The following is a 57,671-nucleotide window of genomic DNA, read 5'->3' on the forward strand; positions in this document are numbered from 1 at the left end:
CGGTGGCCCAGGTCTGCTGGTTGAGATGCATCGACCACCACACGCCGACATATTTGGATGGTTTGACCCAGCTGACATCGCCCAGGGCATTGGGTTCGTTGAGGTTGAGAATGAGGTTGGATTCGACCAGGCCGGTGGCCTGATCGGCGATCTGCAGCGTGCGCCACGGGGTATCGAAGGGCAGGGTGCGGCGTACCTTCCAACCCTCGGCGGCGGGCGAGAGGTGGGCACGCAGCCGCTGCCCTTCGGTACGGCGCAGCCACATGCCGGCGTAGTCCACCAACGCGGCTTCGTGCAGCGCCACGTGCAGCCCGTTGCGGCTGCGCAGCGTGAGCGGCGTATGCGCCAGCGCCACTTCGTTCAGCGGCGTGCGCTGATACAGGTATTCGTAGTGGATGGGCTCGCCGGCGGGGATCCACCACGCCTCGGAAGGCTGCGCAATGGCGAACTCGGTGACTTCTTCGTCGATGATGGCTTCGCGCAGACCGGCTTGCGCAGGGAAGTGATAGCGCAGGCCGAGCCCGTCGTCGTACACACGCACGATCACATCGAAGCGCCGTTGCGCGCCCTCGCGCTCGCCAAGGCTCACGCGCAATTCGTTGTAGTGGTTGCGCACCCGCCGGGTTTCGCCCCAGGGTTGTTCCCAGGTGTCATCGTGGCTGCTGCGCGCCTGCGACAGCACCTGCAGGCCGCGATCCAGACGCCCATCGCGCAGCTGAAATCCCAGCCGCGAGCGCTCCACCACCGCTTCGCCCAGCCGCTGCACACGGTAGTAGGGTGTGCCGCCATCCACTTCCACGGTCACCTGCAAAATCTTGCCGGGTGAAGCGACGTCGATCGCATCCTCGGCCTGGGCAGTGGCAGCGGCGCCGCCCAGTGTGGCGATCACCAGCAGGCGCGCGATCCACGCCGCACCCAATGTCGAGCGTGCTCGACGTGAAGACAGCGGCATATCCCCTCCCAAGGTCACCGTTGCACAAGCGCCGACTATGCCGCGCCGTTGCGTGCAGGCGTTGTGCTGCGCGCGGCGTGTGGCCATGAATACGTATGCAGGGGTGCGGAACCGTGGAGTGCGGCACTACCATGTTGCCCACGGTACCTGGGAGGGGCCGCGGCCGTGGCAGGCACTGCCACGCATCACAACGCGTGCAACGAGGGAGGGAGGCCGACGGCGCAAGCTGTCTCGCCGCTTCGATGCTGAAGATGATCTGCATGGCAGCGACGCTGGGCGTCGCCGCAAGTTCGCCGGTAGCGGCCGATGAACTGGAGTTTCAAGGACGCCGGGCGCAAGCGCAGGCGTTGGACGATGGTGGCTTTTTGTTGCGCTGGCCGCAGGGCGAACGGCGCATTCCCGCACAACCGATGCGCACCGACACCGCCAGCCCGGTGTTCGATGGGTTGTTCGCGCTGGCGCAACAGGAACTGGCCGACGACCGCGTGGAGGCGATCCGCGATCCCGCTTTCAATCACGGCAAGCCGGTGGCCTGCGCGTGCTTTGAAACCGGCGAGCGCTGGCCGTATGTGTGGACGCGCGATGTGAGCTTTGCCGCCGATCTCGCGCTGGCGCGGCTGGAACCGGAGCGCACCCGCACCTCGCTGCGATTCAAGCTGTCGCAGGCGCGCGATGGGCGCACGCCGGGCCTGTTTGTTGCGCAGGACACCGGCTCCGGTGGCAGTTGGCCGATCAGCAGCGACCGCGTGGTGTGGTTTCTGGCCGCACGCGGCCTGCTCGATGATCGCGCGTTTGCCGACGAAGTCTGGGCCGCGTTGCAGGCCACCGTGGCACAGGACCGCGATGCGGTCTTCGATGCGGATCTGGGTCTGTATCGCGGTGAAACCTCGTTCCTGGACTGGCGCGAGCAGACCTATCCTGCATGGACGCGCGAGGATGTGCGCTTCATCGCCGAATCCTTCGCGCTGTCCACCAATGTGCTGCATTACCAGGCCCTGCGCCTGGCCGAGCAGCTGGCGCGGCAGCGTGGCGATGCGCGCGCCAGCGAATATGCGCGCTGGGCCGCGCAACTACGGCAGGCCATCGATACACGTTTCTGGGACGCAACACAGCAGCAGTACGTCAGCTACCTCGGCAGTGCGGCGCACCCGGTGCGCTACGCCAAGGTGGACATGCTGGGGCTGTCGCTGGGCGTGCTGGCCGATGTGTTTCCCCCCGAGCGCGCGCGTGAGGCGATGCGCCGCTATCCGGCCGTGGCCGGTGGCACGCCCGTGGTGTGGCCGCAGGAGCGCATGCAGCCGATCTATCACAACCGCGCGGTGTGGCCGTTTATCAGTGCCTATGCGCTGCGCGCCGCGCGCACGCTCGACAACGCACCGCGGATTGCACTCGAACTGGAATCGCTGATGCGCGCAAGCGCGTTGGCCGGTTCCAACATGGAAAACTACGAGATGCAGTCGCTCGCCGTGCATGTGGAGGAGGGAGCGCGCAGCGGCCCAGTGGTCAATTCGCCACGGCAGCTGTGGTCGGTGGCCGGGTACCTGTCAGCGGTACTGGAAGGTGTATTCGGCGTTGCCGCCGATGGCAGTGTGACGCCCAAACTGCCGCGTTCGCTGGTGCCGCTATTGTTCGGCGACCGCACCCAGATCGTGCTTGAACAGGGGGCGCGGCGCTACGTGTTGGTACGCCCCGAAGGCCGCGATGCTGACAGCGATCTGCTGGTAGCCGGGCGCATCGAACATCAAGGGCAGACCACGCGTGTGCAACTGGTTGGCCGTGCCGCGCAGATGCAGGAACCACCGCGAACTACCCAGGTATTCGCGCCGGAAACACCGCCTGCGCCGCGTGTTCAACCGCATGGCGATGGCCTGCGCGTTGCCATTCCCGCTGGCACCACGCTGTATCTGGATGGCCGCGCGGTAGAGGCCAGCACACGGTTTGACCTGAGCGACGACGGCCTGCTGCACGACCTCAGCCTGACCCGTCGCGCTGACGGTCTGGAGTCACTACATAGCCCCACGGTCACCGTTGGCCCGATGCAGGCGCTGCCCGGCGCTGCGCAGTGGGCGTGGCAACCCGCACGTGCCGGGCGTCACCGCATCGCACTGCGGTATCGCAATGACAACGGCCCGATCAATACCGGCGTGACCGCTGCGGTGAAACGGTTGCAGCTGGAGTGCCCGGGCCATCCGCCGCAGACCCGCACCATCGTGATGCCGCATAGCGTGGGTGAGCAGGTGTCCACGCACGTGGTGTTCGATGTGTCAGCACTGCAGCGCTGTACGCTGCGTCTGGCGGAAGGCTTCAACATGAGCGCACTTGCGCATTTTGCCGCGTACAACGGCGGGCGCGGCGGTGAGGATGGTGTGCGGAATCAAGCCACGGTGAGCGCCTTGTTGGTCGGGCCGGTCGCCGCGGTGGGGGCGGTGCCATGAAGGCCAAGCCAACGCTGAGTTTCTGGCAGATCTGGAACATGTGCTTTGGATTCCTCGGCATCCAGTTCGGGTTTGCACTGCAAAACGCCAATGCCAGCCGCATCTTCCAGACGCTGGGCGCGCAGGTCGACGATGTGCCCGGGCTGTGGATTGCCGCGCCGCTGACCGGGCTGATCGTGCAGCCCATCATCGGCTATCTCTCCGACCGCACCTGGACAGGTTGGGGCCGCCGCCGGCCGTACTTCATGATCGGTGCGGTGTTCACCACGCTGGCGTTGCTGGTGATGCCCAACGCGCCGGTGCTGTGGATCGCAGCCGGCACGCTGTGGGTGCTGGATGCGTCCATCAACATTTCGATGGAACCATTTCGCGCCTTGGTCGGTGACCAGCTGCCGGCCGAGCAACGCCCCAGCGGCTACGCGATGCAGAGCTTTTTCATTGGCGTCGGCGCGATCGTAGCGAGCTTTCTGCCGTGGCTGCTGACGCGCTGGGGTGTGGACAACACTGCACCTGCCGGCGAGCTGCCCGACAGCGTGCGCTACGCGTTCTATCTAGGTGCGGCGGTGTTGTTCCTGTCGATCAGCTGGACGGTGCTGCGCACGCGCGAATACAGTCCGGCCGAGCTGGCGGCGTTTGAACCGGCGCCGGCACCGGCCGCCGCGCAACTGGCCGCCACCGATCAACCCAGCCTGCAGGCCAGCGTGCTGTGGTGTTTGAGCGGGTTGCTGCTGGCCGCTGCCATCGCCTGGCAGCACGGCGATCGCATGTTGTACGTGCTGGCGGGCCTGTGCGTCGCGTACGGCGCACTGCTGGCGTTGGCGCGCGTGCTGCCGCGTGGCGGCATGCTGGTGGCAATCATGCACGATCTGCGCCACATGCCGCAGACGATGCGGCGCCTGGCCTGGGTGCAGTTCTTTTCGTGGTTTGCGCTGTTTGCGATGTGGATCTACACCACCGCGGCAGTGACGCAGGTGCATTTCGGCGCGCGCGATACCGTGTCGGCCGCCTACAACGACGGGGCGAACTGGGTGGGTGTATTGTTCGGCGCCTACAATGGCTTTGCCGCGCTCGCCGCCATCGTCATCCCGCTGACGGTGCGTGCGATCGGGCTGCGCTGGAGCCACCTGTGCAACCTTTGGCTGGGTGCGGCGGGGTTGTTGTCGATGCTGGTCATCCGCGACCCGCACTGGCTGCTGCTGTCGATGCTGGGCATTGGTTTCGCCTGGGCCTCGATCCTGTCCTTGCCCTATGCGCTGCTCTCCGACAGCGTGCCCGCCGCCAAGATGGGCGTGTATATGGGCATCTTCAATTTCTTTATCGTGATTCCGCAATTGGTTGCCGCCAGCGCCCTGGGCTTCGTGCTCCGCGTGTGGCTGGGCGGGCAACCGATCTACGCGCTGGCGATCGGCGGCTTAAGCCTGATCGTGGCCGGTGTGTGCGTGGTGCGGGTCCCCGTCGCCCAGGGAGGGCAATGATGCGCAGCGTCTTGATGGCAGCCATAGTGCTTTGGTCGGGGGCAGCCTGCGCTGCGCCTGCATCCGGTGATTACTACGGCACCCTGGAACCGTTCGCCGCCGATGCGGTGTATTTCGTGGTCACCGATCGCTTCGTCAACGGCGACACGGGCAACGATCATCGCGACCAGGGCGGCGCACATCGCAGCTTCGATGTGCCCACACCGTGCGACGGCGGCGTGGGCGACAACATCGGTTACCTCGGCGGCGACTTCAAGGGCATCGTCGATCATGCCGACTACATTCGCGGCCTCGGCTTTGGCGCGGTGTGGATCACCCCGATCGTCGACAACCCGGACGAAGCGTTCACCGGTGGCAAGCCCATCACCTGCGAGAGCACGCTCAGCGATCACGGCAAGACCGGTTATCACGGCTATTGGGGCGTCAACTTTTACAGGCTCGACGAACATCTCCCTAGCCCTGGCCTGGATTTCGCCGGGTTCACGCGCGCCATGCACGCCAATGACCTGAGGGTGGTGCTGGATATCGTCGGCAACCACGGCTCGCCCGCCTACAGCATGCCGGTGGCGCAGCCCGGGTTTGGCAAGCTCTACGACGCACAGGGCCGCTTGGTTGCCGATCATCAGAACCTCGCACCCGCACAGCTGGACCCGGCGCACAACCCGTTGCACGCCTTCTACAACACCGGCGGCGGCCTGGCGGAATTGTCGGACCTCAATGAAAACAACCCGGCCGTGCTGGACTATCTGGCCGGTGCCTACCTGCAATGGATGGAGCAGGGCGCCGATGCGTTTCGCATCGACACCATCGGTTGGATGCCGGACCGCTTCTGGCATGCCTTCGTGGCGCGGATCCGCGAGAAACGCCCGGGCTTTTTCATGTTCGGCGAGGCCTTCGATTACGACCCGGCCAAGATCGCCGGCCACACCTGGGCGCGCAACGCCGGCGTCAGCGTGCTGGACTTTCCGCTCAAACAGCAGCTATCCGCCGTGTTCGGCCACACCCAGGCCGGCTTCGAACAACTCGCCACGCCGCTGTATCTGCGCAAAGGCCCGTACGCCAACCCGTACGAGTTGATGAGCTTCTACGACAACCACGACATGGCGCGCCTGGATGCCAGCGATACCGGCTTCATCGATGCGCACAATTGGTTATTCACCGCGCGCGGCATTCCGGTGATCTATTACGGCTCGGAAACCGGCTTCATGCGCGGGCGCGCCGAACACGCGGGTAATCGCAATTATTTTGGCGAAGAGCGCGTCCGCAACGCACCGCAGAGTCCGATCTTCGGCCCACTGCAGCGCATTGCGACCTTGCGGCGCAATACCCCGGCCATGCAGCGCGGCGTGCAGGTAGATCTGCAGTTGCGCGGCAACCAGGCAGCGTTCCTGCGCGTTTACCAGCATGCGGGCATGACGCAGACCGCGTTGGTCTTGCTCAACAAGGGCGACGCGGCGGCGGATATTGCGGTGTCCCGCTTGCTGCAGCCCGGCAGCTGGCGCGACGCCTTCAATGGCGAGCAGGTGCAGGTGCAAGGTCGCTTGACGCTGCAGGTGCCGGCGCATGGCGTACGCGTGCTGCTGTCAGATGCGCCGGTGACCGACGTCGCCCTACGTAAGCAGCTGGACGCACAGATGGCGGACCAGGCCGAGCGCGATGCACGCAACAAGTAGGGGCGCGCCAGCGCGCGATGCGGCGTTATCGGTGACGCCTCATCGCGCACAAGTGCGCTCCTACAACGCAGTGAGTCGGCCGCGTTAGAGCGTCAACAGGTCGCGACCAACAACGATGGCGACTCATCCGAGCACCAGCGATGAATGCTCCAACGATTCCCGATTCCCGATTCCCGATTCCCGATTCCCGATTCCCAATTCCCAATTCCCAATTCCCAATTCCCAATTCCCAATTCTCAGCGCGTCGCGCTCCCGCTCGCCACCTTCCCGCGCAGCCCATCGCTGGACTCCGCAGCGGTCGACGGGTTCCAACCCAATGGCGGCTGCAAGCCACTGCTGGTCGACGACTCGCGCACCGCCAGCCGAACCGGGATTGTGCGGCTCTGTGCAGCGTCACCACGAATCAGCGCCACCAGGCTTTCGACCAACAGGGCGCCGGCCTGCTTGGTGTCCTGTTGCACGGTCGATAGCGCTGGCGCCACCGAGGCAGCCAGGGCGATATCGTCGAAGCCACTGACGGCCACGTCCTGCGGCACGCGCAGCCCGCGTTCGCGCAGTGCCCGCATCGCGCCGATCGCAATCAAATCGCTGGCCGCGCACACCGCGTCGAATGCCTGCCCGCTGTCGAGTAGCGCCAGGCACGCGGTGTAACCGGACAGCTCGGTGGTGATCGCATCGAACTGCAGCGCGGCATCCGCCGCCACACCCTGTAACGCCAACGCTGCGACATGTCCGCGATAACGTTCCTCGAACTCGGGGTAATGGTTGGAGGCGTGGCCGAGAAATGCGATCCGCCGGCAGCCCTGCGCGAGCAGGTGCTCGGTGATGTCCAGCCCGCCCTGATAGTTATCGCTGCCGATCGAAATGCCCGGCTGGCCCGGCAGCGCCGCGCCCCAGCGTACGAAGTGGGTGCCTTGTTCGACCAGCAGCTGCAGCCGCTGGCGTGATTCCTGATAATCGCCGTAGCCGAGCAGGATGATGCCGTCGGCCTTGTTGCTGTCTTCGTAATCGGCCTGCCAATCCTTGGACAGCTGCTGGAACGACACCAGCAAGTCGTAGCCCTGCAGCGCGCAGGCACGGGTGATCGAGCCCAGCATCGAGTGGAAGAACGGGTTGATCAGCGAGTCATCGGCGGTGGGGTCTTCGAAGAACAGTAGCGCCAGCGTGCCGGCGTTGCGCAGCCGCAGCGAGGAGGCGTTCTTGTCGACCTTGTAGTTCAGCTCGCGGGCAATCCGCAGGATCCGCTGGCGGGTGTCCTCGTTCACCATCGGGCTGCCGCGCAGGGCGCGCGAGACGGTCGGTTGCGAGACGCCGGCCAGGTAGGCGATATCCAGCGAGGTGGCTTTACCCTTGATGGTCATGATCGGCAACGGCAGGACAAGTGGCCGGCATCATGCCATGCGCCCGCCGGGCCCGTGCTGCCACGCGCATCGGCCCGCTGATTGGTTTACCATTCGCCCCAGACACCCTTGCGAGAAGGTGGCCCGCGCCCCGCGCCGGCCGAGCGTGCGACATGAGCACTAGCCCTGCCCACCGCTGATCCCGACCGGCGCCAGACCGCAAGGCGCCCACGCGGCGCTTTTTTTGCGCCTGACTTCTTCGCCTGACCCTTTCGAGCCTGTCCCCGCGTGGACGGATCTCTCACTGCAGCAGCCACCGGCTGCGGCCAGACCAGACCCTATCGTTGCCCATGATCACCATTACGCTTCCCGACGGCAGCCGCCGCGAATTCGATACTCCCGTGTCCGTCATGCAGGTCGCCCAGTCGATCGGCGCCGGCCTGGCCAAGGCCACCATCGCCGGCCAGGTGGACGGCCAGCTGGTCGACGCCAGCGACCTCATCGAACATGACGCCAGCCTGCGCATCATCACCGCCAAGGACGCCGAAGGCGTGGAGATCATCCGCCATTCCTGCGCCCACCTGGTCGGCCATGCGGTCAAGCAGCTGTACCCGGACGTCAAGATGGTGATCGGCCCGGTGATTGCCGAAGGCTTCTATTACGACATCTACAGCGAGCGCCCGTTCACGCCGGAAGACATGGCGGCGATCGAGCAGCGCATGCAGCAACTGATCGCGCAGGACTACGACGTGATCAAGAAGGTCACGCCGCGCGCCGAGGTGGTCGAGGTGTTCGCCCAGCGCGGCGAGGAGTACAAGCTGCGCCTGATCGAGGACATGTCCGGCGACATCACCGCGATGGGCCTGTACTACCACCAGGAATACGTGGACATGTGCCGCGGCCCGCACGTGCCCAACACGCGCTTCCTCAAGGCCTTCAAGCTGACCCGCATCTCCGGCGCCTACTGGCGTGGCGATGCCAAGAACGAGCAGTTGCAGCGCATCTACGGCACCGCCTGGGCCGACAAGACGCAGCTCGACGCCTACATCCTGCGCATGGAAGAAGCCGACAAGCGCGACCACCGCAAGATCGGCAAGGCGCAGGACCTGTTCCACCTGCAGGAAGAGGCCCCCGGCCTGGTGTTCTGGCACCCCAAGGGCTGGTCGCTGTGGCAGGTGGTCGAGCAATACATGCGCAAGGTCTACCGCGACAGCGGCTATGGCGAGGTGCGCTGCCCGCAGATCCTGGACGTGTCGCTGTGGCAGAAATCCGGCCACTGGGACAACTACCAGGACGCGATGTTCTTCACCGAATCGGAGAAGCGCACCTACGCAGTCAAGCCGATGAACTGCCCCGGCCACGTGCAGGTGTTCAATCAGGGTCTGCACAGCTACCGCGACCTGCCGATCCGCTACGGCGAGTTCGGCGCCTGCCACCGCAACGAGCCCTCCGGCGCGCTGCACGGCATCCTGCGCGTGCGCGGCTTCACCCAGGACGACGGGCACGTGTTCTGCCTGGAATCGCAGATCGAAGCCGAAGTGACCGCCTTCCATCAGCAGGCGTTGGCGGTCTATACCGCCTTCGGTTTCGACGACATCCAGATCAAGATCGCGCTGCGCCCGGAAAAGCGCCTCGGCGACGATGCGACCTGGGACAAGGCCGAGGCCGCGCTGCGCAGCGCGCTGGGCGTGTGCGGCGTGGAATGGCAGGAGCTGCCGGGCGAGGGCGCCTTCTACGGCCCGAAGATCGAGTACCACCTCAAGGATGCGATCGGCCGTACCTGGCAGCTGGGCACGATGCAGGTCGACTTCATGATGCCCGGCCGCCTCGGCGCCGAGTACGTGGACGAGCACAGCCAGAAGAAGCATCCGGTCATGCTGCACCGGGCGATCGTCGGTTCGATGGAGCGTTTCATCGGCATTTTGATCGAGCACCACGCCGGCGCGTTCCCGGCCTGGCTGGCTCCGGTCCAGGTCGTTGTCGCCAACATCACCGACGCTCAGGCTGAATATGTGGACTCGGTTCGGAAAACCCTTGCAAATCAAGGCTTCCGTGTCAGCGCCGATTTGCGTAACGAGAAGATCGGTTATAAGATTCGCGAGCATACGCTGCAACGCGTGCCATATTTGCTCGTGGTTGGTGACCGCGAGAAGGAAAATGGCGCGGTCGCCGTGCGGACGCGTTCGGGAGAAGACCTCGGAACCATGACGGTTTCGGCCTTCATCGAACGCCTGCAGGCAGAGCAGGCAGCGTGAGCCAACCCCGGCCGGTCTGGATGATCCGGATGCGCCGGTTCGATTCCCCTGGGAGATTGCAATATCAGTACCCCTGACAACAAACAGAACCGCAAGAACCAAGAAATCCGTGTACCGCGCGTTCGCGTGATCGGTAGTGACGGTGAGATGGTCGGCGTGTTGTCGCGCGACGAAGCGCTCGCCAAGGCCGAGGAAGAAGGCCTGGATCTGGTCGAAATCCAGCCGCAGGCCGATCCGCCGGTCTGCAAGATCATGGATTTCGGCAAGTTCAAGTTCGAGCAGCAGAAAAAGGCCAACGAGGCCAAGAAGAAGACCAAGCAGGTCGAGATCAAGGAGCTCAAGTTCCGTCCGGTTACGGACGAGGGCGACTACCAGATCAAGCTGCGCAACATGCGCCGTTTTCTGGAAGAGGGTGACAAGGTCAAGGTCAACATCCGTTTCCGTGGCCGCGAAATGAGCCATCAGGAACTGGGCCGCGAGATGGCGGCACGGATCGAGGCCGATCTGGGCGAAGACATCGTCATCGAGTCCCGTCCGCGCCTGGAAGGGCGGCAGATGGTCATGATGATCGCGCCCAAGAAGAAGATCTGATCCTGCGCCGCGGCGGGCCCGAGAGGGTCCGCCCAGGCGGCGACAGCGACGATTTGCAAGAATTCCCGGCAACGGGCATACTGCGCGGCCCGGTTTTGCCGGGGAGCTGTGCAAGCAGTACCAGGACCTGTCCTGATCGTGTTCGATCAAGGGCTTACAAGCAGGCAAGGGCAAGGATGGAAAGCGTGGCCACAAGGCTGCCGCCCGTGTCAGTGACAAAACACCATCAAGGACATAGCAATGCCCAAGATCAAGACCAACCGGGCGGCGGCCAAGCGTTTCCGCAAGACCGCCTCCGGCAAGTACAAGTGCGGCCACGCAAACCGTAGCCATATCCTCACGAAGAAAGCGACCAAGCGGAAGCGCAACCTGCGGCAGACGAATCACGTCCGCGCCGAGGATGCTGGCCGTCTTGACCGTATGCTTCCCTACCTCTGAGGACTGACCCATGGCACGAGTAAAGCGTGGCGTACAGGCGCGTCGCCGCCACAAGAAAATTCTGACCCTGGCAAAGGGTTACTACAACGCACGCCGCAAGGTGTTCCGCGTTGCCAAGCAGGCCGTCATCAAGGCACAGCAGTACGCCTACATCGGCCGCAAGCAGAAGAAGCGTAATTTCCGTTCGCTGTGGATCACCCGCATCAACGCGGCTGCCCGCATCAACGGCTTGAGCTACAGCCGTTTCATGAATGGCATGCTCAAGGCTGGTATCACCCTGGACCGTAAGGTACTGGCTGATATCGCCGTGCACGACGCCGCCGGCTTTGCCGCGCTGGCCGAGAAAGCAAAGGGCGCGCTGGCAGCGTAAATGCAGGTCCCTCTGCAGGCCTCGCACCTGTGTGCGGACGCTTGAAGAGAGAGTCCACATCAGCAACCCGCACCATGTGGGTTGTTGAAAAGGACAAGTCATCGCAAGTCATTGCATCGTCGTGTGCAGGGCTTCGGTGAGGGAAACGCAGATATGCAGGGGGAAGGGCGCGAGTCCTTCCCCTTTTGCGTTTCAGGGAGCGGCCACCGCAGCAACGCGCGGTGCGGCTTCCAGGTGTGCAAGGCGGCCCGGTGCAGTCCGGGAGTTCGTTCGGCTGAGCAGGTGAGGCACGAAGGCAATGAGTGAGATTCAATCCCTGACCGCGCAGGCGTTGGCCGATGTTGCTGCCGCGCAGACGCCGGACCAGCTGGAAACGCTGCGCGTCGCGCTGCTGGGCAAGAACGGCAGCATCACCGCCCAGCTCAAGCAGCTCGGCACGTTGCCGGTCGACCAGCGTAAGGCGGCTGGTGAGGCGATCAACCTGGCGCGCGATGCGCTGACCACGGCGTTGGCCGAGCGCAAACAGGTGCTCGAAACCGAAGCGCTGGACGCCCGTCTGGAAGGTGAGCGCATCGATGTGACGCTGCCCGGTCGACGCGGTGAGCGCGGCGGTCTGCATCCGGTGACGCGGACCCTGGAGCGCATCGTCGAGATCTTTGCGCGGCTGGGTTACGAGTTGTCCGACGGCCCGGAGATCGAGGACGACTGGCACAACTTCGAAGCGTTGAACTTCCCGCCGCATCATCCGGCGCGTGCCATGCACGACACGTTCTACTTCGGCGATGGCCGCCTGCTGCGCACGCATACCTCCGGCGTGCAGGTGCGTTACATGGATACCGCCGTGGCCACCAAGAGTGGCCCGCCGCTGCGCATGATTGCGGCCGGCAAGGTGTATCGCTCCGATTCGGATCAGACCCACTCGCCGATGTTCCATCAGGTCGAAGGCCTGCTGGTGGACGAGCATTCCAACTTCGCCGACCTCAAGGGCACCTTGTCCGAGTTCGTGCGTGCGTTCTTCGAGCGCGACTTCGAGATGCGCTTCCGGCCCAGTTATTTCCCGTTCGTTGAGCCTGGTGCGGAAGTAGATATCGCCTGGCAGCAGCCCGATGGCAGCACCCGGTGGCTGGAAGTGCTTGGCTGCGGCATGGTGCACCCGAACGTGTTGCGCAGCGTCGGCATCGATCCGGAGCGCTACACCGGCTTCGCCTTCGGTCTGGGCGTCGAGCGCTTTGCGATGCTGCGCTATGGCGTCAACGACCTGCGTGCCTTCTTCGAAAACGACGTGCGGTTTCTCAGGCAGTTTGCTTGAGGGCAGGGAATCGGGAATAGAGAATCGGAGTAGCCAAGCGCGCTCCTGGCTCACCTTCCAGATCCCCGAAGACCTCCCGCTGTTGCGATTCCCGATTCCCTATTCTCTTTTCCCGGCTCCCCATGAAATTCTCAGAAAATTGGCTACGCAGCCACGTTCCGATCCAGGCGAGCCGCGAGGAGCTTGCTGCGACGCTGACGGCCATTGGCCTGGAAGTCGAAGAGGTCACGCCGCTGGGTGATGCGCTGGGCCAGGTGGTGGTGGCGCGGATCATCGCGGCGGTGCGCCATCCGGAGGCTGATCGCCTGCAGGTGTGCAGCGTCGATGCAGGGCAGGGCGAGTTGCTGCAGATCGTCTGCGGTGCGCCCAATGCGCGCGCTGGCCTGGTCGCGCCACTGGCCCTGGTCGGTGCGCAGATCGGCGAGCTGACGATCAAGGCGGCCAAGCTGCGCGGCGTGGCGTCCAATGGCATGTTGTGCTCGGCCAAGGAGCTTGGCCTGGATAGCGATGCCTCGGGCCTGTTCGAACTTCCTGACGACGCGCCGGTGGGCCAGGCCCTGGCCGAGTATCTCGGTTTGCCCGATGCCAGCATCGAAATCAAGCTCACGCCCAACCGCGCCGACTGCTTCAGCGTGCGCGGTATCGCCTTCGACGTGGCGGCTGCCTGCGCCAGCGAAGTCGTCGCCTTTGATGCGGCCGCCGTGGCGCCGGTGTCCACGCGCACGCTCGCGGTCGAGCTCAATGCCGGCAGCGAGGCGCCGCGCTATTGCGGGCGGGTGATCGAGGGCATCGATCCTGCGGCGACCACGCCGGTGTGGATGGCCGAGCGTCTGCGTCGCAGTGGCGTGCGCCCGGTGTCGTTGCTGGTGGATATCACCCAGTACGTGATGCTGGAGCTCGGCCAGCCGATGCATGCCTTCGACCTGGATACCCTGCATGGGCCGGTTGGCGTGCGGCGCTCGCGTGCCGGCGAGCAACTGGCATTGCTCGATGGTCGTGAGGTCACGCTGGACGACAGCTTCCTCACCATCACCGACGCAGATCGCCCGGTGGCACTGGCCGGCTTGATGGGTGGGCTGGACACGCGCGTCACCGACACCACGCGCAATGTGTTTCTGGAGTCGGCGTACTTCGATCCGGCCGCGATCATGGGTCGCGGCCGCAAGCTCGGTCTGCACACCGATGCCGGCCATCGTTTCGAGCGTGGCGTGGATCCGGCGCTGGCACCGCAGGCGATCGAAGTCGCGACGCGCTTGGTGCTGGAGCTGGCCGGCGGCGTGCCCGGGCCGGTGGTGGACGCCGCGCTGCCGCAGCATCTGCCGCAACCGGCGTCGATTCTGTTGCGGCGTGCGCGCATCGCGCGCGTGCTCGGTATCCAGATCGACGATGCGGACGTGGTGCGGATCCTGACCGCGTTGGGCATGCACGTCGAGACGGTTGCAGAAGGCTGGCAAGTGACGGCGCCGAGCCGCCGTTTCGACATCGCGATCGAAGAGGACCTGATCGAAGAGCTGGCGCGCATCCACGGCTACGACCGTGTGCCGACCACCTTGCCCGGTGGCGCCAGCCGCATCGCCATGCCCAGCGAAACGCAGCTGGACGAGCTCAGCGTGCGCCGCCAGCTGGTGGCGCGCGAGTTGCAGGAAACCATCAACTACGCCTTCGTCGATGCCGCATTGCTGGAGCGCTGGCAACTGACCGATGGCGTGGTGCCGCTGGCCAATCCGCTGAGCGCCGAGCTTGCGGTGATGCGCCCGCGGTTGTTGCCGGGCCTGGTGGCCACCGTGGGGCGTAACGTTGCGCGGCAGGTCGGGCGGGTGCGCTTGTTCGAACTGGGCAAGGTGTTCTCCGCTGCAGGCCCTGGTGATGCGCCGGTCGAGTCGCAGCAGGTGGCTGCGGCTGTCTGCGGCGATGCACTGGCGCTGCAATGGGGTGAGCCTGCGCGCAAGGTCGATTTCCACGATCTGAAGGGCGATTTGCTGGCCCTGGCTGCGGCCAGCGGCGCGGTGCTGGAATTCCAACCGTCCACGCAGCCATTCGGTCACCCGGGCCGGTCCGCCGACATCTATCGCGATGGGGTATGCATTGGCTGGATCGGCCAGGTGCACCCGCGCCTGGCCAAGTCCCTGGACATCGACGTGGACGTCATCGCGTTCGAGCTGCAGCTTGCGCCGCTGGTGAAGCGGGCGCTGCCACGTGCTGGCGAGCTGTCGCGTTACCCCTCGGTGCGTCGCGACCTGGCTTTTTTGGTGCCGGATGCAGTGAGCTGGGCGGCGCTGTCTGCAAGCGTGCGCACCAGCGTCGGCCCGTTGCTGCGCGAGGTGCAGTTGTTCGACCGGTATGTGGGCCAAGGGGTCGAGCCAGGTTTCAAGAGTCTGGCTATGGGCTTGATTTTGCAGGATAACTCGCGCACTCTCACCGACCGGGACGTGGATGCGGTCGTCGCCGATGTGGTGGCCGTGATCGAGCGCGAACATCGCGCCCGGATCCGGGGTTGAGGCGGTAACAGGGGATTGGCATGGCATTGACGAAAGCGGAGATGGCCGAGCGTCTGTTCGACGAAGTCGGCCTGAACAAGCGTGAGGCGAAGGAATTCGTCGACGCGTTTTTCGATGTGCTGCGCGATGCACTGGAGCAGGGCCGTCAGGTGAAGTTGTCGGGCTTCGGCAACTTCGATCTGCGGCGCAAGAACCAACGGCCCGGTCGCAATCCCAAGACCGGTGAGGAAATTCCGATTTCGGCCAGGACGGTGGTGACCTTCCGCCCCGGCCAGAAGCTCAAGGAACGGGTGGAGGCTTATGCTGGATCCGGGCAGTAATCGCGAGCTACCGCCGATTCCGGCCAAGCGCTACTTCACCATCGGTGAGGTGAGCGAGCTGTGCGACGTCAAGCCGCACGTGCTGCGCTATTGGGAAACCGAATTTCCGAGCCTGGAACCAGTCAAGCGGCGCGGCAACCGACGCTACTACCAGCGGCACGATGTGCTGATGGTGCGGCAGATTCGTGGCCTGCTGTACGAGCAGGGTTACACCATCGGGGGCGCGCGTCTGCGTCTTGAAGGGGATGGGGCCAAGAGCGAGTCAGCGCTGAGCAATCAGATCATCAAGCAGGTGCGCATGGAGCTTGAAGAAGTCCTGCAGCTGCTGCGACGCTAGGAAAGCGCCGCATAAAGCCGCTATAATCGCAGGCCGCCTCAGGGCGGGACGCAACATCTTCGGGGTATAGCGCAGCCTGGTAGCGCACTAGTCTGGGGGACTAGTGGTCGTCGGTTCGAATCCGGCTACCCCGACCAAACAACAGGCCCATGTCGCAAGATGTGGGCCTTTTTGTTGCGTCGCAACATGTCAGTTCGATGGCATTCCAGGCTATGCCGCTATGCGCAACGGCATATTGCAAGGCGGCATATGCAAGTCCTGTGCGCAATTATTTTGCGGTTCAGGCTGCTACAGGTCGGGATCAGCAGGCGTCCGTAAGTGCCCGGAAACGCTAGAGTTCGTATGCTGAGAATGGCGACCCGGGTCACGCTCTTTTAACGTCGAGGCGACGAACTTGAATCAATAGGCCAACGCCGTCAAAAAAATGGCGTGTTGTGCCTTGCGATGTGTTCGTTCTATGCCATAGTGCACTGCAACACGCGATTCAACGTTGGTCTCGGCACGTGTCGGGATGCAACTTCCTGTCGTACGTTCGTGCTGGCGCCTGAGCCGGTTGAATGCTGCGCGAGGTCCTGTCCCACCCAACAGAGGCAGCCAGCTACACGCATGAAGAAACTGATCGGACGACTCTGCCAAGGCCTCAGCCTGGCTCTGCTCTGCTCGATGTCGCTGGGCGCTTGCAGCACCGGCCCGGAGATGGCGTCTTCGCTGCCGCATCCGGACCCGCTGGCAATGTCCACGGTGCAGCCCGAATACCGTCTTGCGCCGGGCGATCTGTTGCTGGTGAAGGTGTTTCAGATCGACGATCTGGAGCGGCAGGTCCGCATCGACCAGAACGGTCACATCTCATTGCCGTTGATTGGCGACGTCAAGGCCGCCGGTCTGGGCGTTGGCGAACTGGAAAAGCTGGTCGCCGATCGGTATCGCGCAGGCTACCTGCAGCAGCCGCAGATTTCGGTATTCGTGCAGGAGTCCAACGGGCGCCGCGTCACGGTCACTGGTGCGGTAGACGAGCCGGGCATCTACCCGGTGATCGGCGCCAACCTCACCTTGCAGCAGGCGATCGCGCAGGCCAAGGGTGTCAGCACGGTGGCAAGCCGCGGCAACGTGATCGTGTTCCGCATGGTCAACGGGCAAAAAATGATTGCGCGGTTCGACCTGACCGAGATCGAGAAGGGGGCCAATCCGGATCCTGAGATTTATGGCGGCGACATTGTCGTGGTGTATCGCTCGGATGCGCGCGTGTGGTTGCGCACCATGCTGGAACTGACCCCCTTGGTGATGGTGTGGCGCGCTTACCGATGAGTATGAATTCAGACAATCGTTCCTCTTCGTCGCAGCGTCATGGTCATCTGGAACTGGCAGATGTCGGCTTGATGGACTACTGGCGCGCCCTGGTCTCGCAGCTCTGGCTGATCATCCTGATCGCCGTCGGCGCGCTGTTGCTGGCATTCGGCATCACGATGTTGATGCCCGAGAAGTACCGCGCCACCAGCACCCTGCAGATCGAACGTGACTCGCTCAATGTGGTGAACGTCGACAACCTGATGCCGGTGGAATCGCCGCAGGATCGCGATTTCTACCAGACCCAGTACCAGTTGCTGCAGAGCCGTTCGCTGGCGCGTGCGGTGATCCGGGAAGCCAAGCTCGATCAGGAGCCGGCGTTCAAGGAGCAGGTGGAGGAGGCGCTGGCCAAGGCCGCCGAAAAGAATCCCGAGGCGGGTAAGTCGCTCGATTCGCGGCAGGCGATCGTCGAGCGCAGCCTGACCGATACGTTGCTCGCCGGGCTGGTGGTCGAGCCGATCCTCAACTCGCGCCTGGTGTACGTCAATTACGATTCGCCAGACCCGGTGCTGGCCGCCAAGATCGCCAATACGTACCCGAAGGTGTTCATCGTCAGCACCCAGGAACGCCGCATGAAGGCGTCCTCGTTTGCGACGCAGTTTCTGGCTGAGCGCCTGAAGCAGTTGCGCGAGAAGGTCGAAGACTCTGAAAAGGATCTGGTCTCGTATTCGACCGAAGAGCAGATCGTGTCGGTTGGCGACGACAAGCCCTCGCTGCCTGCCCAGAACCTGACCGATCTCAATGCATTGCTGGCATCCGCACAGGACGCCCGGATCAAGGCCGAGTCAGCTTGGCGGCAGGCCTCCAGTGGCGATGGCATGTCATTGCCGCAGGTGTTGAGCAGTCCATTGATTCAGAGCCTGCGCAGCGAGCAGGTGCGTCTGATCAGCGAGTACCAGCAGAAACTGTCGACCTTCAAGCCGGATTACCCGGAGATGCAGCGCCTCAAGGCGCAGATCGAAGAGTCGCGTCGTCAGATCAATGGCGAAGTGATCAATATCCGTCAGTCGCTGAAGGCGACCTACGACGCCTCCGTGCATCAGGAGCAGCTGCTCAACGACCGCATCGCCGGTCTGCGGACCAACGAGCTGGATCTGCAGAGCCGCAGCATCCGCTACAACATGCTCAAGCGCGACGTCGACACCAACCGCCAGCTCTACGATGCGCTCCTGCAGCGCTACAAGGAAATCGGCGTGGCGAGCAACGTGGGCGCCAACAACGTGACCATCGTCGATACCGCAGACGTGCCTACGTCTAAGACTTCGCCGAAACTCAAATTGAACCTCGCGTTGGGCCTGATCTTTGGCGTATTCCTGGGCGTGGCTGTGGCTCTGGTTCGCTACTTCCTGCGTGGGCCTTCTCCGAAGTCGCGGTTGAACTGACATCGTGATGTTGCAAAACGATGGTTAATTGAAGTGACAACTGATTCAGCGTGGAAAAGGTGGGATCCCGTAAGGTGCGGGCTCCCTCGTTTGAAGGTTTGTCTCTGTTGAAACAAAGGGCTGTCTTGCGATCTGGGGTCGGTAGGTATTACCGCGGTGATCGGACGACAGGATGATTGAAAGCTCGCGTGCGATTCGTATGTTCCCCCGCATGCGCCGTATCGAGTTTGGAGGACATCCCCATGCTTTTGGCAGACTTGAGTAGCGCGACTTACACGACATCCTCGCCGCGATTGTTGTCCAAATATTCGGCAGCCGCCGACCTGGTCCTGCGCGTGTTCGACCTGACCATGGTCGTTGCGTCCGGACTGATCGCATACCGCATCGTTTTCGGTACCTGGGTACCCGCAGCGCCTTATCGGGTCGCGATTGCGACAACGTTGTTGTACTCGGTCATCTGCTTTGCGTTGTTCCCGCTGTATCGCAGCTGGCGCGGCCGTGGATTGCTGAGTGAGCTGATGGTGCTGGGTGGCGCATTCGGCGGTGTGTTTGCGCTGTTCGCGGTGCATGCCCTGATCGTGCAGGTGGGTGAGCAGGTGTCGCGTGGTTGGGTCGGCCTGTGGTTCGTCGGCGGCCTGGTGTCGCTGGTGGCCGCACGCACCTTGCTGCGTGGCTTCCTCAATCACCTGCGCACGCAGGGAGTGGATGTCCAGCGTGTGGTGGTAGTGGGCCTGCGTCATCCGGTGATGAAGATCAGTCATTACCTGAGCCGTAATCCCTGGGTCGGTATGAACATGGTTGGCTATTTCCGCACGCCGTACGATCTGGCCGTGGCCGAACAGCGCCAGGGTCTGCCGTGCCTGGGTGATCCCGATGAGCTGATCGAGTACCTGAAGAACAATCAGGTGGAGCAGGTGTGGATCTCGTTGCCGCTCGGCGAGCGCGACCACATCAAGCAGCTGCTGCAGCGCCTGGATCGCTACCCGATCAACGTGAAGCTGGTGCCCGACCTGTTCGACTTCGGCCTGTTGAACCAGTCTGCCGAGCAGATCGGCAGCGTGCCGGTGATCAACCTGCGTCAGGGTGGCGTGGATCGTGACAACTACTTCGTGGTCGCCAAGGCGCTGCAGGACAAGATCCTGGCGGTGATTGCGCTGATGGGCCTGTGGCCGCTGATGCTGGCCATTGCGGTAGGCGTGAAGATGAGCTCGCCCGGCCCGGTGTTCTTCCGCCAGCGCCGCCACGGCCTCGGTGGCCGCGAGTTCTACATGTTCAAGTTCCGCTCGATGCGGGTGCATGACGATCATGGCACCACGATTCAGCAGGCGACCAAGAACGACACGCGAATTACGCGCTTCGGCAGTTTCCTGCGCCGCAGCAGCCTGGACGAGCTGCCGCAGATCTTCAATGTCTTGGGTGGCAGCATGTCGATCGTGGGCCCGCGCCCGCACGCCGCGCAGCACAACACGCACTATGAAAAGCTGATCAACCATTACATGCAGCGTCACTACGTCAAGCCGGGGATTACCGGTTGGGCGCAGGTCAATGGTTTCCGTGGTGAGACCCCGGAGCTGCGGACGATGAAGAAGCGCATCCAGTACGACCTTGACTACATCCGTCGTTGGTCGCTGTGGCTGGATATCCGCATCATCGTGCTGACGGCCGTGCGCGTGCTCGGACAGAAGACCGCGTACTGATGACGGTGGGGAGTGTGCGACCTGGCGCACCTTGCGCCGCGGGCGGCTGCATCGCAGCCGCCTTTCTCTCGCGGGCGCTGACATGCTGATTCAAATGAGCGAGCAGACGCGGGTGCGTTGGCACAACGCGCTGATCGAGCTGACCCTGCTGACCGGCGTGGGCTACAACCTGCTGCTGGCGTTGATCAACGCCAACGTGTTCACCGTACGTCCGGTGATCACATATGCAGTGGAATTTCTGGTCTACGCAGCCTGTTTCCTGCTCGGGCTGGGCTCGATGAGCCGACAGCGCATCGCGATGATCTTCGGCGGGCTAGGCTTGATCGTGACGCTGATGTTCGTGCGTTTCCTGGTCAACTGGCAGATCGACCCCAAGTTCTTCCGCGATGCACTGGTGGTCTTTGCATTTGTCGTGCTGGGGTCTGCTTACACCGGCTCGCTACCCAAGCTGTTCGTACGCATGACGATCATCGTGTCATTGGTCGCTGCGTTCGAGCTGGCGATGCCCTCGGCTTATGGCGATCTGGTCAACCCGAAGAGCTTCTTTGTCAATGCGCGCGGCATGAGTGCAGAAGGGTTCTGGAACGAGGACAGCAATCTGTTCGTCAGTGCCACACGACCCGGTGAGCGCAACTTCCTCCCAGGCTCGAACCTGCCACGCGCCTCTTCCTGGTTCATCGAGCCGGTGACGATGGGCAATTACATCTGCTTCTTCACCGCGATCGTATTGACGTTCTGGCGCTGGATGCGGCCGTCGATGCTGATTCTGTCTATTGGACTGATCGGCTTCATGATTGTGGCATCCGACGGTCGACTGGCTGCCGGCACCTGCGTGCTGATGGTGCTGCTGTCGCCGTTATTGAAACGGATGGATCAGCGGTTGGCGTTCCTGTTGTTCCTGTTTGTGATCGCCTCTGCCTGGCTGCTGGTGTGGATGACCGGGATTACGGCCTACCAGGACACCACGATGGGGCGCATCTTCTTCACTGTGAATTCGATGAACAATCTATCGTTCGAGTCGTGGATGGGCCTGGATTTTGCGCAGGCCTACCGGTATTTCGACAGCGGTATTTCTTACTTTATTGCTTCGCAGTCGATTGTCGGCGTGCTGGCGTTCCTGCTGTCTTATTCGTTCCTGCTGCTGATGCCGAGCAAGGAAGGGCAGTTGTTCAAAAACCAGGCGATGTTTGCCTTTGCACTGAGCCTGTTGGTGTCTAACGGCTATTTCTCGATCAAGACATCGGCGCTGTGGTGGTTTGTCTGCGGCTGCATGTGGCACTTGATGCCAGCAGCGTCAGCCGTGCCGGTGCGCGACGAAAGCAAGGAAGAACCAACGGACAACGGCGTGCATGTGCCGTTGCCCGCAGGAGCGCCGCGGTGAATACGGTGACAGGGGCATCGAGGACGTCGGCGCCTGTGCAGGCTGCCGGCGCGCGTGCCTTCGCGAGCGGCCGTAGCCGCGATCCACGTATCGATGCGACCAAGGCGATCGCGATATTGCTGGTGGTGTTCTGCCACGCAAAAGGCGTGCCGCACGGCATGACCCTGTTTGCCTACAGCTTTCACGTTCCGCTTTTCTTCCTCGTGTCGGGTTGGCTGGCTGCCGGTTATGCCTCGCGCACAACCAGCCTGCTGCAGACAATCACCAAGCAGGCACGTGGTCTGTTGCTGCCCTATGTCGTGTTCTATCTGCTTGGATATGTGTACTGGCTGTTGACGCGCAACATCGGCGAGAAAGCTGCACGTTGGGGGAGCCACCCGTGGTGGGAGCCGATCGTGTCGATGTTTACCGGCGTCGGCCCGGATCTGTATGTGCAGCCGCCGCTGTGGTTCCTGCCGGTGATGCTGGTCACCGTGATTGGCTACGTTCTGTTGCGGCGCTGGATGCCGCCACTGGTCATTGCGGCTGTCGCAGTTGTTCTCGCCTGGTTCTGGATGAACTGGTTTCCGCTCCAGCACATGCGATTGTTCTGGGGCCTGGATGTGCTACCGGTGTCGCTGTGCTTCTACGCACTGGGCGCGCTGCTGATCCACGTATCGCCGTATCTTCCAACCTCCTTGCCTGGTAGCGCGTTGGTCACCGTAGTGCTGGCAGCATTGGTTGCCTGGCTGGCCGGGGTCAACGGCCGCATCGATGTCAACATGCTGGAATTCGGAAGGCAGCATGCCGTATTCCTGTTGAGTGCAGTGGCGGGTTCGTTGATGGTGATCTGCGCGGCGCGCATGGTGCAGGAATGGACATGGCTGCAGTGGATCGGGCGCAACACCTTGCTGATCCTGTGCACGCACATGCTGGTCTTCTTTGTACTGTCTGGTGTTGCGGCCTTGGCGGGTGGGTTTGGCGGGGCGCGCCCAGGCCTTGGTTGGGCCATCTTCGTGACGCTTTTTGCGCTGGTCGCCAGCGTTCCGCTGCGCTGGTTTCTGATGCGTTTTGCCCCCTGGACCTTGGGTGCACGTCCGGTGTCGGCATGACGACGGCTGCGATCACTGCCGGTCGCGTCGACACAATCGCCTCGCCTGTCGCGGAGCGCGACTGGCAGATCGACGTGGCCAAGGCTCTTGCGATCATTCTGGTCGCGCTGGGGCACGCCAGTGGCATGCCACCTGCCTACAAGCTGTTTGCCTACAGCTTCCATGTGCCTCTGTTTTTCGTTCTTTCCGGCTGGGTCGGTGAACGCTTCGGGCGTCGTGCATTTGGCCGGAAGACGGTGGGAAAGCTTGCGCGCACGCTGCTGATTCCCTACGTCAGCTTTTTTCTGGTGGCTTACGGCTACTGGATACTGAGCGCAGTGCTCAACGGCACATCCCAGTCCTGGGCTGGCCACCCCTGGTGGCATCCGTTTGTTGGATTGCTGTGGGCCAATGGATCCAGCTTGTATGTGCTCCCGGCCTTGTGGTTTCTCCCCGCACTGTTTGTCGCCACCGTTGTCTACCTGGCACTGCGCGAAGACCTGAGCGCCGCAGTGCTCGCGGTCTGCAGCTTGCTGGTTGTGTGGGCGTGGACGCGTTGGTTCCCAGGGCTGCGGCTGCGCCTTCCGTTTGCACTGGATGTGCTGCCGGTCGCGCTGTTCTTCATTGCAGTCGGCGCATGGCTGTCACGCTTCGCAGAGAGAGTGCGTTCGCTTCCCGCGGTGGTGTGGGCTGTCGCGCTGCCGGTCCTGGCAGTGGCCTGGGGAGGCGTTGCAGCCATGAACGGGCAGGTGGATGTCAATAATCTTCAGTTCGGAAAATCGTCGCTCCTGTTCCTGATCGCAAGCCTGCTGGGTACAGCAATGACGTTGTGCATTGCCTACTTCATGCAAGGGTGGCGCTGGCTGCGTTGGATCGGTGCCAATACGCTGCTGATCCTTGGCACGCACACGTTGGTGTTTCTGGTCGTGACCAGTGTCGTGGTGCGAACCGGGGTGATCGATCGCAAACTCATCGGTACACCTGTCTGGGCGCTGGCTCTCTGCGCCTTTGCCATCGCTGCCTGCATTCCCATGCGTGCCGTGCTGGTGCGCGCCGCGCCCTGGATGTTGGGATTGAAACGCAAGTGAGACATTTTCAGAATCATCAGTCGATGTGGCGTGTTCGTGTGAGTCACCGGCAAAGGAGATCGGCGCAATGAAAGTCGTGCATGTGGTCCGCCAGTTCCATCCATCGATCGGGGGGATGGAGGAAGTCGTGCTGAACGTGGCACGTCAGCATCAGGCCAACAGTGCCGACACGGTTGAGATCGTGACGTTGGATCGTGTGTTCACCGATCCCTCTGCGCAACTGGCGCAGCACGAGGTCCATCAGGGGTTGCCGATCACTCGCATCGGCTATCGTGGTTCATCGCGGTACCCGATCGCGCCGTCGGTGCTGGGGGCGATCCGTTCGGCGGACGTGGTGCACCTGCATGGCATCGATTTTTTCTACGACTACCTGGCGTTGACCAAGCCGCTGCACGGCAAGCCGATGGTGGTCTCGACGCATGGCGGGTTTTTCCACACTGCCTATGCGTCGCGCATGAAGCAGATCTGGTTTCAGACGCTGACGCGTACTTCTGCGCTGGCCTATGCGCGTGTGATCGCCACTAGCGAGAATGACGGCGATCTGTTCGCCAAGGTGGTTGCGCCGTCGCGCTTGCGGGTGATCGAGAACGGTGTCGACGTGGAGAAGTATGCAGGGCAGGGCGCTCGAGCGCCGGGACGGACCATGCTGTATTTCGGGCGTTGGTCGGTAAACAAGGGCCTGATCGAAACGCTTGAGCTGCTGCAGGCTGCGCTCACGCGTGATCCGCAGTGGCGCTTGATCATCGCCGGGCGCGAGTACGATTTGAATGAGGCGGATCTGCGCAAGGCCATCGCCGAACGCGGTTTGCAGGACAAGGTGCAGCTGAGCATGTCGCCATCGCAGCAGCAGTTGTGCGCGTTGATGCAGCAGGCGCAGTTCTTCGTGTGCCTGTCGCGGCATGAGGGGTTTGGGATTGCGGCGGTGGAAGCGATGAGCGCGGGGTTGATCCCGATTCTCAGCGACATTCCGCCGTTCGTGCGGCTTGCCACCGAGTCCGGACAGGGTGTGATCGTCAATCGCGACAGGATTCAGGCCGCGGCCGACAGCGTGCAAGCATTGGCGCTGCAGGCCGATGCGGATTTCGATGCGCGCCGCACGGCGACCATGGCGTATGTGGCGCGCTACGACTGGCGGCACGTGGTGGGGCGTTATATCGATGAGTACCACGTTGCGCTGGGAACACCACGTACGCAGGAGGCCGTGCGATGAGCGCGTCTGCTTCGCTGCCAGTGACGCGCGCTGCTGCGGCGCCCCGGATCACGGTGCTGTTCTCCACCGAAAAGCCGAACGCCAACACCAACCCGTATCTCACCCAGCTCTACGATGCGCTGCCGGACGCGGTACAGCCGCGCTTCTTTTCGATGCGCGATGCGTTGTTGTCGCGCTACGACGTGCTGCATCTGCACTGGCCGGAATATCTGCTGCGCCATCCCAGCAAGATGGGCACGCTGGCCAAGCAGGCCTGCGCTGCCTTGCTGCTGATGAAGTTGCAGCTGACCGGCACGCCGGTGGTACGCACCCTGCACAACCTGGCGCCGCATGAAGACCGCGGCTGGCGGGAGCGCGCGCTGCTGCGCTGGATCGATCAGCTCACGCGGCGCTGGATCCGCATCAACGCCACTACACCGGTGCGGCCGCCGTTCACCGACACCATCCTGCACGGCCATTACCGCGACTGGTTCGCGACGATGGAGCAGGGCACCACGGTGCCTGGTCGGCTGCTGCATTTTGGATTGATCCGGCCGTACAAGGGCGTTGAGGTGTTGCTCGACGTCATGCGCGATGTGCAGGACCCGCGCCTGAGCCTGCGCATCGTCGGCAACCCGGCGACGCCGCAGATGCGCACGCTGGTCGAAACCGCCTGCGCGCAGGATGCACGTATCAGTGCACTGCTGGCCTATGTCGAGGAGCCGGTGCTCGCGCGCGAAGTCAGTGCCTGCGAACTGGTGGTACTGCCATACAAGCAGATGCACAACTCCGGCACCTTGCTGCTGGCGTTGTCGTTGGCGCGGCCCGTGCTTGCGCCGTGGAGCGAATCGAACGCCGCGATCGCCGAAGAGGTGGGTCCGGGCTGGGTGTTCCTGTACGAAGGCGAGTTCGATGCGGCGTTGTTGAGCGGCATGCTCGATCAGGTGCGCGCCGCGCCGCGTGGCCCGGCGCCCGATCTTTCACAACGTGATTGGCCACGGATCGGGCAATTGCACTATCGCACCTACCTGGAAGCGCTCGGCAAGGATGGAGACGCCGCGCTGTGACCGCAGAGACATCGACCATGACTTCCCCAACACCGCCGCCGCGCAGCCTCGGGTCGCGTGCCGCTGGCGGCGCCGCCGTGACCATGATCGGGCAGTCGGCCAAGATGATCGTGCAGTTCGGCGGCATCGTGCTGCTGGCACGCTTGTTGACGCCGTACGACTACGGCTTGATGGCCATGGTGACCGCCATCGTGGGGGCCGCCGAAATCCTGCGCGACTTCGGTCTCTCCGCAGCCGCCGTCCAGGCGAAACATGTCAGCCGCGAGCAACGCGACAACCTGTTCTGGATCAATAGCGGCATCGGTCTGATGCTGTCGGTGGTGGTGTTCGCCAGCGCGCACTGGATTGCGGACTTTTATCACGAGCCCGCATTGGTGACGATTTCGCAGGCATTGGCGGTGACCTTCCTGCTCAACGGGATGACCACCCAATACCGCGCACACCTCAGTCGGGGGCTGCGCTTCGGTCAGGTAGCGCTGAGCGATGTGGGTTCGCAGGTGTTGGGGTTGGGTGCTGCAGTTGCGGCCGCCTTGGCCGGCTGGGGCTACTGGGCGTTGATCGTGCAGCAGGTGGTGCAGGCCATCGTGAACCTGATCATCGCTGGCGCATGTGCACGCTGGTTGCCGCGCGGGTACGCGCGGCAGGCGCCGATGCGCGATTTCATGAGCTTTGGCTGGAACCTGATGGCGGCGCAGCTGCTCGGCTATGCGAGCCGCAACGTTGGCCAGGTGATCATCGGCTGGAGGACCGGGCCCGACGCGCTGGGTCTGTACAACCGTGCCTTCCAGTTGTTGATGATGCCGTTGAATCAGATCAATGCGCCTGCGACTAGTGTGGCGCTGCCGGTGTTGTCGCAATTGCAGGATGAGCGCGAGCGCTACAGCGCTTTTCTGTTGCGCGGCCAGACGGTCATGGTGCATTTGATCTTTGCGCTGTTCGCGTTTGCCTGTGCACTGGCCATGCCGCTCATCGTCCTGGTGCTGGGTGAGCAGTGGCGGGAAGCGGTGCCGCTGTTTCAGGTGTTGACGCTGGGCGGTATCTTCCAGACGGCGTCGTACGCAACCTACTGGGTGTTCCTGTCGAAGGGGTTGATGCGCGAGCAGTTGGTGTATTCGTTGGTCGGTCGCATCCTGCTCATCGCCTGCATTTTTGTTGGCTCCCGCTGGGGGGCCATGGGCGTGGCGATCGGCTACTCATTCGGCCTGCTGTTGATCTGGCCGCTGTCGCTGGTCTGGATCGGCAAGATCACGGACGCACCGGTCGGTGCGTTGTTCGTCAATGCCATGCGTGCGCTGGTGGCCTACGGTATCGCCGGCGGCTGCGCTTATTACGCATCGGTCACTGTCGGTGGTCCATTGTGGCAGCAGCTGCTGGTCGGCGCCGGCGCGATGGCGCTGGTCTGTCTGCTCGCATTGGCATGGCCGGGATTCCGGCGTGACGTGGTCGCTATCGTCAATATCCGCAAGCTGCTCACGCAGGCGAAGGCGCGCCGATGACACTGCGCTGCGGTACTGGAATGTTGGACTTCGAAACTTCCCACTCTTGCAAAGGACACGGCCTATGAGCGTCTCTCCCGCAGCTCCAGCTTCCGGTATTCGCCGTCCCTGCTATCTGGTCTTGTCTGCTCACGATTTCCGCACGCCACGTCGGGCTAACATCCATTTCATCACCGATCAGTTGGCTTTGCGTGGCACGACGCGTTTTTTTTCGTTGCGATACAGCAGACTCTCCCGCATGAAGGGAGATATGCGCCTGCCGCTGGATGACACCGCAAATACCGTTGTCTCGCACAACGGTGTGGACTGTTACCTATGGCGCACGACAGTGCATCCATTCAATACACGCCGGAGCTGGCTGCGTCCTGTGGAAGATGCCATGTTCCGCTGGTATGCCGCGCATCCGCCAAAGCAGTTGCTGGACTGGATGCGCGAGTCCGATGTCATCGTGTTTGAAAGCGGAATCGCCGTCGCATTCATCGAGCTTGCCAAGCGGGTCAATCCGGCTGCCAAACTGGTCTATCGCGCGTCGGATGGGCTGAGCACCATCAACGTGGCGTCTTACATCGAGCGCGAGTTCGACCGCGTGGCTCCGACGCTGGACGTCATTGCCTTGGTGTCGCCCGCGATGGCCGCAGAAGTAGCGAGCCGCGACAACGTCTTCCATGTAGGCCACGGCGTGGACCACAACCTCGATCAGCTCGGCGACCCGTCGCCGTATGCCGAGGGCATCCATGCAGTTGCAGTCGGGTCGATGCTGTTTGATCCTGAATTTTTCGTCGTTGCCAGCAAGGCCTTTCCGCAGGTGACCTTCCATGTGATCGGCTCCGGGATGGGCCGCCATCCGGGCTACGGCGACAATGTCATTGTCTATGGCGAAATGAAGCACGCGCAGACGATTGGCTATATCAAGCACGCACGTTTCGGCATTGCGCCTTACGCGTCCGAGCAGGTGCCGGTGTATCTGGCGGACAGCTCGATGAAATTGCTGCAATACGACTTTTTCGGCCTGCCGGCGGTGTGCCCGAATGCCGTGGTGGGGCCGTACAAATCGCGCTTCGGGTACACGCCGGGCAATGCCGATTCGGTGATTGCCGCCATTACCCAGGCACTGGAAGCACCGCGTGTACGTTACCGCCAGTGTCTCAACTGGTCCGACACCACTGACCGCGTGCTCGATCCACGGGCGTACCCGGAAACCCGTCTTTATCCGCACCCCCCCACCGCCGCGCCGCAGCTCTCTTCGGAGGCAGCGCTCTCACATTGAGGCGGCGCTTTTTTGATCACGTTTGAAGGAGGATCCCTGTCATGGCCAACGCTTTACTGCAGAAATGGGTGGAACGCGCGGAACGTCGCGCATTGTTCTGGTGGCAGCCCAAAAACGGTGGCGTGAACATGGGGGATCACCTGTCGAAGGTGATCGTGTCGTGCGTGTTGGCGTTGCAGGACAAGACACTTCTGGAAAAACGCGATTTGCGGCAGAAGCTGATCGCAACCGGGTCGGTGCTGCATTTCGCCAAAGATGGCGACACCGTGTGGGGAAGCGGTATCAACGGCAAGATTCCGTCCGAGCGCAATACGTTCAGCACGCTGGACGTACGCGCGGTACGCGGTCCCAAGACCCGCGCGTTTTTGCTGGAACGTGGCATCGCAGTGCCAGAGGTCTACGGAGATCCGGGATTGCTGACCCCGATGTTTTTCCCCGCCGACGCCCTGGGCCCGGTGACCAAGCGCCCGTTCGCGATCGTGCCGCACTTCAACGAGCCGGTTGAGAAGTACAGCGCCTACGCCGAGCATCTGGTGTTTCCCAACGTCAAGCCGGCCACCTTCATGAGTGCGCTGCTGGGCGCGGAGTTTGTCATCAGCAGTTCGCTGCACGGCCTGATCCTTGCCGAAGCCTATGGCATCCCGGCGGTGTATCTGGACTGGGGTAACGGCGAAGACCGTTTCAAGTACGACGACTACTACCACGGCACCGGGCGCATGCAATGGCATGCCGGCCACAGCGTGGAAGAATGCATGGAACTGGGCGGCAACGGCAGTTTCGATCTTGAACGCTTGCAGGCAGGATTGCTGGCTGCGTTCCCTTACGATTTGTGGTGAAACGACAATGCATGGCCAGCCAGCAGGTGTGGAGACGGCAACGGTGAGTCCAGCGACACCTGCGCAAGGGGTGGTGATTCCGCTGGGCGGCTTCCCGGTGTTGTCGACCACGCAGGAAGCCTTCGCGCTGGATCTGTTCCATGCGCTGGCCGCGCATCAGCCGCGGCGGGTGTTTTTCGCGAACACCAACTTCATCGTGCAGTGCCAGGCACTGCGCGCGCGCATGCAGGCGCCGGCAGTGCGCATCGTCAACGATGGGATCGGCATGGATCTGGCGGCGCGCCTGATCCATGGCCGCCGATTCGCCGGCAACCTCAACGGCACCGACCTGATTCCGTACCTCTGCCGCGAGGCCGCGCAGCCGCTCAAGTTCTTTCTGCTTGGCGGCCGCCCGAGTGTGGGCAAGACCGCCGCGGCGACCTTGACCGGAACGCTGGGCCAGCAGGTCGTGGGCATGTGCGATGGGTATGGCGAATTTGCGGCGGCGGGCGAGGGCCTTGCCGAGCGCATCAATCGCTCCGGCGCCGATGTGCTGCTGGTGGCCTTCGGCAACCCGCTGCAGGAGCGGTGGATCCTCGACCACAGCGAGGCCTTGCAGGTGCCGCTGGTGTTCGGCGTGGGCGCCTTGCTGGACTTCCTCTCCGGCACCGCCAAGCGTGCGCCCAACTGGGTGCGCCGTCTGCATATGGAATGGATGTACCGGCTGCTCAACGAGCCGCGCCGGTTGCTCAAGCGCTATAGCTGGGATCTGTTGGTGTTCTTCCGCACCTGCCTGCGTGCGGGCAAACAGCTGGCGTGATGCACGGCGGCGGTGTGTGGCCTAGCATGCGGACATGCATCCAACCGCCGCCGCGCTGATTCGAACATTGGACCTTGCCCCCCATCCGGAGGGCGGCCACTACCGACGCGTGTATGCGTCGACTCGCCAGGTGCTGGATGACAGCGGTGCGCCGCGGCGTCCGGCGCTGACCGCCATCCGCTTCTTGTTGTGCGCAGGCGAAGCCAGTCGCTGGCATCGGGTGGATGCCGAGGAGTGCTGGCACTGGCAGCAAGGTGCGCCGCTCGAGTTGCTGATCTTCGACGAAGCGAGCGGGCAGTTGCGGCGCGAAGTGCTGGACGCTGCAGAGCGTGGCGACGCCATGCACGTGGTGCCGGCCGGCTGCTGGCAGGCGGCGCGCTCGCTGGGGGACTTCACCCTGGTGGGCTGCACGGTTTCGCCAGGGTTTGTCTGGGAAGGTTTCGCGCTGCTCGAAGACGGCTCGCCGCTGGCGGCGCAGCTGGCCGCATTGGTTGCCGAAGGCGCCGCGCCAGGGCCTCCAACGCTTCCCTAACGCGTGTGGGGCCGCGTTCGCGTAGTGTCCGCGTTCCAACCGGGAGGCGGTACGTGATGCAGCGCAGGGGGGTGGTGTGGCGGGCAGGAATGGTGGTGGTGTCGTTGTTGGCACCGATGCTGGCGTGTGCCGTCGAGGTGGCCGTGCAGGCGCCGGCAGTGCCGCCAACGGTGGTCGATCTGGAGGCCATGGTGGTGCGCGGGCAGCAACCCGGCCCCGGCCTGTGGAAGGTCAGCAAGGGCGACCACGTGCTGTGGATCCTGGGCACATTGTCGCCATTGCCCAAAGACCTGGAGTGGCAAGCGACCGAGGTCGAAACCATCATCGGCCAATCGCAGCAGGTGCTGATGGCGCCGATGGTGCAGGTGGATGCCGACGTTGGCATGTTCGGCAAGCTGGCCCTGGTGCCGGCCGCGATGAAGGCGATGAAGAACGAAGACGGGCGCGAGCTGCGCGATGTGCTGCCGCCTGAGTTGTATGCGCGCTGGACTGTCGCCAAGGCGCGTTACATGGGGCGCGACCGTGGCGTGGAGCGCAAGCGGCCGATGCTGGCTGCCGGCGAGCTGTATCAGTCTGCGCTCAAACGCTCTGGCCTGGCCCGCTCGCCGGTGATCTGGTCGGTGGTGGAGCGCGCTGCCAAGCGTGCCGGCATCAAGCCGACCTCGACCACGCTCGAATACAAGATCGACAACCCGCGCCAGGCGATCAAGGATTTCCGTGCGGGCGGTATGGACGACACTGCGTGCTTCCGCAGCATCCTGGTGACCGTCGAACGCGATTTGCCGACGATGGTGGAACGCGCCAATGCCTGGTCGGTAGGCGACATCGAAACGCTGCGCCAGTTGCCGCGTGCCGACCCGCAAGCCGCGTGCATGGGGGCGATGGCCAGCACCGGCGTGGCCAAGAAGCGCGGCATCAACGATCTGGAAGGCCGGCTGCGCCAGCATTGGCTGGAGATCGCCACGCAGGCACTGCAGCGCAACCGCAGCACCTTTGCGGTGTTGCCGATCAGCCGGCTGACCGCCTCCGACGGCTATGCCGCGCGCTTGCGTGCGCTGGGCTATGAGGTGGAGGCGCCCTGAGGGCGCTGCGGGGGCGCGTGATTCGCGCGGTCTGCTATGCGCTTGGACCGGTGTATCGAACGCATGCTGCCCGCAGTGACAGAAAAGGGAGAGGGCGGCACGCGGGTCAATGCCGCCCGGATTCGGATGTCAGCGCGGAAACTGTAGCGCGCCCAACATGTGCCCTGGCTCGCCACGCATGCGCCTGCGAGGCCAGGTGCGCGATGCCAGTCTCGACCCGCACGAACTGCCGCCATCCCCATCCCATCGCTACGGATGGCGCCGTGCTCGCCGTGCAAGCCCCACGACTGCGCCGACACTGCGGAGGCAGCTGGGTCTGCCTGGCCGGCCACGGTATGCTGCGCGCCTTCACCAACGAGGCGGATCTGTTGAACGCATTGCCGCTGCGCATCCTGGGCACCGGGTGCCACGTTCCCGCCACGGAAGTGACGTCGCAAGAACTGGACGCACGCTGGCAGTTGCCGCCGGGAACCACGTTCGCGCGGCTGGGCGTCGCCACGCGCCACTACGCGGGCGCGGGCGAAACGGCCTCGTCCATGGGCGCCGCCGCCGCGCAAGCGGCATTGGCTAGCGCTGGTATCGACAGCGGCGAGATCGACTGCCTGATCTCCGCCTGCAGCGTGATGGAGCAGCCGATCCCGTGCCAGGCAGTGCTGATCCAGCGTGCCCTGGGGCTGGGTGACTCTGGCATCCCGGCATTCGATGTCAACGCCACCTGCCTGAGTTTTCTGGTCGCATTGGACATGGCCGCAAACGCGCTGGCCCTGGGCCGCTATCGCCGCGTGCTCATCGTCTCCAGCGAAGTGGCGTCGGGCGGGCTGGATGCGGCGGTGCCATCGACCGCCGGCTTGTTCGGCGATGGCGCTGCCGCCGTGGTGGTGGGGCGCAGCGCGCCGGACGAAGACTCGGCGCTGCTGTCCAGCCGCCTGGCCAGCTACGGCAGCGGTGCCGAGCTGTGCCGCATCCGCGGTGGCGGCAGCCGCTATCCGCGTGGCGAAGACACCACGCCCGAAGCCACGCGGGTCTTCACCATGGATGGGCGCGGTGCATATCGCTTTGCGGCGCGCCACCTGCCGGCGTTCTGGATCAGCTGCTGCGCGACGCCGGTACCGAGACCACCGCTCTGCGCTGCCTGATCCCGCATCAGGCCTCCGGTGGCGGGCTGGATCATGTGGTGCAGGCGCTCGGCCTGCGCCCGGAGCAGGTGGTGCGCATCCTGCACGCGCATGGCAACCAGGTGGCGGCATCGCTGCCACACGCGCTGCATCAGGCCAGGGTCACGCAGCAGCTGCAGCGCGGCGAACTATTCGCGATGCTCGGCACCGGCGCCGGCCTGTCGATCGGCGGCATGGTGTTGAGGTACTGATGGCGACGCGGGTCTCGGTCGAGTTGTTGCGCATCGGGCATTGCCGCCACTGCGAACGCATGGTGCGCGCGGACGGGCATTGGCATGCAGTGGAATTCCCAGCGTTGAGTGTGCTGATCCGGCATCCGCAACGCGGTGCGCTGCTCTATGACACCGGCTATGCAGAGCATTTCTTCCGTGCCACCGATCCGTTGCCGGAGCGGCTGTATCGCTGGGCCACGCCGGTGACCTTGCCCGCCCAGGAGCGTCTGCAGGCGCAGCTGGCGCGCCGTGATCTGGCGCTCGACGACATTGGCTGGTGCCTGATCTCGCATTTCCACGCCGACCATGTCGGCGGTCTGCGCGATCTGCCCACTGCGCGCTTCATCTGCCTGCACGCCGACTATGCGCAGCTGCGCGCGGCCTCGCGCCTGGGCGGCCTGCGGCGTGCACTGCTGCCGCAACTGCTGCCAGACGACTTCGCGCAGCGCGTGCAGTTTGCCGAGCAGGCGCCGCAGCGCGCACTCGGTGGCGCGTGGAAGGGCCTGGGCGTGGGCTACGACCTGTTCACCGATGGCAGCGTGATGGCGGTGGCGTTGCCCGGGCACGTGCCGGGGCAGATGGGGCTTTTGTTACGTGACCAGCACGATCGCGAGGTGTTGCTGTGCGCCGATGCGGTGTGGTCGTCGGCCACCTTTGCAAGCTTGGCGTGGCCGGCCTGGCCCACACGCCTGCTGATGCACGACTGGTCCGCGTTCCAGCGCACCGTGCGCGTGCTGCATGACTTGGTGCAGGCGCATCCGGAGCTGGCGATCCTGCCATCGCATTGCCAGCCCAGTCTGGACCGTTATCAACCGGAGTGGCGATGAGCCTGCGTATTCTTGTCACCGGCGCATCGGGCTTTGTGGGCGGCGCCTTTCTGCGGCGCTTTCAGGGCCAGCCAGGGTTGGACATCCACGGCATCGGCCGCCGCGCCTGCGCGTTGCCCAACTACCATCGCATCGACCTGAGCCAGCCGTTTACGCTCGACTGGCGCCCGGATGTGGTGATTCATGCGGCGGCACTGGCGTCTCCCTGGGGCACTCGCGCGCAATTCGAGCTGCACAATGTGCAGGCCACCGCGAATGTCATCGACTTCTGTGCCCGCAACGGCAATCCGCGTCTGCTGTACGTGTCATCGAGCTCGGTGTTCTACCGCGAAGAACATCAGTACGGGCTCAGCGAAGACAGCCCGATCGGGCCGCGCTTCGTCAACACCTACGCGCAGACCAAATACCTCGGCGAGACACTGCTGGACGGGTACGCGGGCGAGAAGAGCATCCTGCGTCCGCGCGCGGTATTTGGCCCCGGCGACACCGTGCTGTTTCCGCGTGTGATTGCTGCCGCACGCAAAGGAGCGTTGCCGCGCTTCGTCGGCCAGAGCCAGCCGGTGATCGGCGATCTGATCTACATCGATGCGCTCTGCGACTACCTGTACCGCGCCGCCGTCGCGCCGCAACTGCAACCGTCGTACAACCTCACCAATGCGCAGCCGGTCGATCTGCAGCAGCTGCTGCTGGATGTTCTGGCGCGCCTGCAGTTACCGTTGCCGCAGCGGCAGGTGCGCATCGGCACGGCGTTGCGGATGGCCAGTGTGGTGGAGGGCGCCTACCGGTTGCTGCGCCTGCGTGGCGAGCCGCCGATCACGCGCTTCGGCGTGGGTGTGTTTGCGTACTCCAAGACCTTCGACCCGCGCCGCACGCTGGCCGACCTGGGCACGCCCAGCGTTGGCCTGGACGAAGGCATCGACGCCTTCGTGCGTTGGCAGGCAGCGCAGTGGGTGTAATTACGCTGCTGCTGGCGTTGGCCTATGTCGCCGTGCTGATGCTGCGTGCGCTGGGCGCGTTGTGGATTGTGCAGCGCCGCGCCGCAGTGCAGGTGCCAGCGGGAACGCAGGCGGAGGTAGCGATCCTGCAACCCATCCTTGGCGGTGATGCGCATCTGCAGCAGGTGCTCGCCGCCAACCTGCAGGCGCTGCCGCACGCCCAGTTCGTCTGGTTGCTGGATGCCGAGGACGCAGCGGGCAACGCTGCTGCAGCAACCCTGGTCGCGCAGCATCCTGGCGTGCGGATCGCACGCATCACGGTGCCGCCCGCACCGCTCGGCATCAATCCCAAGGCGTGGAAGCTGCACCACGCACTGCCGCAGGTACAGGCATCCATCACCTTGATCCTGGACGACGATGCGCAGTTAAGCAGCGTTGCGCTGGCGCAGCTACTGCACGACCTGGCGCACGCCGATCTGGTGACCGCGCTGCCGTACTACCAGGACGGGAGCACGTTGGCAGGGCGGCTGCTGGCGCAGTTCGTCAACAACAATGCCGCGCTCACGTATCTGGGGTGGCTGCCATGGGCGGCGCCTCTCACGATCAATGGCATGTGCTATGCCGGTCGCACGCAGCAACTGCAGGCCTGGGGCGGATTTGCGCCATTGTTGGACCAGCTGACCGACGATCTGGCCTTCGCCGCGCATGTGCGTGCGCAAGGGGGGCGGCTCTGGCAGTCCACCGCGCCGGTGGCGATGCGCACTGCGTTGCCCGATCTGGCCAGCTACGTGCGGCAGATGCATCGCTGGATGTTGTTCGCGCTGTTGCTGCTGCGCCGCCAGCGCCCGGCCGTGAAGCTGGCGATCGGCGCGCTGCATGGGTTGCCACCATGGTTGTTGATCGCCACGCTGCTCTCGGCCTGCCTGCAACCCGGAGCGCTGTCGTTTGCAGCGGTGGCTGGCCTGCTCACCGTGCGTACCGCGCTGCTGTGCCTGCTGCAGTGGCGCACCACCGGCGAGAGCCGGCACCGGCCACTGCTGTCGCTGGCGGCCGAGTGCCTGCAGCCATCGCACCTGCTGCATGCGGCGCTAGTGCGCACGATCCGTTGGCGTACCCGTCGCTACCGCGTGCTGCCGGATGGGCGGTTTCGTGCGCAGTGAGCCGCTGTTGCAGATCGCCTTCCTCACCGGGCAAAGCGATCCGGGGCGCTGCGCGCTGAGCGAGGAGCAGCGCCTGTTTCTGCAGCAATTGCACGGGCACGGCAGGCGGCTGTTGGACTGCAACTATCCCTATCGCGCGGACGGCGCTGCGCATCGGCGCGTGCCAATCTGGCGGGCGAGTGCGGCCAACGCGCGGCAGTATCTGGCCGCGCGCAGTGGCCCGGTGGCGCCGCCTGAGCGCGCAGCAGTCATCACCCAGCTGGAGCCGGTGCCGCTCACGCTGCTGCTGGTCGGCAGCTGCGGCCTGCAGCTATTGGCGGCGTTGCACCTGCCGGCGCCACTGCGTGCGCGCGTCGCGGTGTTCGCCTACGGGCCGGTTGCGAATGCGTTGGCACCGTTCGAGCGGCAATGCATCGTGCAGGGTCGCCGCGACTGGATCTCGCGCGCGCTGTATCGCGGGCCGGTGGACATGCAGCCCGCGTGCGGGCACATGGACTATCTGCGCGACAGCACGGTGCGCGCGGCCTGCAAGGCGTTCGCGAGCGAAGTGGAGCAGGCCGGGCGGCGAGGGCAGACATGCGCATCGATCTGATCGCGCCGCCGTACAGCGGGCACCTGCATCCGATTTTGGCGATCGCGCGCCAACTGGCGGCACAGCACGACGTGCGCGTGATCAGTACACCTGCGGCAATGGCGCGCATCGCAGCGTGCGGCCTGCACGGCATCAGCGTGCTGGATGCGCAGGCCGACCAGCTGCTGGCGCAGATCGCCAATCCGCCGCATGCGGTCGGCCACAATCCGTTGCGGCTGCGCCGCCAATTGCACGCAGCATTGGGCCTGATGGTGCGGCTGGGTGAGGCCCTGCAACAGCACTACTGCGTGCGCCGGCCGGAGCTGATGATTGCCGACTTCACCGTGCCCAGCGCCGGGTTGGCGGCGCAGGCCATGGGCATTGCCTGGTGGACCAGCCTGCCGTCTCCTTGCGTGCTGGAAACCGCCGATGGCCCGCCAGCGTATTTCGGCGGCCTGTTGCCCGCGAGCGGTAGGTCGCAACGGATCTGGCATGCCATCGCGCGCCGTCTGACGCGTGGCTTCAAGCGCAGCCTGCATCGCTGTTATCGGCAGCAGATGCGTGCGGCCGGATTGCCGGCGCTGTACCGCGCGGATGGCAGCGAGGCGGTGTATTCGCCGCACTGCGTGCTCGCGCTGGGGCTGCCGTCGTTTGAATTTGCGCGGCGCTGGCCTGCCGCGGTGCGCTTCGTCGGGCCGCAGTTGTGCACGCCGCCCAATGACGTGCCGCCGCCCAGGTTCATCGACGGGCGCCGCCACGTCCTGGTGACGTTGGGCACGCATCTGCAATGGGTCAAGCAACGCATGGACGCGGACCTACGCGCCTTGGCGCCGCAGTTCCCGGACGTGGTGTTCCATTTCAGTGCGGGCGATACCACGCTGCCGCCGCAGCCAGCGCAGGGCAATTATCACTGCCTGCCGTATGTCGATTACGCACAGCATCTGCAGCGCTACGCGTTGGTGGTGCACCACGGTGGCGCCGGCATTCTGTACGCGTGCCTGGCGGCGGGGCTGCCATCGATCGTCTACCCGCTGGACTACGACCAGTTCGACCACGCGGCACGGCTGCAGGCAGCTGGTGCCGCGTGGTGGTTGCGCGATCTGGGCGGTTTGCCTGCGTTATTGCAGCAAGCGTTGAACGGCGACGCCGCGTTGCCCGGCGTCAACCGGCTGCAGGTGGAATTGCAGGAGATCAATGCGCAGGCACCGCTGCTGCAGTTGGTGCAGACCTTTGCGGCAATGGGCAAGTGACCACGCTTTAGCGTTGTGGTGAACACCAAAGCAGTACTGCAAAATTTTGAGCTTCAGAACGGAGTGCTTACAAAGCGCTGGCGTCAATTGCCAATCCGCTCACGTGCACGCATCGCAACACGGTGCTGCGTGCTGCAGGTGGTGGCCATCGGTCAGGCCTGCAGCATCGGATCGCGCTGCTGGCTACGCATCGCATCGAACGCGGTGTAGCGAAAGAAGACTCAGCCTCTCGCCATCGATCCCACGATGCGCGCAGGCCTCAGCCTGCGCTCCTCACGCCATGCAGCACAGCAGGCCTCAGCCTGCCGCTGCATTCAACGCTTGCTGGCCCTTTCCCATCAGCTGCGGCCAGCGCTTGAGCACGGCGGCGCGGATGCCGGCCTGGTCAATACCGGCCTCGGCGAGCAGGTCTTCGCGGCTGGCGTGGTGCTGGAAGCTGTCCGGCAGGCCCAGATGCAGCATCGGCATCAGCACGCCTTCGGCATTGAGCAGCTCGGAGACGCCCGAGCCTGCGCCGCCGGCCACCACGTTGTCTTCGATGCTGACAAAGCCTTCGTGGCTCTTGGCCAGCTCCAGCAGCGTCGCCTTGTCGAGCGGTTTGACGAAACGCATGTTCACCACGGTCAGGCCCAACTCGCGGCCGACCGCTTCAGCGGCATCCACCGTGGCGCCGAAGCCGAGCAGTGCGATGCGTGCGCCGCTGTGACGTAGCTGCGCCTTGCCGATCGGCAGGGTGGTCAAGGAAGCATCCAGTGCGGTGCCGGGGCCGGTGCCACGCGGATAGCGCACCGCGGCCGGGCCCTCATAGCGCAGGCCGGTGGTGAGCATCTGGCGGCACTCGGCCTCATCGGCCGGCGCCATCACCACCATGTGCGGTACGCAGCGCAGGAAGCTCAGGTCCAGGTTGCCGGCGTGGGTGGCGCCATCGGGGCCGACCACGCCGCCGCGATCGATCGCGAACAGCACATCCAGTTTCTGCACCGCCACGTCGTGCACCAACTGGTCGTAGCCACGCTGCAGGAAGGTCGAATAAATCGCCACCACCGGCTTGGCGCCTTGCGTTGCCATGCCGGCGGCCAGGGTGACCGCGTGTTGCTCGGCAATCGCCACGTCGAAATAGCGCTGCGGATATTCCTTGCTGAAGCGCACCAGGCCGGAGCCTTCGCGCATCGCCGGGGTGATCACCAGCATCTTGGGATCGGCCGCCGCCATGTCACACACCCAGTCGCTGAAGACATCGGTGTAGGTCGGCTTCTTGGCGCCGGCCTTGGCCACCAGGCCCTTGCTCGGGTCGAACGGGCCGACCGCGTGGTAACCAATCTGGTCGCCTTCGGCGAGCTCGTAGCCCTTGCCCTTGGTGGTGATCACGTGCAGCAGCTGCGGACCCTTCAAGGTCTTCAAGGTCTTCAGCGCGCCGACCAGGCTGGGCAGGTCGTGGCCATCGATCGGGCCTGTGTAGTGGAAGCCCATTTCCTCGAACAACGTGGACGGCACGAACATGCCTTTCCAGTGTTCTTCCCAGCGGCGCACGAAGCGCGCGGTGGGGTTGTTCTTCTTGTCGCCGAGGATCTTCTTGCCGCCCTCGCGGATCGCGTTGAGCGTGCGGCTGCCGCTGGCACGGCCGAGCATCTTGGTCAGCCCGCCCACTGCCTCGGAGATCGACATGCGGTTGTCGTTGAGGATCACCAGCAGGTTGGGTTCCGGGTCCATGCCGCCGGCGTGGTTGAGCGCCTCGTAGACCATGCCGGCGGTCATCGCGCCATCGCCGATCACCGCCACCACCTTGCGGTCGTCGCCATTGCGCTGCGCAGCGATCGCCATGCCCAGCGCGGCGGAGATCGAGGTCGATGAATGCCCAACACCGAAGGTGTCGTACATGCTCTCCTCGCGCTTGGGGAACGGCGCCACGCCGTCCTTCTGCTTGACCGTGTGGATCTGGTCGCGGCGCCCGGTCAGGATCTTGTGCGGGTAGGTTTGATGGCCCACGTCCCACACCAGTTGGTCGACCGGCGTCTGGTAGAGATAGTGCAGGGCGACGGTGAGTTCGATCACCCCCAGACCCGCGGCGAAATGGCCGCCGCTCTTGCCCACCGATTCGATCAGGTAGGCACGCAGTTCGTCGGCGACCGCGGTGAGGTCGGCCTCCTCGAAGCTACGCAGATCGTCGGGAGTCTGGATGCGCGACAAGCGCGGATAGCGGGTGGAGTCGATCATCATCGTGTCAATGTGCTGAAGCCATATTGTCCTCCCCATGCGAAGGACCGGCAAGCAAACCGGTTCAGGTGTCAGCGGGAAGTGATGGCTGCAGTAGCCGTGATGCGCGCGTGGCGTGGCTGCAACGCGTGCCTGCGACGAACTGTCGCAGTCGCATGCGGGCAAGCGCGAGCGCGGTCTAGAGCGAGAGCTTGGAGCGCTTGGGCAGTTGCGCCCGCAAGAACGCCATCTGGTCTGACAGGATGTTGCGGTTGGACAGGATCAGATGCTCGATCCAGCTCGGCCGGTAGGGCACGGCCAGCAGCGGCATGTGCGCCTGCTGCGGCGTACGGTTGGCCTTGCGCGAGTTGCACTGGAAGCACGCGGTCACCACGTTTTCCCAGCTGTCGCGGCCGCCCTTGGATACCGGCATCACGTGGTCGCGGGTGAGGTGCGGGCGGCTGAAGTGCTGGCCGCAATACATGCACAACTGCGAGTCGCGTGCGAACAGGGCGGTGTTGGTGAGGGTGGGCGTGGGGTCGAGCGCGCGCGAGCGGGCGTGGCCGCGTGCCGCGATGATCGGATGCAGCTCCAGCACGCTGCGCTCGCCGGTGAGGCGCGAAACGCCGCCGTGAATCTGCATGCAGGGCTCGCCCAGCGTCCACGACACCGCATCGCGTGCATACAGGCAGGCGGCGTCTTGCCAGTTGATCCAGTCCAGCACACGGCCATGCGCGTCCAGGGAGAGCAGGCGCACGGTGGGCAAGGGCGGGAATGCGGCGACAGCGCTGCCCGTGACCGGGGCGGGGAAGCCTCCGGGGACGATCACATCACCTACGTGCGTGTCTGTCTCCATCGGGAAAACAGCTTATACCCGATCGTTGACAGTTTGTGTATCTGCGGGATCTCGGCGGTTGTTCGACTGTGCGGGCGGCGGCGGTGTGTGTGCTGTGAAGCCATGGGTGGCCAGGACGATCCGGCGAATGGCCGCAGCGCCTACAGGCGGGCGCGGTAGACACGGGTGCCATCGACAACGGCGTCATGCATCGTAGGAGCGCACTTGTGCGCGAATGAGCGTTACCGATAAGGCTACGAAGCGTCACCGGGCAAGCTTCATCGCGCGCAAGCGCGCTCCTACGCGCTGCTGGTTTCTGATGCGTTGGCGCGTCCAGCCCGGTCCTGCGCTGGTTGCTGCAGGCGCTGGCCGAGCACGTCGGCGTCTTGCATGTCTTTAGAGGGTGCACCTCAAGAACACCAAACCGGCTCGCGCCCACGCTCTGCCAACTTCGGCCGCCTGCTGAGCTGCCGCGCGCTGGCCCGATCGGCCCAACGGACTAACTAACGGCCGCGAGGCGCCAGCGGCACGCGAGCATTGCGATCGATGCACTTGTAGGAGCGCACTTGTGCGCGAAGGAGCGTTACCGATAAGGCTTCGAAGCGTCACCGGGGAAGCTCCATCGCGCGCAAGCGCGCTCCTACGTAGGGCTGGCGTCCGGGTAGGGCGCTTTCTTCAGCATTGCCGAGGGGTGACTAGCCGCAAACGCTGGCGAGCACCGCACCCACACCCGCACCGACACGACAGCGACGCCCGCTTCGACACCCGACAAGCCCGCTCTCAAAGCACAGCGGTCACGCAGGGCAACATCGCAGCGACACGGCTGCTCACCCTTGCCCAAACAACTCCGCTTCCAGCGTCATCAACGGGGCGGCGCCGCTGCGGATGGTGGCCGCGTGGGTGAGGGTGCGCGGCAGGATCCGGGCGAAGTAGAAGCGCGCGGTCTCGCGCTTGGCGCGCTTGAACTCCTCGCCGTGCGCGGAGGCGTCGGCGGCCGCCACGCTGCGTGCCCACCAATAGGCCAGCACTACGTAGCCCGAATAGAACAGGTAGTCGTAGCTGGCCGCGCCCAGTTCGTCCGGGTTGCGGGCGGCGCGGTCGAGCACGTCGCGGGTCAGCATGGCCCACTCGCTGGCCTTGTCGCGCAAGGGTTTGATGAACTCGGCCAGGGCCGCGTTGTCGGCATGCGTGTTGGCAAAGGTTTCCACATCGGCCAGGAACAGCTTGAGCCCGGCGGCCTGGCTGCTGGCGGTCTTGCGGCCGATCAGGTCCAGCGCCTGGATGCCGGTGGTGCCTTCGTAGATGGTGGTAATGCGCGCATCGCGGGCCAGCTGCTCCATGCCGTATTCGCGGATGTAGCCGTGGCCGCCGAAGCACTGCAGCGCGTGATAAGTGTTTTCCACCGACCACTCGGTCTGGCACGCCTTGGAGATCGGGGTGAGGAAGCTCACCAGCGTCTCGGCATCGGCGCGCTCCTGTTCGCTGCCGCCGCGGTGCGCCACATCGACCAGGCTGGCAGCATGCAGCGCCAGCAGGCGGCTGCCTTCGGTCAGCGCCTTGATGGTCAGCAGCATGCGGCGCACGTCCGGGTGCACGATGATCGGGTCGGCCGGCTTGTCGGGGAATTTCGCGCCGCTGAGCGCGCGCGATTGCAGCCGCTCGCGGGTGTAGCGCAATGCGTTTTGATAAGCGCGCTCGGAAAGGCCAATGCCCTGCAACCCCACGCTCAGGCGCGCGGTATTCATCATCGTAAACATGGCCTGCAGGCCCTTGTGCGGCTGGCCGACCAGATAACCCTGCGCGCCCTCGAAATTCATCACGCAGGTCACCGAGCCCTTGATGCCCATCTTGTGTTCGATCGAGCCGCAGTGCAGCGCGTTGCGCTCGCCCACGGTGCCATCGCGGTCCACCTTGAACTTGGGCGTGACGAACAGCGAGATGCCCTTGGCGCCGGCCGGTGCGTCCGGCAGCTTGGCCAGTACCAGATGCACGATGTTGTCGGTGAGGTCATGCTCGCCGGCGGTGATGAAGATCTTGGTGCCGGTGATGGCGTAGCTGCCGTCGGTGTTGGGCTCGGCGCGGGTCTTGAGCAGGCCCAGATCGGTGCCGCAGTGCGGCTCGGTCAGGCACATGGTGCCGGTCCAGCGGCCATCGATCAGCGGCTTGAGGAACACCTCTTGCTGCCACGCCTCGCCGTGCTGGCGCAGCGCTTCCATCGCGCCATGCGAGAGCAGCGGGAAGTTGCCCCAGGCCAGGTTGGCGGCGTTGATCATCTCGCTCAGCGGCACGCCCAGCGTGTGCGGCATGCCCTGGCCGCCGAATTGCGGCTCGGCGGTGAGCCCGTTCCAGCCGCCTTCGACAAACTGGTCGTAGGCCGCGCGGAAGCCGGGCGGGGTGGTCACCGCATGGGTGCTCTTGTCGAAGGCGCAGCCGATCTCGTCGCCGATGCTGTTGAGCGGGGCCAGGACCTGGGCGGTGAAGCGGCCGGCTTCTTCCAGCACGGCGTCGACGATGTCGGCACTGGCGTCGGTATAGCCGAGCCGGGCGAACAGCGCCTCGGCGCCGAGCACGTCGTACAGGCCAAAGCGGAAGTCGGTCAACGGTGCGATGTAGCTGCTCATGCGGGATCCTTGAAGCGTGTGCGTGGAGGCGTGCGCGTCAGCGCAGCACGCCGTTGAGGCCCGGAGCCGGGCTGAGCGTGTTGCGCGAATCAACTGCGAACTCGCGTTGTTTCTTGTCCTGCGGGGTGGCCCACACCGTACCCTTGAGCGTGTACGGCAGCGAGCGGCCACCGGCCAGCACATCGGCAATGGTGATGCGGCCGAGCGAGGCGGGCTGCAGGCTCACCGTCACGACATCGGCGGTTTCCGGGCCGATCGAAATGCCCACCGCCTGGTCGAGTTTGCCGGCAACCCCATCGCCCATGCCGATTTCCAGCGCCACGCGCTCGAAGCGCATCGGAATGCTGCTGTAGTTCTGCAGGCGCAACTCCACCGACCAGCCACCGTCCGGGCGCACGGTCAGCTGCTGGATGCGGGCAGTCGGCTCGGAGACACGGCGAACCGCGCCGCCACCGCAGGCGCTCAACAGCAGGCCGCACGACAGCGTCACGATCAGGAGGCGAAAGGCACGGTGCATGAACTCGGTTCCTTGGCGGGTTGGTGCATTGCCAAGAATACTACGCAGTACGGTGCCGCCTGGCGGTGGCCGCCCTCAGCGCAGTGGCGCCGCCACAATCAGGGGCGACAGGTCGTAGCCCATCTGCGTGGCGGTGGCCTTCAACTGCTCGAACTGCGCGCGCGGCATCTCTGGCGAGCGCGACAGGATCCACAGGTACTTGCGATCCGGCTCGCCGACCACCGCCCACTGATAGTCGGGATCGAGCGCAATCACCCAGTAGTCCGCCCAGACCAGCGGGATCCACGACAGCCATTCCGGCGCAAAGCGCACCTGCAACTGCCCGGGGTGCCCGGCCACCGGGCGCGCCACGCCATCGGCCTGGGTCAGGCTGCCATCGGCAACGCGGCAGCCATTGCGCACCCCGATCAGGCCGTCGTCGCGCAAGGTGTAGCTGGCGGTGATATCGCTGCGGCATTTCTTCTGGAACGACACCGGCAGATGGGCGATCTCGTGCCACTGCCCGGCATAACGCGAGATATCCAGCGCCGGCACGGCGCGCACCGGTTGCTGCGCAAGGGCAGCAACCGGCAGCAGGGCGGCGAATGACAACAACAGGCGAGGCAGGCGCATGCGAATCTCCAAAGGACGCGCGCAGGCTAGGCCATCGGCGCCCCCGCTTGGCGTGAACCGGCGCAAGAAACCCGGCTGCGGCTCAGCCCCAACACGACATGCGCGCGAACGCTTGCCGAAATCCCGCACGCTCGTTATGATGCGCCTCCTCGCAACGCAGGCATCGCGTCGCAGGCAGTGGCCGAGTAGCTCAGTTGGTAGAGCAGGGGATTGAAAATCCCCGTGTCGGCGGTTCGATTCCGTCCTCGGCCACCAGTTCTAAGCATTGCAGCGCGGGCGTTTCGCCCCTTCTAGCCGCTGCTGATATCAAGAATTTTGAAGTCTACCTGCGCAGATTTGCACCAGGCGCGAAGGTTCACTCTTGCGTTGCATCTGGCGATGGCGTCCAGTGACCGATCCATTCCATTCGGTGCGACGTGATCGGGATGCACGCCAAGCCACCGTGTTGCAGTCACGCGCACCGGCGGGCAGGTGTTGACGCTGCGGCCAAATGAAGTGCCGCGTTGCGTGCTGGGCTGAAAGCGGCTAACAAAACGTAGCGAGCAGTCGTCAGGTGGGTGCGGACGGCGCGGAGGAACCGGAGTGTACGTGGGTACATGCCGATTCCGAGCACCGGCCGCGCCCGCCTTGAGGCTGCGCAGTAGTTTTGATAACTGCTCTAAAACCTGATTGCACGCGCTGGCCGTAGTGCGGCGCACGCCTGGCCTTCTACGACCAGGCCGCGATCCAGGTGGTGGAAGGGCTGCCTCCGGTGGTGGATACGCTTTGGCTGATCCATCGCGCCGAGTGGCCGTTGTCTGCGCGCGCGCAACAGGTGGTGGCCTGCATGCACGCAGTGTTCGTGCAGCAGGTGCCGGCCACGCAGCAGCGCAGTGCTGTGCAATCGCGCCGAAGCAGAAAGCGCTGAGCCAGTTGGGCCCGCTTGCGGCTACAGCAGCGACACGCAATGCAGCTGCGTCTCCAGATATTTGCGCAGGATGCGGTAGCAATCGCGGTCGAATGCACCGGGTGTCGCCTGCAAACGGCGTGCGCCCGCCAACGAAGTGGCGCTGCCCAAATAGTGCCAATCGCGCAGCACATGGAACTGGGTGAATTGCGCGCCTTGCTCCTTCAGCGCGATGGCGCCGGGAAATGGCCACGCCGCCTGTTCCAGATGCTGCAGCACGCTGCGTAGCCGTTCTTCGTGTGCGTCTAACGGCTCGGCACCATGGCAGGCGCCGCTGCAGCGTTTCAGCATGGCGCGGAAACAGGGCCGGCCTGCTTGCAGCCGCTCCAGTCCCAGCAAGCCGTAACAAAGATGATGCTGGTCGGCGAGGCGGCGCAACGTTTCCTTGGCCGCGCGCGGGCTGGAATACAGCCCATACAACCAGGGCGCTGCCGCCGGATCGATCTCGCCGGAATGTTCGATCGACACCTCGCCACGATACAGCCGGATCGAAAACTGGCGGGGGATCTGCCGCAGCTTCTGGTTGTACAGCGGGCGCAGGGTCTTGATCAGCTGCGACTCCAGTAGCTGTGCGCCGATATCACCGGCCATTTCGATCACCTGGATGCTGCGCGTCTGACGCAGCAGCGAGGCTTCGGCCGCGTTACGGAAATGGTCCATGACGCGGTTGCGCAGGTGGATGCTCTTGCCGATGTACAACGGCAACGTGCTGCTCTGTCCATTGAACAGATAGACCCCGGGCGTGGCCGGCAAGGTGTCCAGTTCTGCACGCAGATGCTCGGGGTAGGTGTAGTCCGGAGCGCCCCAGCTGCGCTTTGCCCGCTCAGCGCGCCCCACCATCGCCGGCCTCCTGTCTCGGTGGTAACGCGTTGCTTGGCGCGATGCCAGGCGCGCAGTGCCGCCGTTCAATCAATGTGGTGCGGCGAGTAGCCGTTGTGGTGCGTGTCATCGGCGGCGATGCTGCCAAGCACGCGTCTCAGCGGATGAGACGCGTGCGCTTGTCGCTCAGCAGGCTGTGGCCATGGCGCAGCGCTGCGCGCACCAGGCCGCGCGGCAGTGAACGGTTTAGCGTTTTGCCGCAGCACAACGACCGGCAGGCGGACGGAAATTGTGGCGATGCTGGCGGGCGCGCTATCGTCTCGCCCGCGACGGGCACAACCGATGCCGCACGCGGGCAGTCTTCACGGGGGAGTCGCTAACGCCATGGAGCATGCACGACGCTGTCGACCGCCCGCCGTTCGATGGCAAGACGCATCGCGCACGCCTGCCGTGTTCCCGGCAGTGGTCCACCCCAACTACGTCAGACGCGATGCCCGTTGATCCCAGTGGTGAGTCGTTTTCCTTCCTTGCCGGTGGTGGCGAAATGGGCGCGCGGATGCGTGCGCACGACTGGAGTGGCTCGGCGCTGGGGCTGCCGTCGCAGTGGCCGCAATCGCTGCGTTCGGCGCTGTCGATCTGCCTGAACTCGCCGGTGCTCGCCACGGTGTTGTGGGGCCCGGACCTGGTGATGCTCTACAACGACGCCTATATCCCGTCGATGGCCGATCGCCATCCGTGGGCGTTGGGCCAGCCGGTCTCCGAGGTCTGGGGCGCGTCCTGGGAACAGGTGGCGCCACCGTTCCGCCGGTGTCTGCAGACCGGCGAAGGTTTCGAGCAGCGGCATGTGGAACTGCCGATGGTGCGTCGCAGCGTGCCGGAGACGACCTATTGGAACTTCAGCGCCGCACCGATCCGCGGCGAAGACGGCAGCATCGTGGGCCTGTTCAACCAGGGCATCGAGATCACCGAGACGGTGCGCGCCGATCGCCTGCGCGCCGCCGAAGCCGAGCGGCAGCGCCGGCTGTTCGAACAGGCCCCCGGGTTCACCGCGATCTTGCACGGCCCGGAGCATGTGTTCGCCTTCGTCAATGCCGCTTATTTACGGCTGGTGGGCGGTCGCGACATGCTCGGCATGAGCGTGCGTGCCGGCCTGCCGGAGCTCGAAGGCCAGGGCTTCTACGAATTGCTCGACAGCGTCTACAGCACCGGCGAGCGCTTCGTGGCGTCGGCCGTGTCGATCCAGCTGCAGCGGACCGGTACCGGCGCCGAGCAGCGCTTTGTCGATTTTGTCTATGAGCCGGTCAAGGACGATGCCGGCCGCGTCACCGGCATCTTCGTGCAGGGGTTCGACACCACCGATGCGCAGCAGGCGCAGCAGGCCCTGCGCGAGAGCGAAAAACGCTACCGCATGCTGTTCGAAAACATCGACGCCGGGTTCTGCATTGCCGAGGTCAAGTTCGATGCGCAGGGTCAGGCAATCGACCATCGCATGCTCGCGGTCAATCCGGCCTTCGAGCGGCATACCGGCCTGACCGATGTGGTGGGCAAATGGTCGAGCCAGTTGCTGCCCGGCATCGAGCAGGAGTGGCACGAGGCGTATGGCCGCGTTGCCCGCAGCGGCGAGCCGCTGCGCTTCGAGCGCGAGGCCGCACGGCTGGGGCGCTGGTACGACGCGCACCTGTTTCCGGCCGGCACCCACGACAATCACGTGGCGATGCTGATCGTGGACATCACCCCGCGCCGGCGGGTGGAGCAGCAGTTGCGCGACTTGAACGAGACGCTGGAGCAGCGCGTTGTCGAAGCATTGGCCGAGCGGCGCCTGTTTGCCGACTTCGTCGATAGCACCGACGCGGCCGTGCTCGCTTGCGACATGGACTTCACCATCCTGGCCCTCAACACCGCCAGCGCCGAGGCTTTGCGGCTCGCCTATGGGGTATCTGCGCATGTGGGCGACAACCTGCTAGGTCTGCTGGACGGCTTGCCCGAACATCGCGCGCAGGTGGCGCGCCACTGGGGCCGCGCGCTAAGTGGCGACGAGTTCCTGGTGCTGGAGGAGTTCGGCGACCCGGCACGCGCGCTGCGGCATTACGAAGTGCGCTTCAGCCAGCTGCGCGATCGCCATGGCGGACGAGTGGGCGCCTTCCAGGTGGCGCAGGATGTCACCGACCGCGTGCAGACCGAAGCCAGTCTGGAGGTGGCACGCGAGGCGTTGCGGCAGAGCCAGAAGATGGAAGCGGTGGGGCAGCTCACCGGCGGGTTGGCGCACGACTTCAACAATCTGCTGACCGGCATTTCCGGCAGCCTGGAGTTGATGCAGACACGCATGGGCCAGGGCCGCTTCGACGATGTGGAGCGCTACATCGCGGTGGCGCAGAAGGCGGCCGGCCGCGCCGCAGCGTTGACCCATCGCCTGCTGGCGTTTTCGCGCCGGCAGACGCTCGCGCCCAAGCCGACCGATGTGAATGCATTGATTGCCGGCATGGAAGATTTGATCCGGCGCACGGTGGGGCCGTCGATCGAACTCACCACGGTGGCCGAGCAGGCGCTGTGGCCCGCGTTGGTGGACCCATCCCAGCTGGAAAATGCGCTGCTCAACCTGTGCCTCAACGCGCGCGACGCGATGCCGGACGGCGGCCGCATCACCATCGAAACCTCCAATAGCTGGTTGAACCATTCCGCCACGCAACAAAACGAAGTGCCCGACGGCGAGTACCTGTCGTTGTGCGTGAGCGACACCGGCACCGGCATGCCCGAAGACGTCATTGCGCGCGTGTTCGAGCCGTTCTTCACCACCAAACCAATCGGCGAGGGCACCGGCCTGGGGCTGTCGATGATTTACGGTTTTGCGCAGCAGTCCGGTGGCCAGGTGCGGGTGTCGTCGACCGTGGGCGAGGGCACCACCGTCTGCATCCACTTGCCGCGGCATCTGGGCGATGCCACCGGCGATGCGCAAGCGCGCACGCTGCCGGCGATGCCGCGTTCGCAACAGGGCGAGACCGTGCTGGTGGTGGACGACGAACCCAGCGTGCGCATGCTGGTGGCCGACATCCTGGAGGAACTGGGCTATACCGCGTTGCAGGCGGTGGACGGCGCATCCGGCTTGAGCGTGCTGCAGTCCGATGTGCGGATCGATTTGCTGATCACCGATGTTGGCTTGCCGGGTGGCATGAACGGGCGGCAGATGGCCGATGCGGCGCGGATCGCGCGGCCGCGCTTGAGCGTGTTGTTCATTACCGGCTATGCGGAAACTGCTGTGCTCGGCGACGGCCAACTTGCGCCGGGCATGGCCGTGCTGACCAAGCCGTTCGGTATCGATGCGATGGCGGCGCGCATTCGCGAGATGATTCGCTAGGTGTTCGCGGCAATGCTGTGCGGTGGCATCGCGTTGCCGCGCCTGCGCGAGATGCACAGACAGCAGGGCGCTCTCGGGCGCCCGGTCTCAGGTCAATGACATACACCGTGAGCGCTTCCGGAGAGCGCATGGCCCTCCGGAAGCGCCGCGCGGTCAGCGATTGCCGCCGCCGCTGGACTGGCCGCCCTTCTTGCCGGCTTCGCGTGCTTCTTCCGAGCTGAATTCGTGTGCGTTGCCGCTCTGATGGGCTGCCTTGCCGCCCTTGGAGGCGATTTCCCGCTGCCTGTCTTCATCCATCGAAGCAAAGCCGCGGTTACTGGTGCCGCCCTGGTTTTGGTTCTGATTTGCCATGGAGAGTTCTCTTGGTTCGTTGCTTGGGGAATGCACGCACGCGTTTGCGTGGTGCGGGGCAGAGCATCGCGCTGCCTGCATAAAACGCACGTCGGCGATGCGCCAATCGCACGTGAGCGGATAAGCGAACTTGACGATTTTTCTTCACTCCCAAGAAACGGCGATGGCGATGGCTAGCGCGTAGGCATGTGGACGGATGCATCCGCGTTCGGTCGCGCATGCCCAGACGCATAGGCAGTTGCACGGCCGGCTATGCTGCACGCCCGGCACGAAATGGATGAGCATGCAGATGCGAGGTCACGCAGCGGCGATGGTGTTGGCAACGGCGATGGCAACCGGCCCCTGTGCCGGAGCGGCGCTGCCGCCCGAGCTGAGCGCGCACCTGCCTGCCGGGTACACGCTCATCCAGGCGGTTGATGCGGATGTGAACGGCGATGGCCGACCCGATTACCTGGTGGCGTTGCGGCGCGCCGACGAAGCAGCGCAGATCGCCGCCGGCAAGGATGCACCGCAGCGGCTGTTGCTGGTCCTGATGCATACGGCCGATGGCCGCTTTGTCGAAGCCGCGCGCAACGCGCAGGTGATCTTCAAGGCCGATGACGGTGGGCAGTGCGATCCGTTCGACGACGACGGCCAGGGGTTGGTGGCCAAGGGCGCCTATTTCACCGTGCAGAACGGCGTTGCATGCGGCCAGCACTGGACCGACTACATCACCTTCCGCTACGACCGCACGCAGCGTGCAGTGCTGTTCCATGTGCGCATCATCGAAGACTGGGTGACCAACCCGGACGCAGAGCGCGATGGCGAGGCGCTGCGCCTGAGCCGGCACGAGGTGATCAAGGCCGACCCGCGCAAGCCGGTGACGCTGTCTGCCTACAGCCCCATCGGTGGCTAGCGTCGCGCTAACGTGATGGCGTGATCCGCAGGCGAGTGCCGGGCTTGGCATCGGCGTGTGCGACGCGTTTGCTGCGTTATCTGCGCAGCGCCGGTGTGTGGCCAGCGCCTGCGCCGTGCGGCGAGCTCGCAGCGTGGTCGCGCGGCTCAGCCAGCCGGTTGCCGCGGCTCTGCGCCACGCCGGTAGACAAACAAGCGCGGCGCCTTGGCGACGTGCACCGAGGCCTGGCGTTCGCCGGCAATCAATGAAAAACCGATGTCGGCCAGCATGCGCGACAAGGTGTTCGCATTGCCGCGGCCCGGGTCGCTGATCACGATCTCGCAGGCCGGTTTGGCCAGGTCGGGAATCAGCTTGGCCAGCAAGGTGGCGTGGCGGGTTTCGTAGAGCACGTCGCTGGCGATGATCATGTCGAACTGGCCCATGTCCGCCGCGCCCGCGTCCCAGTCCAGGCGCCGGTACGGCACCGATTCCAGCGCATTGAGCGCAGCGTTGTAGGCCAGGAAGACTTCGGCCAGGGGGTGATGGTCGCTGGCCACGATGTCGGCGCCGCGGCGGCGCAACACCAGGCTAGCCAGCCCCAGGCCACAACCGAGTTCGAGAATGCGTTTGCCGGCCACCGGCCGGGTGGCCATCGCTTCGGCCAACAGCTGGCCGGCGGGCCAGACCTGGCCGAACAGGCTCCACTGCGCCGAGGAAATCCCCGCATCTGCGGCGGTCTGGTCGGGGTCTGCGTATTGCTGCTTGTCCGCCAACGCACGGATGCTGAAGGTGTGCTGCCCGAAGGTCAGCGCATGGATCTGGGTCTGATAGCCCGGCATGGTCGCGTCGCGTGATCGCCAGGCACGCAGGCCGGCGGAGAGAGAAGAGCGCGCAACGGCGCCAGAACGGCCGGACGAGACGCAGGAGCTGCGTGGTGCACGCGCATGCTACGGCAAACCCGACCGTGGCGCGTTAGCGCGCGCGGTGCGTGCGGGCAATGGCGCACAGCCCGGCGCTTGCGTGCAAGCTGGTGGCTGCCGTTGTGGTCGCGGCATTGAAGGCGTGGAGACGAGGATGAAGCACTGGGTGTTTCTGGCGATGGCAATCGTTGCGAAGGTGATGGCGACGGCGGCGCTCACATCCAGCGAAGGCTTCGCCCGGCGATGGCCGTCGCCGCTGACCGTGCTCGGCTATGCCGTGGCGTTCTATTGCCTGGCGGCGACGTTGCGGGTGATCCCGGTCGGCATCGCGTACGCGCTCTGTTCCGGAGCCGGCATCGTGCTGATCTCGCTGGTGGCCTGGCTGGTGCATGGCCAGCGGCTGGATCTGCCGGCCATGCTGGGCAGGGCGCTGATCGTGGCCGGTGCGGTGGTGATCAATGTGTTCTCGAAGATGGCGCCGCAGTAACGGCGCACGGCGGGGACACGCGTCGCCGCGCGCCGGGCAAGACCGGCAGTTTTTCCGCATCGCGGCAGTCCACACACTCCGCAGCGAGGGTGCCGGGCAGTCACCCGGGCGCAGCTGCGTTCGGCCGCAATCAAAGGTTGCATCGCGGTCATTTGCCGGTCTGGAAAGGCTCACGGATGTGATGGGGGCCTCACCGGGCTCGTCTAAACTAGCGCCACGGGAATGGCCCCGCGGAGAGCACGCACTTGAACGATCCCGGTTACGGAGAGCCACGGGCGCCATTGATTGGCGAATCGCAGACGCTTCCGGTCAGCAAGCATCGCTCGGACATCTTCTTTGCTGCGGTGGAAACCACGCGCATGCCGATGACGGTGACCGACCCCTACCTGCCGGATAACCCGATCGTGTTCGCCAACCGGGCCTTCCTGGAAATGACCGGATACGCTGCCGACGAAATCATTGGCAACAACTGCCGCTTCCTGCAGGGCCCGGAGACCGATCGCCAGGCCGTGGCCGATGTGCGTGACGCCATCGATAACCGCCGCGAATTCGCCACTGAAGTGCTGAATTACCGCAAGGACGGCTCGACATTCTGGAATGCGCTGTTCGTTTCTCCGGTCTTCGATGACACCGGCAAGCTGGTGTACTTCTTTGGCTCGCAGCTGGACGTCAGCCGCCGCCGTGATGCCGAAGATGCCCTGCGCCAGGCGCAGAAGATGGAAGCGCTGGGCCAGCTCACCGGCGGCATTGCACACGACTTCAATAACCTGCTGCAAGTGATGTCCGGGCATCTGGAATTCATCCAGATGATGGTCAGCAACGGCAACGGCAGCCCCGATCGCATCGCGGTCAGCGCGGAGCACGCCGCCGCGGCGGCGGCCAAGGCCGCGACCTTGACCCAACAGTTGCTGGCGTTTTCGCGTAAACAGAAATTGCGTGGCCGGGTGGTCAATCTCAACGGCCTGGTGTCGGGCATGAACAATATGGCCGAGCGCGCGCTGGGAGGCGGCATCAGCTTGCGTCAGGCGCTGGAAGAACGGCTGTGGAATTGCCAGATCGACACGACGCAGGCGGAAGTGGCGCTGTTGAACGTGCTGATCAACGCACGCGACGCCATGGCCAATGCCGAGCGCAAGGAAGTGATGGTGCAGACGCAGAACGTGGAGATCACCAGCCACGATCTGTCGATGTATCACCAGCTCGCGCCGGGCCGCTACGTGAGCATTGCGGTGACCGACAGCGGCTCGGGCATGCCGCCGGAAGTGGTGAGCCGGGTCATGGAACCGTTCTTCACCACCAAGGAAGAGGGGCAGGGCACCGGCCTGGGCTTGTCGATGGTGTATGGCTTCGTCAAGCAGTCCGGCGGCACCGTGCGCATCTACAGCGAAGTGGGCGAAGGCACCACGGTGCGGCTGTATTTCCCCGCCTCCAGCGATTACGAAAACGCGCTGCCGTCCACCAAGAACCGCGCCTTGGACAAGGGCGGCAACGAAACCATCCTGATCGTGGAAGACAAGGATGACGTGGCCGTGGTGGCCAAGATGTTCCTGGAAGGTGCCGGTTATCGCGCGCTGTCCGCGTCGAGCGGGCGCGAAGCGATCGAGGTGCTGGAGCAGCATCCGGAAGTGGACGCCTTGTTCACCGACCTGATCATGCCGGGCGGCATGAATGGCGTGGTGCTGGCACGCGAAGCACGGCGGATGCTGCCCAAGATCAAGGTATTGCTGACCACCGGCTATGCCGATGCCAGCATCCAGCGCACCGATGTGGGCGGCGCGGAGTTCGACGTGGTCAACAAGCCGTACACGCAGAAGGAATTGCTCAAGCGCATTCGCATGTTGCTGGATGGTCCCACCGGCGTTGGTTGAGTACGTGCAGGTGCCGGCGCGGCCTGGAGTACCTGGCAGTGGCCCATCCGTGAACGGGTGGCCAGGCACACGCGCACTTTCAACACGGCATGACATCCGGCGGGGCATGCTCAGGCGTCATTGCCGAGGTGTCCCATGCACAAATTCATTTGGGTGGTCATTGCGCTGCTGAGTCTGGTTGGCTGCGCCACCGGGCGCCTGTCTGACGAAGAGCGCCTGCAGCTGTACCGCGCCAACGCCGGTGCGCCGGTTCGCGATTTCCGCTATGGCAACAGTCTGGCCGGCTGGACCGCATTGGGCGGCAGCGCGTTGGCGGTGTGGACGCGCCCCAATCAGGCGTATTTGCTGGAACTACGCGCGAGCTGCAACGAGCTGGGGTATGCGCCGGCCATTGCGATCACGCAGCGCTTTGGTCAGGTGAGTGCGCGCTTCGACAATGTGATTGCGCTCGGTGGCCCGGGGATGATCCGTATTCCGTGCCGCATCGAGACGATTCGCCCGCTCGACGTCAAGGCGATCCGTGCCTCGGAGAAACAACTACGCGAGGCCAGGATGCAGGAGCGCACGGAGGCGGAAGCCGAACAGACTCCGCAGGAGTGAGCGTGGGCGCCTACTCCGGCGAGTCATGATGTCGGCCCGCTGGTCGGCGGCAGTGGCGATGCACCACAGCGCCTCAGCGCGAACATGTGGGCACTACCGGGTCGGACGCACGCTGCAGCCACATCAGCGCATTGCCGTGCTCACTCTTCACCCAGCGGATCGACATACCCTTCCGGCTTGTCGGCGTTGCGTTCGAACAGGAACTTCTGCAGTTCCGCCTCGAGGAAGGCGCGGTGCTTGGGGTCACGCGGCGAGAGCCGGTTTTCGTTGATCAGCATGGTCTGGTGCGCAAGCCAGGCCTGCCAGCCGGCCTTGCCAATCTGCGCGAAGATGCGTTGGCCGAGCTCGCCCGGATACGGCGCAAAATCCAGGCCTTCGGTGTCGCATTGCTGGTACTGGCAGAACACGGTGCGGGACATGCAAAGTTCCTTGTATGGGGCGCGCGTGGTGGGGGCGATGCAGGTGTGCAGGGCTCAACCAGCACACGGTGCGCTGGAGTGCCAGTGTAAGCCCGTGTTCTGTCAAAGCCGAGCCGCGGTTGCCTGCGCACGTGTTCTCGTGCGGCGCGCGTTTACAACGCGTCGAGCAATTTACGGATCGGCGCCGGCAGACCCAGCGTTGCAAGGTCTGCGTGTGCCACCCAGCGCAGGTCGTCGTTGTCGCGCAGCACCTGGCGCAGCGCGACCTTGCGCAGACGCAGTGGCTGCAAATGCAGGCGGTAGTGGCTGAAGGTGTGCACGATCATCGGCATTTCGTCGGCACGGTCGTAATCGCCATCGATATGCGCGGCGAACCACTCACGCAGGTCGCTGTCGGTTTCGGCTTGTGGCAGCGTCCACAGCGATGCCCAGATGCCGGTGGGTGGGCGGCGTTGCAGCAGGATCTCGTTGTGCGCGTTTTCCAGCAGCAGCGCGGTGGCCTCGCGCTCGGGCAATTGCTTGCCGGGCTTGGGCGTGGGCAGTGCCTCGACCAGGCCTTCGCGGCGCGCCACGCAGTCGTCCTGCAGCGGGCACACCATGCACGCTGGTCTGGCGCGCGTGCACAGCGTGGCGCCGAAATCCATCTGCGCCTGCGTGTAGTCGGCCAGGCGGCCGGCCGGCACGTGTGCGACATGGTTCGCCCCCAGCTGCCATAGCTGTTTTTCCACGACCGGCACGCCGGGATAGCCGGCAATGCCGTGGATGCGCGTGAGTACGCGTTTGACGTTGCCATCCATGATTGGAAAGCGGTCGTTCCAGGCCTGGCTGAGGATCGCGCCGGCGGTGCTGCGGCCGATGCCGGGCAGCGCCAGCAGCGCATCGAAATCGCGCGGCAACTCGCCTGCATGCAAGGCCACGCACTGCTTGGCGGCCGCATGCAGGTTGCGAGCACGCGCGTAGTAACCCAGCCCGGCCCAGTGCGCCATCACCGTGTCGTTGTCGGCGGCGGCCAGATCGGCCAGGGTCGGGAAGCTGGCGACGAACTTCTGGAAGTACGGGATCACCACCGCGACCTGGGTCTGCTGCAACATGATTTCCGACAACCACACCCGGTAGGGCGCGCGCGGATGCTGCCAGGGCAGGTCGTGCCGGCCGTGACCGTCGAACCAGTGCAGCAGACGGTCGACGAACGCATCGGTGGTGAGCGTGGCGGGTGCGGGCATGGGGTCTGCTGGCGTGGGAAGGCGAAGGGTCAAGGCGGTTGGTGTGAAGAAAAAGCGGGGTGGTGACTTCATCCCGCATGCCGCTGCGCGCTTCGTGCGAGCTGATACGCAATGCCACCATCGTGCAGTGTAGGCGTCGGTGGCTTGACCTCGGCACTCAGCAGCGCACCAAGGTGCGTGTTTGCTGCGTGGATAGGCATCGCGCCTTATGGCTAGCTGCACATCCGGCCGCCCTTGATGGCACTGCCACGCCGGTACTTTGTCGATCAGGCGCTGCAGGGTCGATCACGCGCTGCAGATGGCAAACCTGCGCTGCGCCAGAGGCGCATGCCTCAGCGCCTCCCGCTGCAACGGCTGAAGGTGGCCGCTGCAGCGCAATCCCGCAGCTGCCTGGCCAGTGCAGACGCAGCGCGGTGAATGCATCCGCGCAGCCATCTGGACCCCAGCGCCAGTGCTGCATGCATGCAGCACTGCAGCAGGCGTGGAATCAGCTGCCCAGCGCTTCTGGAAGCAGCGCATCGACAAACGCTTCCGGGTCGAATACGCGCAGGTCTTCCGGGCGCTCGCCGATACCGGCAAAACGGATCGGAATGCCGAACTCGCGGGCCAGCGCGAACACCACGCCGCCCTTGGCGGTGCCATCGAGCTTGGTCACCACCAGGCCGGTGACGCCGACGGCGG

48 protein-coding genes, 2 tRNA genes, 1 other RNA gene and 1 pseudogene (1 of these 52 running past the window's edge) are annotated in these 57,671 nt (G+C 64.6%); 38 read left to right on the forward strand and 14 right to left on the reverse strand.

Annotation, left to right across the window (positions count from 1 at the left end):
* The coding region (locus ACD584_RS17185) for a glycoside hydrolase family 97 N-terminal domain-containing protein (protein ID WP_372357317.1) at positions 1-952 on the reverse strand (952 nt) is incomplete at its 3' end.
* A gap of 242 nt (positions 953-1,194) precedes the next feature.
* Between ACD584_RS17185 and ACD584_RS17190 the strand changes: the two genes are divergently transcribed.
* The 3 genes from ACD584_RS17190 to ACD584_RS17200 are packed head-to-tail and all read left to right on the forward strand — an operon-like array spanning position 1,195 to position 6,535.
* Positions 1,195-3,387, forward strand: coding sequence for a Six-hairpin glycosidase-like protein (locus ACD584_RS17190; protein WP_076036787.1), 2,193 nt, complete (start codon positions 1,195-1,197; stop codon positions 3,385-3,387).
* Positions 3,384-4,862 carry an MFS transporter gene (locus tag ACD584_RS17195; protein WP_076036788.1) on the forward strand — a complete coding sequence of 493 codons (1,479 nt, stop codon included), beginning with the start codon at positions 3,384-3,386 and terminating at the stop codon, positions 4,860-4,862. Before ACD584_RS17190 ends, ACD584_RS17195 begins: the two co-directional genes overlap by 4 nt.
* The gene (locus ACD584_RS17200) at positions 4,859-6,535 is read left to right on the forward strand and encodes an alpha-amylase family glycosyl hydrolase (protein ID WP_372357318.1); all 1,677 of its coding nucleotides are present in this window, start codon (positions 4,859-4,861) and stop codon (positions 6,533-6,535) included. Before ACD584_RS17195 ends, ACD584_RS17200 begins: the two co-directional genes overlap by 4 nt.
* A 236-nt stretch (positions 6,536-6,771) precedes the next feature.
* On the opposite strand, the gene ACD584_RS17205 is transcribed toward ACD584_RS17200, so the two are convergent.
* Positions 6,772-7,896: a LacI family DNA-binding transcriptional regulator gene (locus ACD584_RS17205; protein ID WP_175611627.1), complete on the reverse strand. Its 1,125-nt coding sequence runs from the start codon at positions 7,894-7,896 to the stop codon at positions 6,772-6,774.
* A gap of 329 nt (positions 7,897-8,225) precedes the next feature.
* Here ACD584_RS17205 and thrS point away from each other — a divergent pair, with 329 nt between their 5' ends.
* The 29 genes and pseudogenes from thrS (at position 8,226) to ACD584_RS17350 (ending at position 38,353) form a co-directional block, all read left to right on the forward strand.
* Positions 8,226-10,130, forward strand: a complete 1,905-nt coding sequence (gene thrS / locus ACD584_RS17210) for a threonine--tRNA ligase (RefSeq protein WP_076036790.1) — start codon at positions 8,226-8,228, stop codon at positions 10,128-10,130.
* A 48-nt stretch (positions 10,131-10,178) separates the two neighbouring features.
* The gene (infC, locus tag ACD584_RS17215; protein ID WP_070690874.1) at positions 10,179-10,721 is read left to right on the forward strand and encodes a translation initiation factor IF-3; all 543 of its coding nucleotides are present in this window, start codon (positions 10,179-10,181) and stop codon (positions 10,719-10,721) included.
* A 240-nt stretch (positions 10,722-10,961) separates the two neighbouring features.
* Positions 10,962-11,159, forward strand: a complete 198-nt coding sequence (rpmI, locus tag ACD584_RS17220; RefSeq protein WP_002811096.1) for a 50S ribosomal protein L35 — start codon at positions 10,962-10,964, stop codon at positions 11,157-11,159.
* Between the two features lie 10 nt (positions 11,160-11,169).
* Complete coding sequence (gene rplT / locus ACD584_RS17225) at positions 11,170-11,529, forward strand: 50S ribosomal protein L20 (protein ID WP_011037598.1); 360 nt, start codon at positions 11,170-11,172, stop codon at positions 11,527-11,529.
* Between the two features lie 298 nt (positions 11,530-11,827).
* On the forward strand, positions 11,828-12,838 hold the full coding sequence (pheS, locus tag ACD584_RS17230; RefSeq protein WP_076036791.1) for a phenylalanine--tRNA ligase subunit alpha: 1,011 nt from the start codon (positions 11,828-11,830) through the stop codon (positions 12,836-12,838).
* Between the two features lie 122 nt (positions 12,839-12,960).
* Positions 12,961-15,336, forward strand: a complete 2,376-nt coding sequence (gene pheT / locus ACD584_RS17235; protein WP_076036792.1) for a phenylalanine--tRNA ligase subunit beta — start codon at positions 12,961-12,963, stop codon at positions 15,334-15,336.
* A 20-nt stretch (positions 15,337-15,356) separates the two neighbouring features.
* Positions 15,357-15,656 carry an integration host factor subunit alpha gene (locus ACD584_RS17240; RefSeq protein ID WP_002811076.1) on the forward strand — a complete coding sequence of 100 codons (300 nt, stop codon included), beginning with the start codon at positions 15,357-15,359 and terminating at the stop codon, positions 15,654-15,656.
* Positions 15,637-15,993, forward strand: coding sequence for a MerR family transcriptional regulator (locus ACD584_RS17245; protein WP_005995911.1), 357 nt, complete (start codon positions 15,637-15,639; stop codon positions 15,991-15,993). The genes ACD584_RS17240 and ACD584_RS17245 overlap by 20 nt, the downstream gene beginning before the upstream one ends.
* A gap of 60 nt (positions 15,994-16,053) precedes the next feature.
* Positions 16,054-16,130: transfer RNA gene (locus ACD584_RS17250), tRNA-Pro, on the forward strand.
* Positions 16,131-16,599: 469 nt separating this feature from the next.
* The gene (locus ACD584_RS17255; protein ID WP_029216900.1) at positions 16,600-17,298 is read left to right on the forward strand and encodes a polysaccharide biosynthesis/export family protein; all 699 of its coding nucleotides are present in this window, start codon (positions 16,600-16,602) and stop codon (positions 17,296-17,298) included.
* Complete coding sequence (locus tag ACD584_RS17260) at positions 17,280-18,719, forward strand: GumC family protein (protein WP_175611628.1); 1,440 nt, start codon at positions 17,280-17,282, stop codon at positions 18,717-18,719. The genes ACD584_RS17255 and ACD584_RS17260 overlap by 19 nt, the downstream gene beginning before the upstream one ends.
* Before the next feature lie 242 nt (positions 18,720-18,961).
* Positions 18,962-20,416 (forward strand): undecaprenyl-phosphate glucose phosphotransferase, encoded by a 1,455-nt coding sequence (locus ACD584_RS17265; RefSeq protein ID WP_012438018.1) that lies wholly within the window; start codon positions 18,962-18,964, stop codon positions 20,414-20,416.
* 94 nt (positions 20,417-20,510) lie between these two features.
* Positions 20,511-21,797, forward strand: coding sequence for a polysaccharide biosynthesis protein GumE (locus tag ACD584_RS17270; protein WP_070690886.1), 1,287 nt, complete (start codon positions 20,511-20,513; stop codon positions 21,795-21,797).
* Positions 21,798-21,832: 35 nt separating this feature from the next.
* The gene (locus tag ACD584_RS17275; protein ID WP_170873839.1) at positions 21,833-22,888 is read left to right on the forward strand and encodes an acyltransferase family protein; all 1,056 of its coding nucleotides are present in this window, start codon (positions 21,833-21,835) and stop codon (positions 22,886-22,888) included.
* Positions 22,885-23,955, forward strand: a complete 1,071-nt coding sequence (locus ACD584_RS17280; protein ID WP_076036794.1) for an acyltransferase family protein — start codon at positions 22,885-22,887, stop codon at positions 23,953-23,955. Before ACD584_RS17275 ends, ACD584_RS17280 begins: the two co-directional genes overlap by 4 nt.
* A 67-nt stretch (positions 23,956-24,022) precedes the next feature.
* Entirely contained in the window at positions 24,023-25,165 is a 1,143-nt protein-coding gene (locus tag ACD584_RS17285) for a glycosyltransferase family 4 protein (RefSeq protein ID WP_076036795.1), read from the forward strand.
* The gene (locus ACD584_RS17290; protein ID WP_076036796.1) at positions 25,162-26,211 is read left to right on the forward strand and encodes a glycosyltransferase; all 1,050 of its coding nucleotides are present in this window, start codon (positions 25,162-25,164) and stop codon (positions 26,209-26,211) included. Before ACD584_RS17285 ends, ACD584_RS17290 begins: the two co-directional genes overlap by 4 nt.
* A 17-nt stretch (positions 26,212-26,228) precedes the next feature.
* A complete protein-coding gene (locus ACD584_RS17295; protein ID WP_029216896.1) occupies positions 26,229-27,707 on the forward strand; it encodes a lipopolysaccharide biosynthesis protein in 1,479 nt (492 codons plus the stop codon).
* A 64-nt stretch (positions 27,708-27,771) separates the two neighbouring features.
* Positions 27,772-28,974, forward strand: a complete 1,203-nt coding sequence (locus tag ACD584_RS17300) for a glycosyltransferase (protein ID WP_011037586.1) — start codon at positions 27,772-27,774, stop codon at positions 28,972-28,974.
* A gap of 41 nt (positions 28,975-29,015) precedes the next feature.
* A complete protein-coding gene (locus ACD584_RS17305) occupies positions 29,016-29,810 on the forward strand; it encodes a polysaccharide pyruvyl transferase family protein (RefSeq protein ID WP_070690900.1) in 795 nt (264 codons plus the stop codon).
* A gap of 7 nt (positions 29,811-29,817) precedes the next feature.
* A complete protein-coding gene (locus ACD584_RS17310) occupies positions 29,818-30,609 on the forward strand; it encodes a WecB/TagA/CpsF family glycosyltransferase (RefSeq protein WP_076036797.1) in 792 nt (263 codons plus the stop codon).
* 34 nt (positions 30,610-30,643) lie between these two features.
* Positions 30,644-31,141, forward strand: coding sequence for a cupin domain-containing protein (locus ACD584_RS17315; RefSeq protein ID WP_076036798.1), 498 nt, complete (start codon positions 30,644-30,646; stop codon positions 31,139-31,141).
* 56 nt (positions 31,142-31,197) lie between these two features.
* Positions 31,198-32,223: a TraB/GumN family protein gene (locus ACD584_RS17320; protein ID WP_175611842.1), complete on the forward strand. Its 1,026-nt coding sequence runs from the start codon at positions 31,198-31,200 to the stop codon at positions 32,221-32,223.
* A gap of 335 nt (positions 32,224-32,558) precedes the next feature.
* Positions 32,559-33,589, forward strand: a pseudogene (locus tag ACD584_RS17325) (3-oxoacyl-[acyl-carrier-protein] synthase III C-terminal domain-containing protein).
* Positions 33,589-34,437, forward strand: a complete 849-nt coding sequence (locus ACD584_RS17330; RefSeq protein WP_076036800.1) for an MBL fold metallo-hydrolase — start codon at positions 33,589-33,591, stop codon at positions 34,435-34,437. Before ACD584_RS17325 ends, ACD584_RS17330 begins: the two are co-directional and overlap by 1 nt.
* Positions 34,434-35,393 (forward strand): NAD(P)-dependent oxidoreductase, encoded by a 960-nt coding sequence (locus tag ACD584_RS17335; protein ID WP_076036801.1) that lies wholly within the window; start codon positions 34,434-34,436, stop codon positions 35,391-35,393. The genes ACD584_RS17330 and ACD584_RS17335 overlap by 4 nt, the downstream gene beginning before the upstream one ends.
* Entirely contained in the window at positions 35,384-36,532 is a 1,149-nt protein-coding gene (locus ACD584_RS17340) for a glycosyltransferase (protein ID WP_070694383.1), read from the forward strand. Before ACD584_RS17335 ends, ACD584_RS17340 begins: the two co-directional genes overlap by 10 nt.
* Complete coding sequence (locus ACD584_RS17345) at positions 36,510-37,124, forward strand: hypothetical protein (protein ID WP_162277118.1); 615 nt, start codon at positions 36,510-36,512, stop codon at positions 37,122-37,124. Before ACD584_RS17340 ends, ACD584_RS17345 begins: the two co-directional genes overlap by 23 nt.
* Positions 37,109-38,353, forward strand: a complete 1,245-nt coding sequence (locus ACD584_RS17350) for a glycosyltransferase (RefSeq protein WP_076036802.1) — start codon at positions 37,109-37,111, stop codon at positions 38,351-38,353. Before ACD584_RS17345 ends, ACD584_RS17350 begins: the two co-directional genes overlap by 16 nt.
* A gap of 297 nt (positions 38,354-38,650) precedes the next feature.
* Here ACD584_RS17350 and dxs read toward each other — a convergent pair whose 3' ends face one another.
* The 5 genes from dxs to ACD584_RS17375 form a co-directional block, all read right to left on the reverse strand.
* Entirely contained in the window at positions 38,651-40,567 is a 1,917-nt protein-coding gene (gene dxs, locus ACD584_RS17355) for a 1-deoxy-D-xylulose-5-phosphate synthase (RefSeq protein ID WP_076037844.1), read from the reverse strand.
* Between the two features lie 178 nt (positions 40,568-40,745).
* A complete protein-coding gene (locus ACD584_RS17360; RefSeq protein ID WP_042598499.1) occupies positions 40,746-41,402 on the reverse strand; it encodes an HNH endonuclease in 657 nt (218 codons plus the stop codon).
* Positions 41,403-42,208: 806 nt separating this feature from the next.
* Complete coding sequence (locus ACD584_RS17365; RefSeq protein ID WP_076036803.1) at positions 42,209-44,002, reverse strand: acyl-CoA dehydrogenase C-terminal domain-containing protein; 1,794 nt, start codon at positions 44,000-44,002, stop codon at positions 42,209-42,211.
* 37 nt (positions 44,003-44,039) lie between these two features.
* Positions 44,040-44,519, reverse strand: coding sequence for an LEA type 2 family protein (locus ACD584_RS17370; RefSeq protein WP_012438035.1), 480 nt, complete (start codon positions 44,517-44,519; stop codon positions 44,040-44,042).
* 75 nt (positions 44,520-44,594) lie between these two features.
* Entirely contained in the window at positions 44,595-45,131 is a 537-nt protein-coding gene (locus ACD584_RS17375) for a lipocalin family protein (protein ID WP_076036804.1), read from the reverse strand.
* Between the two features lie 179 nt (positions 45,132-45,310).
* On the opposite strand from ACD584_RS17375, the gene ACD584_RS17380 reads away from it, so the two are divergent.
* Positions 45,311-45,386 (forward strand) — tRNA-Phe (locus ACD584_RS17380).
* A gap of 268 nt (positions 45,387-45,654) precedes the next feature.
* Here ACD584_RS17380 and ACD584_RS17385 read toward each other — a convergent pair.
* Together ACD584_RS17385 and cho are read right to left on the reverse strand one after the other, a co-directional pair.
* Positions 45,655-45,729: non-coding RNA, sX9 sRNA (locus ACD584_RS17385), on the reverse strand.
* A gap of 330 nt (positions 45,730-46,059) precedes the next feature.
* Entirely contained in the window at positions 46,060-46,917 is an 858-nt protein-coding gene (gene cho / locus ACD584_RS17390; protein ID WP_070690933.1) for an excinuclease Cho, read from the reverse strand.
* 469 nt (positions 46,918-47,386) lie between these two features.
* Between cho and ACD584_RS17395 the strand changes: the two genes are divergently transcribed.
* On the forward strand, positions 47,387-50,248 hold the full coding sequence (locus ACD584_RS17395) for a PAS domain-containing protein (protein WP_228438083.1): 2,862 nt from the start codon (positions 47,387-47,389) through the stop codon (positions 50,246-50,248).
* Between the two features lie 153 nt (positions 50,249-50,401).
* Here the strand turns inward: ACD584_RS17395 and ACD584_RS17400 are convergent, their stop codons facing one another.
* Positions 50,402-50,599, reverse strand: coding sequence for a KGG domain-containing protein (locus ACD584_RS17400; protein ID WP_070690938.1), 198 nt, complete (start codon positions 50,597-50,599; stop codon positions 50,402-50,404).
* Positions 50,600-50,876: 277 nt separating this feature from the next.
* Between ACD584_RS17400 and ACD584_RS17405 the strand changes: the two genes are divergently transcribed.
* Positions 50,877-51,494, forward strand: coding sequence for a hypothetical protein (locus ACD584_RS17405; protein WP_175611629.1), 618 nt, complete (start codon positions 50,877-50,879; stop codon positions 51,492-51,494).
* 146 nt (positions 51,495-51,640) lie between these two features.
* Here ACD584_RS17405 and ACD584_RS17410 read toward each other — a convergent pair whose 3' ends face one another.
* Positions 51,641-52,312, reverse strand: a complete 672-nt coding sequence (locus ACD584_RS17410) for a methyltransferase (RefSeq protein WP_011037565.1) — start codon at positions 52,310-52,312, stop codon at positions 51,641-51,643.
* Between the two features lie 235 nt (positions 52,313-52,547).
* Between ACD584_RS17410 and ACD584_RS17415 the strand changes: the two genes are divergently transcribed.
* The 3 genes from ACD584_RS17415 (at position 52,548) to ACD584_RS17425 (ending at position 55,348) form a co-directional block, all read left to right on the forward strand.
* Positions 52,548-52,880 carry an SMR family transporter gene (locus tag ACD584_RS17415; RefSeq protein WP_076036806.1) on the forward strand — a complete coding sequence of 111 codons (333 nt, stop codon included), beginning with the start codon at positions 52,548-52,550 and terminating at the stop codon, positions 52,878-52,880.
* A gap of 245 nt (positions 52,881-53,125) precedes the next feature.
* Positions 53,126-54,748: a hybrid sensor histidine kinase/response regulator gene (locus tag ACD584_RS17420; RefSeq protein WP_076036807.1), complete on the forward strand. Its 1,623-nt coding sequence runs from the start codon at positions 53,126-53,128 to the stop codon at positions 54,746-54,748.
* A 135-nt stretch (positions 54,749-54,883) separates the two neighbouring features.
* A complete protein-coding gene (locus ACD584_RS17425; protein ID WP_175611630.1) occupies positions 54,884-55,348 on the forward strand; it encodes a DUF6491 family protein in 465 nt (154 codons plus the stop codon).
* Positions 55,349-55,488: 140 nt separating this feature from the next.
* Here the strand turns inward: ACD584_RS17425 and ACD584_RS17430 are convergent, their stop codons facing one another.
* The 3 genes from ACD584_RS17430 to ftsY form a co-directional block, all read right to left on the reverse strand.
* On the reverse strand, positions 55,489-55,767 hold the full coding sequence (locus ACD584_RS17430; RefSeq protein WP_011037561.1) for an oxidative damage protection protein: 279 nt from the start codon (positions 55,765-55,767) through the stop codon (positions 55,489-55,491).
* Between the two features lie 152 nt (positions 55,768-55,919).
* A complete protein-coding gene (gene mutY / locus ACD584_RS17435; RefSeq protein WP_076036808.1) occupies positions 55,920-56,990 on the reverse strand; it encodes an A/G-specific adenine glycosylase in 1,071 nt (356 codons plus the stop codon).
* A 487-nt stretch (positions 56,991-57,477) separates the two neighbouring features.
* Positions 57,478-57,671: the final stretch of a signal recognition particle-docking protein FtsY gene (gene ftsY, locus ACD584_RS17440; RefSeq protein ID WP_175611844.1), read on the reverse strand. The gene runs 1,411 nt beyond the window's last position; 194 of the gene's 1,605 nt are visible here — the last part of the coding sequence; its start codon lies off the right edge, out of view; its stop codon occupies positions 57,478-57,480.

It is taken from the genome of Xanthomonas sp. NCPPB 2922 (genome assembly GCF_041520885.1).
GTDB lineage: Bacteria > Pseudomonadota > Gammaproteobacteria > Xanthomonadales > Xanthomonadaceae > Xanthomonas > Xanthomonas campestris.

Bases quoted from the DNA above. Each gene is read 5' to 3' on its own strand.
- ACD584_RS17320 (WP_175611842.1), top strand. From the start codon at position 31,198: ATGCAGCGCAGGGGGGTGGTGTGGCGGGCAGGAATGGTGGTGGTGTCG.
- ACD584_RS17290 (WP_076036796.1), top strand. From the start codon at position 25,162: ATGAGCGCGTCTGCTTCGCTGCCAGTGACGCGCGCTGCTGCGGCGCCC.
- ACD584_RS17270 (WP_070690886.1), top strand. From the start codon at position 20,511: ATGAGCGAGCAGACGCGGGTGCGTTGGCACAACGCGCTGATCGAGCTG.
- pheS (WP_076036791.1), top strand. From the start codon at position 11,828: ATGAGTGAGATTCAATCCCTGACCGCGCAGGCGTTGGCCGATGTTGCT.
- ACD584_RS17335 (WP_076036801.1), top strand. From the start codon at position 34,434: ATGAGCCTGCGTATTCTTGTCACCGGCGCATCGGGCTTTGTGGGCGGC.
- ACD584_RS17280 (WP_076036794.1), top strand. From the start codon at position 22,885: ATGACGACGGCTGCGATCACTGCCGGTCGCGTCGACACAATCGCCTCG.
- pheT (WP_076036792.1), top strand. From the start codon at position 12,961: ATGAAATTCTCAGAAAATTGGCTACGCAGCCACGTTCCGATCCAGGCG.
- ACD584_RS17365 (WP_076036803.1), bottom strand. From the start codon at position 44,002: ATGAGCAGCTACATCGCACCGTTGACCGACTTCCGCTTTGGCCTGTAC.
- rpmI (WP_002811096.1), top strand. From the start codon at position 10,962: ATGCCCAAGATCAAGACCAACCGGGCGGCGGCCAAGCGTTTCCGCAAG.
- ACD584_RS17360 (WP_042598499.1), bottom strand. From the start codon at position 41,402: ATGGAGACAGACACGCACGTAGGTGATGTGATCGTCCCCGGAGGCTTC.
- ACD584_RS17405 (WP_175611629.1), top strand. From the start codon at position 50,877: ATGAGCATGCAGATGCGAGGTCACGCAGCGGCGATGGTGTTGGCAACG.
- ACD584_RS17415 (WP_076036806.1), top strand. From the start codon at position 52,548: ATGAAGCACTGGGTGTTTCTGGCGATGGCAATCGTTGCGAAGGTGATG.
- ACD584_RS17400 (WP_070690938.1), bottom strand. From the start codon at position 50,599: ATGGCAAATCAGAACCAAAACCAGGGCGGCACCAGTAACCGCGGCTTT.
- ACD584_RS17245 (WP_005995911.1), top strand. From the start codon at position 15,637: ATGCTGGATCCGGGCAGTAATCGCGAGCTACCGCCGATTCCGGCCAAG.
- ACD584_RS17190 (WP_076036787.1), top strand. From the start codon at position 1,195: ATGCTGAAGATGATCTGCATGGCAGCGACGCTGGGCGTCGCCGCAAGT.
- rplT (WP_011037598.1), top strand. From the start codon at position 11,170: ATGGCACGAGTAAAGCGTGGCGTACAGGCGCGTCGCCGCCACAAGAAA.
- ACD584_RS17430 (WP_011037561.1), bottom strand. From the start codon at position 55,767: ATGTCCCGCACCGTGTTCTGCCAGTACCAGCAATGCGACACCGAAGGC.
- ACD584_RS17195 (WP_076036788.1), top strand. From the start codon at position 3,384: ATGAAGGCCAAGCCAACGCTGAGTTTCTGGCAGATCTGGAACATGTGC.
- ACD584_RS17425 (WP_175611630.1), top strand. From the start codon at position 54,884: ATGCACAAATTCATTTGGGTGGTCATTGCGCTGCTGAGTCTGGTTGGC.
- thrS (WP_076036790.1), top strand. From the start codon at position 8,226: ATGATCACCATTACGCTTCCCGACGGCAGCCGCCGCGAATTCGATACT.
- ACD584_RS17410 (WP_011037565.1), bottom strand. From the start codon at position 52,312: ATGCCGGGCTATCAGACCCAGATCCATGCGCTGACCTTCGGGCAGCAC.
- mutY (WP_076036808.1), bottom strand. From the start codon at position 56,990: ATGCCCGCACCCGCCACGCTCACCACCGATGCGTTCGTCGACCGTCTG.
- ACD584_RS17300 (WP_011037586.1), top strand. From the start codon at position 27,772: ATGAGCGTCTCTCCCGCAGCTCCAGCTTCCGGTATTCGCCGTCCCTGC.
- ACD584_RS17240 (WP_002811076.1), top strand. From the start codon at position 15,357: ATGGCATTGACGAAAGCGGAGATGGCCGAGCGTCTGTTCGACGAAGTC.
- ACD584_RS17310 (WP_076036797.1), top strand. From the start codon at position 29,818: ATGCATGGCCAGCCAGCAGGTGTGGAGACGGCAACGGTGAGTCCAGCG.
- ACD584_RS17285 (WP_076036795.1), top strand. From the start codon at position 24,023: ATGAAAGTCGTGCATGTGGTCCGCCAGTTCCATCCATCGATCGGGGGG.
- ACD584_RS17370 (WP_012438035.1), bottom strand. From the start codon at position 44,519: ATGCACCGTGCCTTTCGCCTCCTGATCGTGACGCTGTCGTGCGGCCTG.
- ACD584_RS17200 (WP_372357318.1), top strand. From the start codon at position 4,859: ATGATGCGCAGCGTCTTGATGGCAGCCATAGTGCTTTGGTCGGGGGCA.
- ACD584_RS17305 (WP_070690900.1), top strand. From the start codon at position 29,016: ATGGCCAACGCTTTACTGCAGAAATGGGTGGAACGCGCGGAACGTCGC.
- ACD584_RS17395 (WP_228438083.1), top strand. From the start codon at position 47,387: ATGCCCGTTGATCCCAGTGGTGAGTCGTTTTCCTTCCTTGCCGGTGGT.
- ACD584_RS17315 (WP_076036798.1), top strand. From the start codon at position 30,644: ATGCATCCAACCGCCGCCGCGCTGATTCGAACATTGGACCTTGCCCCC.
- ACD584_RS17205 (WP_175611627.1), bottom strand. From the start codon at position 7,896: ATGACCATCAAGGGTAAAGCCACCTCGCTGGATATCGCCTACCTGGCC.
- ACD584_RS17255 (WP_029216900.1), top strand. From the start codon at position 16,600: ATGAAGAAACTGATCGGACGACTCTGCCAAGGCCTCAGCCTGGCTCTG.
- ACD584_RS17375 (WP_076036804.1), bottom strand. From the start codon at position 45,131: ATGCGCCTGCCTCGCCTGTTGTTGTCATTCGCCGCCCTGCTGCCGGTT.
- dxs (WP_076037844.1), bottom strand. From the start codon at position 40,567: ATGATCGACTCCACCCGCTATCCGCGCTTGTCGCGCATCCAGACTCCC.
- ACD584_RS17350 (WP_076036802.1), top strand. From the start codon at position 37,109: ATGCGCATCGATCTGATCGCGCCGCCGTACAGCGGGCACCTGCATCCG.
- ACD584_RS17265 (WP_012438018.1), top strand. From the start codon at position 18,962: ATGCTTTTGGCAGACTTGAGTAGCGCGACTTACACGACATCCTCGCCG.
- ACD584_RS17345 (WP_162277118.1), top strand. From the start codon at position 36,510: ATGGGCGGTTTCGTGCGCAGTGAGCCGCTGTTGCAGATCGCCTTCCTC.
- ACD584_RS17330 (WP_076036800.1), top strand. From the start codon at position 33,589: ATGGCGACGCGGGTCTCGGTCGAGTTGTTGCGCATCGGGCATTGCCGC.
- ACD584_RS17295 (WP_029216896.1), top strand. From the start codon at position 26,229: ATGACTTCCCCAACACCGCCGCCGCGCAGCCTCGGGTCGCGTGCCGCT.
- cho (WP_070690933.1), bottom strand. From the start codon at position 46,917: ATGGTGGGGCGCGCTGAGCGGGCAAAGCGCAGCTGGGGCGCTCCGGAC.